General features: G+C 73.0%; 47 protein-coding genes (1 of these 47 running past the window's edge). 32 read left to right on the forward strand and 15 right to left on the reverse strand.

Going from position 1 to position 57,671, the window contains the following annotated elements; genetic code table 11:
- A protein-coding gene (locus ACNQOV_RS01725) for a pentapeptide repeat-containing protein (RefSeq protein ID WP_416393089.1) crosses the window boundary here: on the forward strand, positions 1-293 show its 3' portion. Its footprint begins 625 nt before the window's first position; the window shows 293 of its 918 coding nt (coding positions 626-918); its start codon lies beyond the left edge, outside the window; it ends in the stop codon at positions 291-293.
- On the opposite strand, the gene rsmA is transcribed toward ACNQOV_RS01725, so the two are convergent.
- From rsmA to rsmI, 4 genes are all read right to left on the reverse strand, one after another.
- Positions 238-1,089 carry a 16S rRNA (adenine(1518)-N(6)/adenine(1519)-N(6))-dimethyltransferase RsmA gene (gene rsmA, locus ACNQOV_RS01730; protein ID WP_022906477.1) on the reverse strand — a complete coding sequence of 284 codons (852 nt, stop codon included), beginning with the start codon at positions 1,087-1,089 and terminating at the stop codon, positions 238-240. The two genes, ACNQOV_RS01725 and rsmA, sit on opposite strands and share 56 nt — an antisense overlap.
- Positions 1,089-1,997, reverse strand: coding sequence for a TatD family hydrolase (locus tag ACNQOV_RS01735; RefSeq protein ID WP_402267640.1), 909 nt, complete (start codon positions 1,995-1,997; stop codon positions 1,089-1,091). Before ACNQOV_RS01735 ends, rsmA begins: the two co-directional genes overlap by 1 nt.
- Positions 1,994-3,571: a methionine--tRNA ligase gene (metG, locus tag ACNQOV_RS01740; protein WP_416393090.1), complete on the reverse strand. Its 1,578-nt coding sequence runs from the start codon at positions 3,569-3,571 to the stop codon at positions 1,994-1,996. The genes ACNQOV_RS01735 and metG overlap by 4 nt, the downstream gene beginning before the upstream one ends.
- Positions 3,572-3,692: 121 nt before the next feature.
- A complete protein-coding gene (gene rsmI / locus ACNQOV_RS01745) occupies positions 3,693-4,514 on the reverse strand; it encodes a 16S rRNA (cytidine(1402)-2'-O)-methyltransferase (RefSeq protein ID WP_022906479.1) in 822 nt (273 codons plus the stop codon).
- 65 nt (positions 4,515-4,579) lie between these two features.
- Here rsmI and ACNQOV_RS01750 point away from each other — a divergent pair, with 65 nt between their 5' ends.
- The gene (locus ACNQOV_RS01750) at positions 4,580-6,211 is read left to right on the forward strand and encodes a dolichyl-phosphate-mannose--protein mannosyltransferase (protein WP_416393091.1); all 1,632 of its coding nucleotides are present in this window, start codon (positions 4,580-4,582) and stop codon (positions 6,209-6,211) included.
- A gap of 144 nt (positions 6,212-6,355) precedes the next feature.
- On the opposite strand, the gene ACNQOV_RS01755 is transcribed toward ACNQOV_RS01750, so the two are convergent.
- Positions 6,356-7,003 (reverse strand): TetR/AcrR family transcriptional regulator, encoded by a 648-nt coding sequence (locus tag ACNQOV_RS01755; protein WP_022906481.1) that lies wholly within the window; start codon positions 7,001-7,003, stop codon positions 6,356-6,358.
- Positions 7,004-7,169: 166 nt separating this feature from the next.
- Between ACNQOV_RS01755 and ACNQOV_RS01760 the strand changes: the two genes are divergently transcribed.
- From ACNQOV_RS01760 to ACNQOV_RS01805, 10 genes are all read left to right on the forward strand, one after another.
- The gene (locus ACNQOV_RS01760; RefSeq protein ID WP_416393092.1) at positions 7,170-8,711 is read left to right on the forward strand and encodes an MFS transporter; all 1,542 of its coding nucleotides are present in this window, start codon (positions 7,170-7,172) and stop codon (positions 8,709-8,711) included.
- Positions 8,712-9,310: 599 nt separating this feature from the next.
- Positions 9,311-9,871, forward strand: a complete 561-nt coding sequence (locus tag ACNQOV_RS01765; protein WP_416393094.1) for an MOSC domain-containing protein — start codon at positions 9,311-9,313, stop codon at positions 9,869-9,871.
- 78 nt (positions 9,872-9,949) lie between these two features.
- Positions 9,950-10,825, forward strand: a complete 876-nt coding sequence (locus ACNQOV_RS01770; protein ID WP_416393095.1) for a sulfurtransferase — start codon at positions 9,950-9,952, stop codon at positions 10,823-10,825.
- Positions 10,826-10,922: 97 nt separating this feature from the next.
- Complete coding sequence (locus ACNQOV_RS01775; protein ID WP_416393096.1) at positions 10,923-11,993, forward strand: NAD-dependent epimerase/dehydratase family protein; 1,071 nt, start codon at positions 10,923-10,925, stop codon at positions 11,991-11,993.
- Positions 11,994-11,996: 3 nt separating this feature from the next.
- A complete protein-coding gene (locus ACNQOV_RS01780) occupies positions 11,997-12,569 on the forward strand; it encodes an AAA family ATPase (RefSeq protein ID WP_416393098.1) in 573 nt (190 codons plus the stop codon).
- A gap of 38 nt (positions 12,570-12,607) precedes the next feature.
- The gene (locus ACNQOV_RS01785; RefSeq protein ID WP_416393099.1) at positions 12,608-14,452 is read left to right on the forward strand and encodes a thioredoxin domain-containing protein; all 1,845 of its coding nucleotides are present in this window, start codon (positions 12,608-12,610) and stop codon (positions 14,450-14,452) included.
- Between the two features lie 19 nt (positions 14,453-14,471).
- Positions 14,472-18,326, forward strand: a complete 3,855-nt coding sequence (gene hrpA, locus ACNQOV_RS01790) for an ATP-dependent RNA helicase HrpA (RefSeq protein ID WP_416393100.1) — start codon at positions 14,472-14,474, stop codon at positions 18,324-18,326.
- Positions 18,327-18,345: 19 nt separating this feature from the next.
- Entirely contained in the window at positions 18,346-18,714 is a 369-nt protein-coding gene (locus ACNQOV_RS01795; protein ID WP_416393101.1) for a VOC family protein, read from the forward strand.
- Between the two features lie 6 nt (positions 18,715-18,720).
- On the forward strand, positions 18,721-19,383 hold the full coding sequence (locus ACNQOV_RS01800) for an HAD family hydrolase (RefSeq protein WP_416393103.1): 663 nt from the start codon (positions 18,721-18,723) through the stop codon (positions 19,381-19,383).
- Positions 19,380-20,036: a CatA-like O-acetyltransferase gene (locus tag ACNQOV_RS01805; RefSeq protein ID WP_402267673.1), complete on the forward strand. Its 657-nt coding sequence runs from the start codon at positions 19,380-19,382 to the stop codon at positions 20,034-20,036. The genes ACNQOV_RS01800 and ACNQOV_RS01805 overlap by 4 nt, the downstream gene beginning before the upstream one ends.
- Before the next feature lie 60 nt (positions 20,037-20,096).
- Here the strand turns inward: ACNQOV_RS01805 and ACNQOV_RS01810 are convergent, their stop codons facing one another.
- The 3 genes from ACNQOV_RS01810 to ACNQOV_RS01820 are packed head-to-tail and all read right to left on the reverse strand — an operon-like array spanning position 20,097 to position 22,088.
- Positions 20,097-20,768 (reverse strand): DUF2461 domain-containing protein, encoded by a 672-nt coding sequence (locus ACNQOV_RS01810; protein WP_416393104.1) that lies wholly within the window; start codon positions 20,766-20,768, stop codon positions 20,097-20,099.
- A gap of 22 nt (positions 20,769-20,790) precedes the next feature.
- Complete coding sequence (locus ACNQOV_RS01815) at positions 20,791-21,462, reverse strand: DUF4166 domain-containing protein (RefSeq protein WP_416393106.1); 672 nt, start codon at positions 21,460-21,462, stop codon at positions 20,791-20,793.
- Positions 21,459-22,088, reverse strand: a complete 630-nt coding sequence (locus ACNQOV_RS01820; protein ID WP_022906053.1) for an SRPBCC family protein — start codon at positions 22,086-22,088, stop codon at positions 21,459-21,461. The genes ACNQOV_RS01815 and ACNQOV_RS01820 overlap by 4 nt, the downstream gene beginning before the upstream one ends.
- A 136-nt stretch (positions 22,089-22,224) precedes the next feature.
- On the opposite strand from ACNQOV_RS01820, the gene ACNQOV_RS01825 reads away from it, so the two are divergent.
- The 4 genes from ACNQOV_RS01825 to ACNQOV_RS01840 all read left to right on the forward strand — a co-directional run bounded on the left by ACNQOV_RS01825 (position 22,225) and on the right by ACNQOV_RS01840 (position 26,195).
- On the forward strand, positions 22,225-23,247 hold the full coding sequence (locus tag ACNQOV_RS01825) for a Gfo/Idh/MocA family protein (RefSeq protein WP_416393108.1): 1,023 nt from the start codon (positions 22,225-22,227) through the stop codon (positions 23,245-23,247).
- Positions 23,244-24,269 carry a Gfo/Idh/MocA family protein gene (locus ACNQOV_RS01830; RefSeq protein ID WP_416393110.1) on the forward strand — a complete coding sequence of 342 codons (1,026 nt, stop codon included), beginning with the start codon at positions 23,244-23,246 and terminating at the stop codon, positions 24,267-24,269. Before ACNQOV_RS01825 ends, ACNQOV_RS01830 begins: the two co-directional genes overlap by 4 nt.
- A gap of 154 nt (positions 24,270-24,423) precedes the next feature.
- A complete protein-coding gene (locus ACNQOV_RS01835) occupies positions 24,424-25,161 on the forward strand; it encodes a class I SAM-dependent methyltransferase (RefSeq protein ID WP_416393111.1) in 738 nt (245 codons plus the stop codon).
- 26 nt (positions 25,162-25,187) lie between these two features.
- Positions 25,188-26,195 (forward strand): LacI family DNA-binding transcriptional regulator, encoded by a 1,008-nt coding sequence (locus tag ACNQOV_RS01840; RefSeq protein WP_416393113.1) that lies wholly within the window; start codon positions 25,188-25,190, stop codon positions 26,193-26,195.
- On the opposite strand, the gene ACNQOV_RS01845 is transcribed toward ACNQOV_RS01840, so the two are convergent.
- Together ACNQOV_RS01845 and ACNQOV_RS01850 are read right to left on the reverse strand one after the other, a co-directional pair.
- A complete protein-coding gene (locus ACNQOV_RS01845) occupies positions 26,182-26,928 on the reverse strand; it encodes an esterase/lipase family protein (protein ID WP_416393114.1) in 747 nt (248 codons plus the stop codon). The genes ACNQOV_RS01840 and ACNQOV_RS01845 overlap by 14 nt on opposite strands.
- Complete coding sequence (locus ACNQOV_RS01850; RefSeq protein WP_416393115.1) at positions 26,925-27,698, reverse strand: alpha/beta fold hydrolase; 774 nt, start codon at positions 27,696-27,698, stop codon at positions 26,925-26,927. The genes ACNQOV_RS01845 and ACNQOV_RS01850 overlap by 4 nt, the downstream gene beginning before the upstream one ends.
- 89 nt (positions 27,699-27,787) lie before the next feature.
- On the opposite strand from ACNQOV_RS01850, the gene ACNQOV_RS01855 reads away from it, so the two are divergent.
- From ACNQOV_RS01855 to ACNQOV_RS01865, 3 genes are all read left to right on the forward strand, one after another.
- Entirely contained in the window at positions 27,788-28,468 is a 681-nt protein-coding gene (locus ACNQOV_RS01855) for a hypothetical protein (RefSeq protein WP_416393116.1), read from the forward strand.
- Between the two features lie 16 nt (positions 28,469-28,484).
- Entirely contained in the window at positions 28,485-29,033 is a 549-nt protein-coding gene (locus tag ACNQOV_RS01860) for a dihydrofolate reductase family protein (RefSeq protein ID WP_416393117.1), read from the forward strand.
- 64 nt (positions 29,034-29,097) lie between these two features.
- On the forward strand, positions 29,098-30,432 hold the full coding sequence (locus ACNQOV_RS01865) for an NAD(P)/FAD-dependent oxidoreductase (protein WP_416393119.1): 1,335 nt from the start codon (positions 29,098-29,100) through the stop codon (positions 30,430-30,432).
- 173 nt (positions 30,433-30,605) lie between these two features.
- Here ACNQOV_RS01865 and ACNQOV_RS01870 read toward each other — a convergent pair whose 3' ends face one another.
- A complete protein-coding gene (locus ACNQOV_RS01870) occupies positions 30,606-31,514 on the reverse strand; it encodes an SDR family oxidoreductase (protein ID WP_416393120.1) in 909 nt (302 codons plus the stop codon).
- Between the two features lie 95 nt (positions 31,515-31,609).
- Between ACNQOV_RS01870 and ACNQOV_RS01875 the strand changes: the two genes are divergently transcribed.
- Both ACNQOV_RS01875 and ACNQOV_RS01880 read left to right on the forward strand, forming a co-directional pair.
- Positions 31,610-32,182 (forward strand): TetR/AcrR family transcriptional regulator, encoded by a 573-nt coding sequence (locus ACNQOV_RS01875; protein ID WP_416393121.1) that lies wholly within the window; start codon positions 31,610-31,612, stop codon positions 32,180-32,182.
- 92 nt (positions 32,183-32,274) lie between these two features.
- The gene (locus ACNQOV_RS01880; protein ID WP_416393122.1) at positions 32,275-33,486 is read left to right on the forward strand and encodes an acyltransferase family protein; all 1,212 of its coding nucleotides are present in this window, start codon (positions 32,275-32,277) and stop codon (positions 33,484-33,486) included.
- Positions 33,487-33,588: 102 nt separating this feature from the next.
- Here ACNQOV_RS01880 and ACNQOV_RS01885 read toward each other — a convergent pair whose 3' ends face one another.
- Positions 33,589-34,341, reverse strand: coding sequence for a DUF4184 family protein (locus ACNQOV_RS01885; RefSeq protein WP_416393124.1), 753 nt, complete (start codon positions 34,339-34,341; stop codon positions 33,589-33,591).
- A 130-nt stretch (positions 34,342-34,471) separates the two neighbouring features.
- Here ACNQOV_RS01885 and ACNQOV_RS01890 point away from each other — a divergent pair, with 130 nt between their 5' ends.
- Positions 34,472-35,638, forward strand: a complete 1,167-nt coding sequence (locus ACNQOV_RS01890) for an FAD-dependent oxidoreductase (protein ID WP_416393126.1) — start codon at positions 34,472-34,474, stop codon at positions 35,636-35,638.
- 115 nt (positions 35,639-35,753) lie between these two features.
- Here the strand turns inward: ACNQOV_RS01890 and ACNQOV_RS01895 are convergent, their stop codons facing one another.
- The 3 genes from ACNQOV_RS01895 to ACNQOV_RS01905 form a co-directional block, all read right to left on the reverse strand.
- Positions 35,754-36,623, reverse strand: coding sequence for a UbiA family prenyltransferase (locus ACNQOV_RS01895; RefSeq protein WP_416393128.1), 870 nt, complete (start codon positions 36,621-36,623; stop codon positions 35,754-35,756).
- Positions 36,624-36,648: 25 nt separating this feature from the next.
- Complete coding sequence (locus tag ACNQOV_RS01900; RefSeq protein ID WP_416393129.1) at positions 36,649-38,235, reverse strand: long-chain-fatty-acid--CoA ligase; 1,587 nt, start codon at positions 38,233-38,235, stop codon at positions 36,649-36,651.
- A 74-nt stretch (positions 38,236-38,309) separates the two neighbouring features.
- Positions 38,310-39,227: a DMT family transporter gene (locus ACNQOV_RS01905; RefSeq protein ID WP_416393131.1), complete on the reverse strand. Its 918-nt coding sequence runs from the start codon at positions 39,225-39,227 to the stop codon at positions 38,310-38,312.
- Positions 39,228-39,297: 70 nt separating this feature from the next.
- On the opposite strand from ACNQOV_RS01905, the gene ACNQOV_RS01910 reads away from it, so the two are divergent.
- The 10 genes from ACNQOV_RS01910 (at position 39,298) to ACNQOV_RS01955 (ending at position 57,597) form a co-directional block, all read left to right on the forward strand.
- Positions 39,298-40,146, forward strand: a complete 849-nt coding sequence (locus ACNQOV_RS01910; protein ID WP_416393132.1) for a LysR family transcriptional regulator — start codon at positions 39,298-39,300, stop codon at positions 40,144-40,146.
- A gap of 34 nt (positions 40,147-40,180) precedes the next feature.
- The gene (locus tag ACNQOV_RS01915; RefSeq protein ID WP_402267728.1) at positions 40,181-41,008 is read left to right on the forward strand and encodes a fructosamine kinase family protein; all 828 of its coding nucleotides are present in this window, start codon (positions 40,181-40,183) and stop codon (positions 41,006-41,008) included.
- Between the two features lie 752 nt (positions 41,009-41,760).
- A complete protein-coding gene (locus ACNQOV_RS01920; RefSeq protein WP_416393133.1) occupies positions 41,761-43,920 on the forward strand; it encodes an ArnT family glycosyltransferase in 2,160 nt (719 codons plus the stop codon).
- Between the two features lie 35 nt (positions 43,921-43,955).
- Positions 43,956-44,678 carry a response regulator transcription factor gene (locus tag ACNQOV_RS01925; RefSeq protein ID WP_416393135.1) on the forward strand — a complete coding sequence of 241 codons (723 nt, stop codon included), beginning with the start codon at positions 43,956-43,958 and terminating at the stop codon, positions 44,676-44,678.
- Positions 44,679-44,719: 41 nt separating this feature from the next.
- Positions 44,720-46,219: a sensor histidine kinase gene (locus ACNQOV_RS01930; RefSeq protein WP_416393136.1), complete on the forward strand. Its 1,500-nt coding sequence runs from the start codon at positions 44,720-44,722 to the stop codon at positions 46,217-46,219.
- A gap of 101 nt (positions 46,220-46,320) precedes the next feature.
- Positions 46,321-47,769, forward strand: a complete 1,449-nt coding sequence (locus ACNQOV_RS01935; protein ID WP_416393138.1) for an ArnT family glycosyltransferase — start codon at positions 46,321-46,323, stop codon at positions 47,767-47,769.
- Positions 47,770-47,818: 49 nt separating this feature from the next.
- Entirely contained in the window at positions 47,819-48,088 is a 270-nt protein-coding gene (locus tag ACNQOV_RS01940; protein ID WP_022905355.1) for a hypothetical protein, read from the forward strand.
- 84 nt (positions 48,089-48,172) lie between these two features.
- Entirely contained in the window at positions 48,173-49,456 is a 1,284-nt protein-coding gene (locus tag ACNQOV_RS01945) for a glycosyltransferase (RefSeq protein ID WP_416393139.1), read from the forward strand.
- Between the two features lie 789 nt (positions 49,457-50,245).
- On the forward strand, positions 50,246-55,813 hold the full coding sequence (locus tag ACNQOV_RS01950) for a glutamate synthase-related protein (protein WP_416393141.1): 5,568 nt from the start codon (positions 50,246-50,248) through the stop codon (positions 55,811-55,813).
- A complete protein-coding gene (locus ACNQOV_RS01955) occupies positions 55,810-57,597 on the forward strand; it encodes a sulfite reductase subunit alpha (protein ID WP_416393142.1) in 1,788 nt (595 codons plus the stop codon). Before ACNQOV_RS01950 ends, ACNQOV_RS01955 begins: the two co-directional genes overlap by 4 nt.
- Positions 57,598-57,671: the final 74 nt, after the last annotated feature.

Here is a 57,671-nt window from a genome sequence, read left to right on the forward strand (position 1 = left end):
CGACGCTGCGCGGGTCGCTCGCGATCGCGGCGGACCTCCGGGGTGCCTGGTTGGACCGCTGCGACCTGCTCGGCGTGGACCTCCGCGACGCGGACCTGCGCGGCACCGGCCTCTGCGGAGCACTGTTCCTCACGCAGATGCAGGTCAACGCGGCACGGGGCGACGCGGCCACGGTCCTGCCGGCGGGGTTCCAGCGTCCCGGGCACTGGAGCCCGACGGCCGATGCGACCGACGGGGTCACTCCCCCGCGGCGAGCACCGTCCGGCCGAGCCGCACGAAGTCGTCGGCGCTGAGCATCTCCCCACGGGCCGTCGGGTCGACCCCGGCGGCGGTGAGGAGTTCCGACGCTCGGGCACTGCTGCCGAGGACGCCGGACAGGCTCTGCCGCAGCATCTTCCGCCGCTGCTGGAACGCGCCGTCGACGAGCGCGAAGACCTGCGCCCGCAGGGCTTCGTCCCCGGGGGGCTCGTGCCGGTCGAACCCGACGAGCACGCTGTCGACGTTCGGCACCGGCCAGAACACCTGACGGCTGACCTGTCCGGCGATCGACCACGACCCGTACCACGCGGCCTTGACGCTCGGCGCCCCGTAGACCTTGCTGCCGGGTCCCGCGGCGATGCGGTAGCCGACCTCGGCCTGCACCATGACGAGCGCGCGTTCGATGGACGGGAAGGTCGCCAGCAGGTGGAGCAGCACCGGGACGGAGACGTTGTACGGCAGGTTCGCGACGACGTGCGTCGGCGACTCCGGCAGGTCGGTCGCGGCGACGGTGAGGGCGTCCTGGTGGATCACGCGGAGCCGCGCGTCGGGCTGCATCGTGGCCACGGTCGCCGGGAGCTCGGCAGCGAGGCGACCGTCGATCTCCACCGCGGTCACCGAGGCGCCGGTCTCGGTGAGACCGAGCGTCAACGATCCGAGGCCGGGCCCGATCTCGAGGACGGCCGAGTCGGCCGACACCCGGCCGGACGCCACGATGCGCCGGACGGTGTTGGCGTCGTGCACGAAGTTCTGGCCGAGCTTCTTCGTCGGGGTGACGTCGAGCCGGGCGGCGAGGTCCCGGATCTCCGCCGGGCCGAGGAGCGTCGCCACTAGCCGTCCACCGTCACGGGCTCGGCGTCCCACGCACCGTAGACGAGCTCGGTGTTCGAGGCGATCTGTGCCGCGAGCATCGAGGCGTCGGTCCCGAGGGTCTCGGCCATCGACCGGAGCGTGAGCGGGATGAGGTACGGCGCGTTCGGTCGGCCGCGGTACGGCGTCGGGGTGAGGTACGGCGCGTCGGTCTCGACCATGATCAGGTGACGCGGCGCGACGTGCAGGGCCTCGCGCAGGGGTGCGGCGTTCTTGAACGTCACGGTGCCGGCGAACGACATGTACCAGCCACGCTCCGCACAGAGCCGGGCGAGGTCGGGGCCCCCCGAGAAGCAGTGGAACACGGTCTTCTCGGGAGCGCCGACCCGGTCGAGGACCTCGACCACGGCGTCGTGCGCGTCGCGGTCGTGGATCGTGAGCGCGAGGTCGTGCTCCTTCGCGATGCGGATGTGCTCCTCGAACGAGCGGACCTGGGCGTCGCGGCCGTCCTCGCCCGTGCGGAAGAAGTCGAGCCCGGTCTCACCGATCGCCCGGACCCGGGGCAGCGCCGCGAGCCGTTCGATGCCCGCGAGGTGCTCGTCGAGCAGCCCCTGCTCCTGCAGCGACGGCGCTTCGTTCGGGTGGAGCGCCACGGCGGCGAGGACCCGGGGCTCCCGTGCTGCGATGGCGGCCGACCACTCCGACGTCGCGAGGTCGGTGCCGACCTGCACGACACCACGGACACCGACGCTCGACGCCCGGCCGAGGTGCTCGCGGTAGTCGAGCGCGCCGTCGCCACCGTCGGCGATCTCCATGTGGGTGTGGTTGTCGTACACCGGGACGACCAGCGCCTCGGGCAGCGGCGGGTAGGTCAGGTCCCGCTTCGACCCGTCGCCGTCGCCGCGGGAGCGGAGGTGCGCGTCGGTCACGCGGCGCCCTGCTCGGACTGCTCGATGCGCGGGAACAGCCCGCTCTCGAGCGGGACCACGGTCGACGCGCCCTGCCACTCCCACGCCCGGTCCACGCGCTGCTCGGTGATGGAGCCACCCGCACCGATCGCGGCCCAGAGCTTCTCGGTCGCCTTCGGCATGACCGGCGACAGCAGCACCGCGACCGTGCCGAGGCCGCGGAGCGCGGTGGACAGCACGGTGCCGAGCCGCTCGCGCTGGGCGTCGTCCTTCGCCAGGGCCCACGGCTGCTGCTCGGTGATGTACCCGTTCAGGGCGTCGACGAGCTCCCACACCGCGGCGATGGCCTCGTGCGGGGCGAACGCCGCGATGGCCGCGTCGGCACGCTCGGTGACCGACACCGCGAGGGCGTCGATCGCCTCGTCCGACCCGGTCAGCGCGCCGCGCTCGGGCACCGCGCCGTCGAAGTACTTCTGCAGCATCGCGACCAGGCGGGACGCGAGGTTGCCGAACCCGTTCGCGAGCTCGGCCTGGTAGCGGGCGGAGATGTCCTCCCAGCTGAAGTTGCCGTCCTGCCCGAAGGTGATCGCGCGGAGGAAGTAGTAGCGGAAAGCGTCGGACCCGAACGTGTCCGTGATCTCGGACGGCGCGATGCCGGTCAGCTTCGACTTGGACATCTTCTCGCCGCCGACGAGCAGCCAGCCGTGCCCGAACACGCGCTCGGGGACGGGCAGCCCGGCGGCCATCAGCATCGCCGGCCAGATCACCGCGTGGAAGCGGGCGATGTCCTTGCCGACGATGTGCACGCTCGGCCACAGGCGCTGGAAGACTTCGTCGTCGTCGGTGCCGTAGCCGAGCGCCGTGACGTAGTTGAGCAGGGCGTCGAACCACACGTAGAGCACGTGGTCGTGGTCCCACGGGATCTGGATGCCCCAGTCGAAGCTCGACCGCGAGATCGACAGGTCGCGCAGGCCCTGCTTGACGAACGAGATGATCTCGTTGCGGACGCTCTCGGGCTGGATGAACTGCGGGTTCGACTCGTACAGGTCGAGCAGGCGCTGCTCGAAGTCGGACATGCGGAAGAAGTAGTTGCGCTCGGCCAGCACCTCGACCGGGATCGAGTGGATCGCACAGACCTGCTGGCCCTCGTACGCACCCGTGCCGGGCACGAGGTCGCTCGGCTGCTTGTACTCCTCGCAGCCGACGCAGTAGAAGCCCTCGAACTCGCCCGCGTAGATGTAGCCGTCGTCGTACAGCTTCTGCAGGAACGCCGTCACGCCGCGCTCGTGGCGCTCGTCCGTGGTGCGGATGAAGTCGTCGTTCGCCACGTCGACGGTGTCGAGGAGCGGCTTCCACGCCTCGGTCACGAGCCGGTCCGCCCACTCCTGGGGCGTGACGTCGTTCGCGGACGCCGTGCGGAGGATCTTCTGCCCGTGCTCGTCCGTGCCGGTCAGGAGCCAGGTGTCGTCGCCGCGCTGCCGGTGCCAGCGCGCGAGGACGTCCGCGGCGACCTCGGTGTAGGCGTGCCCGATGTGGGGCACGTCGTTCACGTAGAAGATCGGCGTGGTGATGCTGAACGAGGACCCGTCGGACATGCGGACCATCCTACGGGCGCACCGGAGCCGCATGACGCGCCCCGCGCGCCACCTGTGGAGAACCGGACGGGAGGCGCGGTGCGCGTCCGGAGCCGCGCCTCCCGGCCCGTGACGCTCGCGTCTACCGCGCCGCCAGCGCACCCTCGTAGAGGTCGCGCTTCGACAGCCCCGTCGCGTCCGCGACGGCCGCCGCCGCCTCCTTCATGCGGGACCCGGCGGCAACCCGCTCGAGCACGAGCCGGACCCCGTCCTCGATCGTCGTCACGTCGAGCGCCCCGGTCGACCCCTCGACGACGACGCAGATCTCGCCGCGCACCCCGTCGGCCGCCCACGCCGCGAGCTCCGCGAGGGACCCGCGCCGGACCTCCTCGTGCAGCTTCGTCAGCTCGCGGCAGACCACCGCGCGCCGGTCGTCGCCGAAGCCCGCGGCCATGTCGGACAGCGTGTCGGCGAGCCGGTGCGGGGACTCGAAGAACACCATCGTGCGCTGCTCGCCGGAGAGCGCGGAGAACAGCCGCCGCCGCTCACCGCCCTTGCGTGTCGGGAACCCCTCGAAGCTGAACCGGTCGGTCGGCAGGCCGGACACGGCGAGCGCCATGAGCACGGCGGACGGCCCCGGCAACGCCGTCACCGTCACCCCGGCGGCAGCGGCGGCCTCGACGAGGGGGAAGCCGGGATCGCTGATCGCGGGCATGCCGGCGTCGGTGAGGACCACGACGTCCTCGTCACGGGCGAGCTCGACGACCTCGGCCGCCTTCGCGCGCTCGTTGTGCTCGTGCAGGGCGATGAGGCGGGGTCGGTTCTCGATGCCGAGCGCCCGCATGAGGTGGATCGCGGTGCGGGTGTCCTCGGCAGCGACCACGCTTGCGTTCGAGAGGGTCTCGACCAACCGCCTGGAGGCGTCGCCGAGGTTGCCGATGGGCGTTGCTGCGAGCACGATCACGGGACCATTGTGGTCGCCTGTGCGCGGCAGCGCGGACATGGCGTCGATCCGTAGGATGCTCTGCGATGACCAGCGCGCTGACCGACGACCGCACCGCCGTCCCCGACGGGCCGGTCGGTTCCCGTCTCGACGACTGGTGGGGGCGCACGCTCTCGACCGCCAGGCGCGTCGCACTGTGGCGCTGGGCCGGGCCGCTCGGCGTCACCCTGTTGGCGGCGGTGCTGCGGCTCGTCACGCTCGGCCACCCGCACTCGCTCGTGTTCGACGAGACCTACTACGTCAAGGACGGCTGGTCGATCGTGCACCTCGGGTACGAGGGCACCTGGCCGGGCAACCCCGCCGACGACTCCCAGCCGACGACGGACCAGCGGTTCGTCGACGGGCAGACCGACATCTTCACGAACGCCGCCGAGTTCATCGCGCACCCGCCGCTCGGCAAGTACCTCATCGGCCTCGGCATGCTGCTGTTCGGCGCGGACAACTCGTTCGGGTGGCGCTTCGCCGTCGCCGTGCTCGGCATCGCGACCGTGTTCCTCACGGCCGTCATCGCCCGCTCGCTGTTCCGGTCCACTCTCATCGGCACGCTGGCGGGGTTCCTGCTCGCGGTCGACGGGCAGGCGATCGTGCTGTCCCGCGTGACGCTGCTCGACGGGATTCTCACGTTCTTCGTCGTGCTCGGCTTCGGCGCGCTGCTGCTCGACCGACGCTGGACGTCCAGACGACTCGACGCCTGGGTCGCCCGACGGACGGCCGCCGGACGCGACACGCTCTGGGGACCGGTGCTGTGGTGGCGGCCGTGGCTGATCGCCATGGGGCTGGCGCTCGGCCTGGCGACCGCGACGAAGTGGTCCGGCATGTACTTCCTCGCGTTCTTCGCGGTGTACTCCGTGCTGACCGACATGATGCTGCGGAAGCGGGCCGGCATCGAGTTCTGGTCCTCGAGCGCGTGGCTGCAGCAGGCACCGGTGTCGTTCCTGCTCACCGTGCCGATCGCCGCCGTCACCTACGTGGCGTCGTGGACCGGGTGGTTCGTGTCGAAGGACGGCTGGGACCGGAACTGGATCGCCACGGGAGGCGAGCGCTGGACCGGCGTGCTGTCGTGGGTGCCGGACAGCCTGCAGAACTGGTGGCACTACCAGTCCGAGATCTACGGCTTCAACATCGGCCTGCACACCCCGCACTCGTACCAGGCGAACCCGCTGCTCTGGCTCGTCATGCAGCGCCCGACGTCGATGTACTACGTCGGCACGAACGCGGGCCAGGACGGCTGCACGGCCACCCGCTGCGGCGAGGCGATCACCGGCATCGCGAACCCCTTCGTCTGGTACGCGGCGGTCGTCGCCGTCGTGGCGCTGCTCGTGCTCTGGATCCTGCGCCGGCGGTGGGAGTACGCGTTCGTCCTGATGGGGGTCGCGGCGGGGTACCTGCCGTGGCTGCTCTACGTGGACCGGACGGTCTTCCAGTTCTACACGATCGCCTTCGAGCCCTTCATGGTGATGGCGCTCGCCGCGGCGATCGGGTTGGTGCTCGGACGACGGGACGACCCCCGGCCACGCCGGACACGTGCCGTCGTGTGGGTCGGCGTGTACCTGGGCGTCGTGGTGCTCGCGTCGGCGTACTGGCTGCCGATGTGGACGGGCATGCAGGTGCCGTGGGACTTCGTCCGGTCCCACTACTGGCTGCCGAGCTGGCTGTAGCACGCGACCACCCGTCGGCCGGGAGGCGCGGGTCGGCCCCGCACCGCGCCTCCCGGCCCGGACGGGGTCGCGTCCGGAGCGCGCGCTGGTGCGCCCGGTCGGGCGGTGTCACGACCGCGCGCTGGTGCGCCCGGTCGGGCGGTGTCAGGACTGCGCGTGCAGGGCGCGCTCGATCGACTCGCGGTCGAGCGGGTCCCCGAGCATGGGCGCGTCGGGGGTGCCGGGCAGCACGCCCTCGATGAGGACCTCGGCGTAGCGGCGCCATGCGTTCGGGTCGTGCGCGCGCGTCGTGTCCGCGACGGCGCCGACCATCGAGGTGAGCATCGGCAGGTCGCGGTAGTCGAAGCCGACCCGCACCACGCCGGCGTCCCGCGCACGACGGATGATCTCGGAGACCTGGGTCTCGAGCCGGTCGCGTTCCTGCACGATCGACGGGCGCGACTTGCCGGCACGCACGATGGCGTCCGCGAGGGCACGGTCGCGCGCCCGGAACTCGAACACGCCCATCAGGTACACCCGGAGGGACTCACGCGGATCGGACTCGTCCGCAGCACGTGCCGCGGCGTCGTTCATGGCCTCGAACTTGGTGGCGAGCAGCGCCTCGATCAGGGAGTCCTTGTCGGCGAAACGGCGGTAGACGGTCCCGACGCCGACGCCGGCCTCGTGCGCGATGTCGTTCAACGTGACCGACAACCCGCGTTCCGCGAAGCACTTGCGTGCCGTCTGCAGGATCAGCTCGCGGTTGCGTGCTGCGTCGGCGCGGAGGGGGCGCTCGAGGTCGGTGGTGCTCACGTCACCGAACCTAGTTGAACTTTCTGGGAATAAGCGGATGCAGACCTTCCGTTTCGGTCTACACTGGTCGCAAGCGGATGCGTCGCATCCGCTTCACCCCCTCCGCTCCAGGAGCGCCCGACGGCGCGTGCTCCGCCACCCCTCCACCTTCTCGAAGGAGGCTGCCGTGACGGCAGAACAGACCGTGCCGACCCCCACCGGGGCCGCACCCACGACTCCGGGCACCACGCCCGACAAGGCCAACCACCGCTGGATCGCCCTGGCGGTCATCGCCCTCGCGCAGCTGATGGTCGTGCTCGACGCGACCATCGTCAACATCGCCCTGCCCTCGGCCCAGGCGGACCTCGACTTCGGCACCGACCAGCGTCAGTGGATCGTGACCGCGTACTCGCTGGCGTTCGGCTCGCTGCTGCTCCTCGGCGGGCGGCTCGGCGACCTCTTCGGCCGCAAGAACACCTTCATCATCGGGCTCGTCGGCTTCGCCGTCGCGTCCGTGCTCGGCGGACTGGCCGACTCGTTCGGCCTGCTCGTCGCCGCCCGCGCGCTGCAGGGCGTCTTCGGTGCGCTGCTCGCACCGTCCGCGCTGGGCATGCTCACCACGACGTTCCGCGACCCGAAGGAGCGCGGTCGCGCGTTCGGCATCTTCGGGTCGATCGCGGGCTCCGGTGCGGCGATCGGCCTGCTCCTCGGCGGGGTGCTCACCGAGTACGCGTCGTGGCGCTGGTGCCTCTACGTGAACGTGGTCTTCGCGGTGCTCGGCGTGATCGGTGCCCTCGTGTTCATGGCGAAGCCGCCGAAGGTCGAGCGTCCGCGCATCGACGTCGCCGGTGTCGTCACGATCACGGCCGGCCTCGTCGGCGTCGTCTACGGCTTCTCCAACGCCGAGACCAACGGCTGGGACGCCCCGCTCACAATCGGCATGCTCGCCGCCGGCGTGGTGCTCATCGCGGCGTTCGTCGTCATCGAGACGCGCGTCGCCCACCCGCTGCTGCCGCTCCGGGTCGTCCTCGACCGTGACCGCGGTGGTTCGTTCATCGCCATCGGCCTCGTCGCGATCGGCATGTTCGGCATCTTCCTGTTCCTGACCTACTACCTCGAGCAGACCCTCGGGTTCAGCTCGCTGCAGACGGGCCTGGCGTTCCTGCCGATGCCGCTGTCGATCATGATCTCGGCGACGCAGATCGGTGGTCGACTGCTCCCCCGCGTCGGTCCGAAGGTCCTCATCTTCGCGGGTGGCCTCGTCGCGGCGACCGGGCTGCTGCTCCTCCTGCGCACCGACCTCGACAGCTCGTACGCGGGCACGGTCCTGCCGGCGCTCGTCGTGATCGGCCTCGGCATGGGCACGATCTTCTCGTCGGCGATGAACACCGCGACGACCGGGGTCGCCCGGGCCGATGCCGGTGTGGCCTCGGCGACGGTGAACACCATGCAGCAGATCGGCGGCTCGATCGGGACCGCGCTGCTCTCGACGATCTTCGCCGACGTCGTGGCGAACAGCCTCTCCGGGCTGACCGCGGCGCCGACGAAGCTCCAGCAGGCGCAAGCTGTGCTCGACGGCTACCACGTGGCGTTCGGCATCTCGGCGGGCGTGCTCGTGCTGGTCGCCCTCGCCGGCGGGCTGCTCATCAACCGCCAGTCGGTCCGTTTGGCGAAGCTCGAGCGCGCCGGCGCAGCGACGACCGGGAGCATCCCGACCGCCGCGCACTGACGCCCCGCTGCTCAACGCGGACGGCCCGCCCTGGTTCCCCCGGGGCGGGCCGTCCGTGTGTGCTGGCAGGGGGTGGGGCGCGGCGGGTGGAGGGTGGCGGGCGGCGGGTGGCGGGTGGCGGGTGGCGGGTGGGCCGACGCTGACGCTGCTGACGCCGAACGACATCGTCGACGTCGTACGACAGCGACGTCGTCGCTCCTTGCACACGCGGGCAATCGTCGACCGGTGCAAGCGACATCGTCGACGTCGTACGACAGCGGCCTCGTCGCTCCTTGCACACGCGGGCAATCGTCGACCGGTGCAAGCGACATCATCGACGTCGTACGACAGCGGCCTCGTCGCTCCTTGCACACGCGGGCAATCGTCGACCGGTGCGAACGACATCGTCGACGTCGTACGACATCGGGCTCGTCGTTCGAGGTCCACACCCGGGCGGCCGCCGCACACCCGGGCGGCCACCGCGCACCCGGGCGGCCACCGCGCACCCGCCCCGGGTCGCACGCGATGTTCGACGACCCGCGCGTGGATCGACTCGCGGAACGTCGCACTCCCCGCGGGAACCACTCGCGCCAGGGCACGATCCGCGCCAGGATCGAGGGGTGACCGACCACGAGCAGGACCACCCCGTCGTCGTCTCGGTGAGCCGCGACACCGACCACCACTTCAGCAAGCCGGTCGTCGACGAGGTCGTGCTCGTCGCCGGCTGGGGCATCGAGGGCGACGCACACGCCGGCACCACCGTGCAGCACCGGTCGCGGGTCGCCCGGGACCCCTCGCAGCCGAACCTCCGCCAGGTGCACCTGCTGCACACGGAACTGTTCGACGAGGTCGCCGACGCCGGGTACGCGGTCGCACCGGGCCAGATGGGCGAGAACGTCACCACCCGTGGGATCGACCTGCTGCGCCTGCCCACGGACACGCTCCTGCACCTCGGCGACGACGCGTGCGTGCGTGTGACGGGCCTCCGGAACCCGTGCCAGCAGATCAACGACTTCGAGCCCGGCCTCCTGCGTGCCGTCCTCGGTCGCGCCGACGACGGCTCCGTCGAGCGGAAGGGCGGCGTGATGGCCGTCGTGGTCACGGGCGGCGTCGTCCGACCGGGCGACCGCATCCGCGTCGAGGTCCCCGCGGGCCCGCCGGAGCCGCTCCAGCCCGTCTGACGACCCGCGACACGACCTCGTTGCGTCGTGTGTCCGTTTCCCTCGCACACGTCAGGGGTCCCAGTTATCGTGTGCGCCATGGCCCCCGTCCTGACCTCGCCGCTCGTGTCGACGCAGTGGCTCGCAGACCACCTCGGTGCTGACGAGCTCATCGTGCTCGACGCCTCGGTGCACACGGCCGGGACCGGACTCCAGACGACGTGGCAGACCGCACGGGACGCGTACGAGCAACGCGGGCACGTGCCCGGTGCGCGGTACGCCGACCTCGTCGAGGCGTTCTCCACGCCCGACGCCGCCGTGCCGTTCACCCGCCCGGACGCCGAGCGGTTCGAGTCCGCCGCCAGCGAGCTCGGCGTGACGAACGGCTCGACGGTCGTGGTCTACGACGACAGCGTCGGCGAGTGGTCGGCACGCCTGTGGTGGATCTTCCGCTCGTTCGGCTTCGACTCGGTCGCGGTGCTCGACGGCGGCTTCACGAAGTGGCGGGACGAAGGACGCCCGGTCCGCGTCGGCGCGCTCCGGACGGCTCCCGCCCCGACCTCGCGGAAGGCCGGGGAACCCGCAGCGTTCCTCGCCGGCGAGGAACGCGCGCTCTGGGCCGACCACGACCGGGTCCTCCGCGCCGTCAGCGGCGACGAGCCCGCCACGCTCGTCCTCGCGGCGCCGGACGCCGCGCTCGGCACCGAGCACCCGCCGATCGTCCCCGGCAGCACGACGGTGCCCGTGGACGCCATCGTCGACCCGACGACGAACTCGTTCCTGCGGCGTCCCGCGCTCGAGCAGGCCTTCGCATCGGTGCTCGACGCCGACGAGATCGTCACCTACTGCGGGGTCGGCAGCGCCGCGTGCGCCGATGCCCTCGCGCTCACGGTGCTCGGCCACGACAAGGTCCGGGTGTACGACGGGTCCCTGCTCGACTGGTGGCGCCGCGAACCCGAGGCGCTGGCCTCCTGACCCGGCGCCCGCGCCGCAGCCCCGCTGCCGCACGATCCGCGCGGCGCCCGCGCCGCAGCCCGGCTGCCACGCGGCCCGCCCGGACTACCGTTGACGCATGAGCACCAGACGCGCGGTCGTCCTCGGCGGTACCGGCGGGATCGGTTCGGCCGTCGCGCGTGAGCTCCTCGACGTCTCGGGGCGCGGCGGCGACGACTGGCAAGTGGACGTCGTCGCCCGCCGCGGTGGCCCGATGGCCGACACCCTCACGGCAGCGGGAGCGACGTTCGTCCCCGGTGACCGCCGGGACTCGACGGTGCTCCGCGACCTCCTCCGTCCGGGAGCCGACCTGCTGGTCGACACCGTCGGGCTGACCCGCGACGACGCCCGGCAGCTCGCACCCTTCCTCGACGACGTCGGCTCGACGGTCTTCGTCTCGTCGAAGGCCGTGTACGTCGACGAGCAGGGACGCCACGCGAACTCGGTCGACCGGCCGGTGTTCGGGGGTGCGGTGACCGAGCTGACGCCGACGGTCGCGGCGGGTGACGGCGACCCCACCGCGCGCGACGGCTACGGCGCGGCGAAGGTCGCCGCCGAGCAGGTCCTGCTCGACCACGGCGCGCCCGTCACCGTGCTCCGCCCGTCGAAGGTTTACGGCGTCGGCATCGGACGACCCCGCGAGTGGTTCGTCGTCCGCCGCGCCCTCGACGGCCGGGAACGCATCCTGCTCGCCGACCACGGCCGCGGTGTCGACCACACCACCGCAGCGAGCGGCATCGCGTCGCTGGTGCGTCTCGTGGCGGACGCCCCCGACCGGCGCATCCTCAACGTGGCCGACGACACTGCCCCGAGCGTGCTCGAGATCGTCCGCACGATCGCGGGACACCTCGACCACGCCTTCGACGAGGTCCTGCTCGACGAAGGCGCCCCCGCGTTCGTCGGCACGACCCCGTGGTCGTCCCCGACGCCGTTCGTCCTCGACACGACGGCGGCACGGTCGCTCGGGTGGGAGCCGCCCGCGTTCGCGACGGCCGTCCGACCCGAGCTCGACTGGCTCGTCGAGACGGCCCACGCCGTCCCGGCGGACGGCGACGTCCCGTGGGCGGCCGACCCGTTCTGGGACCGGCTGTTCGACTACGGCCCCGAGGACGCCGCGCTCGCGTTGCTGTCCCTGAGCCACCGCGGCTGACCCGTGCCCCGCTCCGAGGTCCTGTTCATCGGCGGACGCTCCGGGGTCGGCAAGACCACCGCGGCCGAGGCCCTGCACGACCTGCTCGTCGCCGCCGACGTCCGGCACGCCGTGATCGAGGGCGACTTCCTCGACCTCGCCCACCCGGCGCCGCACGTCGAGCACCCCGAGGCCCGGCTCGCCGAACGGAACCTCGCCGCGATGTGGGCCGCCTACCGCGAGCTGGGTCACCACCGGCTGGTCTACACGAACACCGTGTCGGTGCTGGAACAGGACGCGTTGGCGCGGGCGATGGGCGACGACCCCGTCGTGACCGCGGTCCTGCTGCGCGCCGACGACGCGACCACGGCCGACCGCCTGCGCCGTCGGTCCGGTGGACACCTGCCCGAGGCGCAGCTGGCGCACAGCACGCGGACGGCCGGGAGGCTCGACGCGGCGGTCCGGGGCGACGTCACGTGGGTGGACACGGACTCCATGGCATCCGGTGACGTGGCCGTGCGGCTCGCGGCCCGCACCGGGTGGATCGACCTGCGGTCACCTGTGGACGGACCAGATCCGTCCACAGATCGCGCCTGACGGCGCGGCACCCAGGCCGAGGGAGGCAGGCTGGACGCATGACCGACAACCGCCTCGGCACCGCGATCAGCCCCTACCTCCTGCAGCACGCCGACAACCCGGTCGACTGGCGCGAGTGGGGTCCCGAAGCGTTCGCCGAAGCCCGCGAGCGAGACGTCCCCGTCCTCGTGTCCGTCGGCTACGCGACGTGCCACTGGTGCCACGTGATGGCCCGCGAGAGCTTCTCCGACCCGGGGATCGGCGAGCTGCTCCGGCAGGACTTCGTCGCGGTGAAGGTCGACCGCGAAGAACGCCCCGACGTGGACGCCAGCCTGATGGCGTCGGCGAGCGCGTTCACCGACCAGCTCGGATGGCCGCTGACGACCTTCCTCACGCCCGAGGGGCACGTGTTCTTCGCGGGCACGTACTTCCCGCCGTCGCCGGTGGGGCAGGTACCGGCGTTCCGGCAGATCCTCGCCGCGGTGCTCGACGCGTGGACGGACCGCCGGCACGAGGTGGACGCGAACGCGAGCGCGATCGCCGCCGCGATCCGGCAGGGCGCCGAGGCGGACCGCACCGCCCCGCGTGGTGCGGTCGGTGGCGGGGGTGCGCCGCGCCTCCCGGCCGTCGACGAGATCCGGGCCGTCGTCGACCAACTGGCACGTGCTGAAGACACCACCTACGGCGGTTTCGGGGGTGCGCCGAAGTTCCCGAGCGCACCGTTGCTCGAGTTCCTGTCGGACGTCGCCGCCGACGGCGGTGAGCAGGCATCCGCGCTGCTCGACCGCTCCCTGCACGCGATCCGCACGACCGAGCTGACCGACGCGGACGGCGGGGTCTTCCGGTACGCGACCAGGCGCGACTGGTCGGTGCCGCACTACGAGCGGATGCTCTACGACAACGCCGGACTGCTCGCGGTCGCCGGGGCAGAACAGGCCCGGGGCATCGCCGACTTCCTGCGGGACACCCTCCGCCGGCCGGACGGCGCGTTCGTCGCGGCGCAGGACAGCGAGTCGACGATCGACGGCCGACGGGTCGAGGGCGCGTGGTACCGGCTGCCGCTCGACGAGCGCGGACGACTCGATCCCCCGCCGCTCGACGACCAGGTGCTCACGGGGTGGAACGGCCTCGCGATCCGCGGACTCGCGATCGCCGGGGCCCGCCACGGGGACGACGAGATGATCGCGCTCGCCCGGGGAGCAGCGGACGCGATCGTGGCCGGGCACCTCACGGACGGGCACGTGGCGGTGCGGTCGAGCACCCCGCGTGGCACCTCGACGGCGGCGCCGACCATCGAGGACGTGGGGCTCCTCGCCGAGGGGTTCCTCGAACTCGCCCTCGTCACCGGCTCGGTGCACTACGCCGAGGTCGCCCGGTCCCTGGTCGCCGACGGCGTCGCCGGTCGGTTCGACGCCGACCCGGTGCTCGCCGCTGCCGGCACCGCCACGGGCGAGCAGCCGCAGACCGCCGTGCGCTCCGGCACGGTCGCGCTCGCCGCGGCCGCCGCGACGCTGGCCGCGCTCACCGGTGACCAGTCCTTGCGGGCAGCGGCAGCCTCGCTCGTGGCCGACCGGGCCGTCACCGGGACGGGACGACCGCTCGGGCACGCAGACGCCCTCGGGGTCGCGCTCGCCCTGGGGCGTCCCTCGCGCGAGGTCGTCGTGGTGACGTCGGACCCGGACGACCCGATGCGATCGGCCGCGCTCGCGGCCAGGCGACCGGGAACGACGATCGCCCTCATGAACCCGACGCAGGCCCGGGCCTGGGCTGCCGCGGGCTTCGAGCTGCTCGCGGGCCGCGCCGACGACGACGGCGCGGCGTACGTCTGCCACGACCGGGTGTGTGCGCTCCCGGCGCGCTCGGCGGACGCGCTGTCCGCGCAGCTCAGCGACGCGAGCCGCTGACGGGTATCCTGGAATGCTCATGTCGACCACGCTGCCCGTCATCACGTACCCGCCCGAACTGCCGGTGTCGCAGCGGCGGGACGACATCGCTGCCGCCATCCGCGACAACCAGGTCGTGATCGTCGCGGGCGCCACGGGGTCGGGCAAGACCACGCAGCTGCCGAAGATCTGCCTCGAGCTCGGACGGACGCACATCGGGCACACGCAGCCCCGACGGATCGCGGCCCGCACCATCGCCGAGCGTGTGTCGGAAGAACTCGGCGGCGAACTCGGCGGACTCGTCGGGTACCAGGTCCGCTTCACCGACAAGGTGTCCTCCGACACCCGGGTGAAGCTGATGACCGACGGCATCCTGCTCAACGAGATCCACTTCGACCGCGACCTCAAGCGGTACGACACGATCATCATCGACGAGGCGCACGAGCGGTCCCTCACGATCGACTTCCTGCTCGGCTACCTCAAGCGACTCCTCCCCCGCCGCCCCGACCTCAAGCTCATCATCACGAGCGCGACGATCGACCCGGAGTCGTTCTCGAAGCACTTCGGCGGTGCGCCGATCATCGAGGTCTCCGGCCGCACGTACCCGGTCGAGATCCGGTACCGCCCGCTCGTCGCGGAGAACTCCGACGACGCCGACGACGGAGGGGACGAGGACGACCCGCGGACGGACGACCACGGCAGCAGCGCCGACGACCGTGACACCATGCAGGGGATCACGGACGCGCTCGACGAACTCGCTCGGGAAGACCCGGGCGACGTCCTGGTGTTCCTGTCCGGCGAGAACGAGATCCGCGACGCCCAGGACGCCATCGAGGGCAAGCACTACCCCGGCACCGAGGTCCTGCCCCTCTACGGCCGTCTGTCCGCCGCCGACCAGCACCGCGTCTTCGAGCGCCGCAGCACCCCGGGGATCCGCCGTCGGGTCGTCCTCGCCACGAACGTCGCCGAGACCTCCCTGACGGTCCCGGGCATCAAGTACGTCGTCGACACCGGCACCGCCCGCATCTCCCGGTACTCGCCACGCGCCAAGGTACAGCGGCTCCCGATCGAGGCGATCTCGCAGGCGAGCGCGAACCAGCGCTCCGGTCGTGCTGGCCGGACGAGTGCCGGCATCGCGATCCGGCTCTACTCCGAGGACGACTTCGGCCGTCGTCCGGAGTACACCGACCCAGAGATCCTGCGGACGAACCTCGCCGCGGTGATCCTGCAGATGATCTCCCTCGGCTTCGGCGACATCGAGGCGTTCCCGTTCCTGCAGCCGCCGGACTCCCGGGGCGTCAAGGACGGCCTCGACCTGCTCCGCGAGCTGCGCGCCGTCGACGGCTCCGGCTCGATCACGAAGACCGGGCGGCAGCTCACCCGGCTCCCGATCGACCCGCGGCTCGGACGCATGGTGCTCGAAGCCGGTCGACAGGGCGTCGGGCGCGAGGTCATCGCCGTCGTCAGCGCCCTGAGCATCCAGGACCCGCGCGAGCGTCCCCTCGAGAAGCGTGCGCAGGCCGATCAGCTGCACGCCCGGTTCGCCGACCCGACGAGCGACTTCCTGACCCTGCTGAACCTCTGGAACCACATCGAGGACAAGCAGGACGAGCTCTCGTCGAGCGCCTTCCGCCGCCTGTGCAAGGCCGAGTTCCTGAACTACCTCCGCATCCGCGAGTGGCAGGACCTGTACCGGCAGCTCTCGCGGGCGGCGAAGCAGGTCGACGTCCGCATCGGGCAGGCCCGGTCCGACGACGGCGACGCTGTGCACCGGTCGCTGCTCGCCGGGCTCCTCAGCCAGATCGGTCTGCGCGACCGCGAGAAGCGCGACTACCTCGGATCGCGGAACACCCGGTTCGTGGTGTTCCCGGGCAGCGTGCTGGCGAAGAAGCAGCCGGACGCGGTGATGGTCGCCGAACTCGTCGAGACGAGCCGGCTCTTCGCCCGCACGGTCGGCCGGATCGACCCGGCCTGGGTCGAGCCCCTCGCCGGCGACCTCCTGAAGCGGACGTACGGCGAGCCCCACTGGGAGAAGAAGCAGGGCGCTGCCGTCGCGTACGAGCGCGTCACCCTGTTCGGCGTGCCGATCGTGCAGCGACGTCGGGTGCAGTACAAGCGCGTCGACCCCGAGCACTCGCGTGAGCTCTTCATCCGGCACGCCCTCGTCGAGGGCGAGTGGGACGCGCAGCAGGCGTTCGACCGCGACAACCGGAAGCTCCGCCGCGAACTGGAGCAGCTCGAGGAGCGCACCCGTCGCCGCGACATCCTCTTCGACGACGAGCGGGTCTTCGAGTTCTACGACGCCCGTGTCCCGGCCGACGTCGCCACCACGCGGGACTTCGAGGGCTGGTGGCGGCAGACGCGGCGCGACCAGCCGGACCTGCTCACCATGCGCCGGTCCGACCTCCTCGACGAGGACGCTGCGGAAGCCGCTCAGGACCAGCAGGAGTACCCGACCCAGTGGCGCAGCGGTGACCAGCGCCTCGCCATCAAGTACCGCTTCGAGCCCGGCGCCGAGGACGACGGTGTGAGTGTGCAGGTGCCGCTCGCCCTGCTCCCCCGGATGCGTGAGGAGGGCTTCGACTGGCAGGTCCGCGGCCTCCGCAAGGAGCTCGTCACCGCGCTCATCAAGTCCCTGCCGAAGCAGATCCGGAAGAACGTCGTGCCCGCTGCCGACTGGGCGGAGAAGATCGTCGCCGAGCTGCCGGACGACGCCCCGACCGAGCCGACCGAGTCGTTCCGCGCGACCCTCGCCACGGCGGTCCAGCGCATGACCTACGTCCCGGTGTCGGAGTCGGACTTCGACCTCTCGCGGGTCCCGGCACACCTCCTGCCGACGTGGGCGGTCGTCGACGAGCGCGGCCGTCGGGTCGAGGCCGGCAAGGACCTCTCGGCCCTCCAGACGAAGCTCAAGGACCGGACGCAGCAGAGCGTCGCCTCGGCGACGACGCGCGCCGCAGGGCGTCCAGGAGGCGCGGCTCGCGTCGCGTCCGCTGCCTCCGGTGGCGCCGTGGAGGGGTCGGGGCTCACCGCCTGGCCGTCCGACGACCTGCCGCAGGTGCTCGACACGAAGCAGGCGGGTGGCGTGATCCGCGCCTACCCGTCCCTCGTGGAGGAGGGCGACGGCCCGAAGGCGACGGTCGGCGTCCAGCTGCTCGCGACGCCGTCCGACCGGGCCGTGCGGATGCCCGCGGGTGTCCGGCGGCTCGTCATGCACGCCGTGCCCTCGCCGGTCTCCTACATCCAGTCCCACCTGACCGCGCAGGAGAAGCTCGCGCTCGCCGCCAGCCCGTACCCCTCCACCGCGGCGCTCTTCGACGACGTCCTCGCGGCGGTCGTCGACGCCGGGATCCGCAGGGCGCACCCCGACGGGCTGGTGTTCACCAAGGCCGACTTCGAGGCCGTGCGGGACACTGTGTCCGCGACGGTCGTCGACACCATGTTCACGGCCGTGTCCGAGGTCGCTGCCGTCCTCGCCGCGCACCGGGCCGCGGAACGATCGCTCAAGCAGGCCAACTCGATGTCGCTGCTGCCGGCGCTCACGGACATGCGTCAGCAGATGGAGCGACTCGTGTTCCCCGGGTTCGTCGCGGTCGCGGGGCTCGATCGGCTGCGGCGCATCCGGGTGTACCTGCAGGGTGTCGACGCTCGAGTGCAGAAGCTGCTGCAGAACCCCGGGCGCGACGCCACCTGGATGCGCGAGGTCACCGTCGCGACCGACCGCTACCTCGACGCCGGGGGCACGTTCCCACCGGCCGCCGGGGCGCACCCGGAGCTCGTGCACGCCCGCTGGATGCTCGAGGAGTTCCGGCTCAGTCTCTTCGCGCAGGAGCTCGGCACGGCCGAGACGGTCTCGCTGCAGCGCATCACGAAGGCCCTGGCCGCCGCGCGCTGATCCCGCTAGCGTGTCGGCCATGATCGGCACGCTCGACGTCATCGTCCTCGACTGCTCGGACCCCCGTGCGCTCGCCCGCTTCTACGCCGAACTGCTCGGCGGCGAGATCGTGGGCTTCGACGAGGGATGGGCCGAGGTGGCACTGCCCTTCACGGACCACCGACCGATCCTCGCGTTCCAGCGGGTGGCGGAGTACCGCGCGCCCGAGTGGCCCGGGCAGGACGTCCCCCAGCAGAGCCACCTCGACGTGAAGGTGGACGACCTGGACGCCGGCGAGACCGCGGTCCTGGCGATCGGCGCGACGGCGACCGGATCGGGCACCGACACGTTCCGCGTGTACCTCGATCCCGCCGGCCACCCGTTCTGCCTGATCCGCCCGAACGACTGAGGTCTCGTGACGGACATCCGCGCGGTCCTCTTCGACCTGGACGGCGTCATCCGGCACTTCCACCCGGAGCACGTCGAGGCGATCGAACACGCACACGACCTCGCCTCCGGGACGATCGAGGCGGTGGCGTTCGCTGCACCCCTGATCGACGAGGTGACGACCGGCCGGATCACCCGGGCCGAGTGGGTCCGGGTCGTCGGCGAGCGCATCGGCGACCCGGCGGCGGCCGAGGCCCGGGGTCGGCAGCCGTTCACCCCGGACGCCGAGGTCCTCGATCTCGTCGACGAGCTGCGTGCGGCGGGTTGCACGACGGCGGTCCTGACGAACGGCACCGACGGCGTCCCCGCCGAGGTGGCGACGTTCGGCCTGCACGACCGGGTCGACGCCGTGTTCAGCTCGCACGAGATCGGCTTCACGAAGCCCGACGTCCGGGCGTTCCAGCACGTGCTCGACGCACTCGACCTCGACGGCCCAGAGGTGTTCTTCACCGACGACTCGGAGCGGAAGCTCGGCGGTGCGATCGAGCTCGGCATGCCGGTGCACCGCTTCACCGGGGTCGACGGACTCCGGGCGGCCCTGCGCTCGAGCGGCATCGACGCCGTCGACGTGCGGATCGACGGGGACCGCACGGCACTCGACCAGGCACTCGCGACGAAGCTGGTGCCGTGACCGAACTCCGACCCGTCGACCTCGACCGCTGGCCCCGCCGCGAACACTTCGCGCACTACCGCGACCGCGTGCCCTGCACGTGGGAGATGACCGTCGAGCTCGACGTGACGGACTTCGCCGAGACCGTCCGCGCGACCGACCGTCGGACGTACGCGTCGCAGATCTGGGCCATCGCGTCGGTCGTGAACCGGCACGCCGAGTTCCGCATGCAGCTGCAGGACGACGGTTCGCCAGCGGTCTGGGACGTCGTGCACCCCATGTTCACGGTGTTCCACGCCGACACCGAGACGTTCTCGGTCCTGACGGTCCCGTACGACGAGGACCCGGCCCGCTTCCACGAGGCGGCGGTCGCGACGATGGAGCGCTACCGGGACGACCACCGGATGTTCCCGCAGGAGGACCGCCCGCAGAACGTGTTCGACATCTCGACGCTGCCGGGGGCGTCCTTCACCGGGTTCGCCCTGCACGTGCGGGACGGATGGGACCACCTGCTGCCGATCTTCACGATCGGGCGGTACCGGTTCGTCGAGGGGCGCACCATCATGCCGCTCGCGATGCAGGTCAACCACGCGGTGACGGACGGCTTCCACGCGTCGCGGTTCGTGACCGAGCTGCAGACGGTGTTCGCCGAGGCCGGCTGGCTGCGCCGCTGACCGACGGGTCCGGGCCGCGCCCCGGGCCAGGCGCCCACTCGGGTCGGGTGCCCGCCCGGGTCAGGCGCGCTCGTCGATCGACCGTGCGCCGGGCACGGGCGGCGCCGGGTCGTCCGATGCCTCCGGGTCGTCCGCGCGGGCCCACTTCACGGTCCACCGCACGAGGGGCTGCACGCGCTCCCAGGCGTCCACGACGTCGGCCAGCGGGCTCGTGAGCGGCAGGTGCAGCAGCGCGGCGTAGTGCTGCATGCGCAGGAGTCCGATCCGGGGGTGGTCCGCCGGGTACCCGCGCGGCGCGGTCTTCAGCGGCGGACCGGCGAGCTCGAAGCCGGCGTCGGTGAGCTCGTCGAGCACGCGCTGCAGGGCGGCGGCCGCCTGCGGGTGCTCGTCGATCGCGGTGCGGGCCGCGGTCAGCTGCGCGCGGGACGGCGTGTAGAGCCCGCCGCCGGCCTGGATCCCGTCGACCCCGGCGCTCAGGTAGACGCCACCCGCGGTGAGCCCGGTGTCCTCGCGGTAGGGGCGTTTGTCGGGCGTGAAGCGCAGGTCGCGGTGCTGGCGGAGGACACGGCCGGATCCGTACCGCCGCTCGGCCTCGGCGAGCAGCGCCTCCATCGGCTCCTGCACGTGCCGCTGCCAGTCGTCGCGGTGGTCCTCGAACCACGCGGTGTCGTTGTGCGCTGCGAGGCCCCGGAAGAAGGTCGCGAGCGCCGGTCGGAAGGGCGTGTCGGTCACGGGTTCCTCCGGGTCTGGTCGGTCAGGTCCGCAGCTCGGTCCGCCGCGGTTTGAGTCGCTCGGGCGCGTCGGTCGCCGGCGTCCACTCGCAGGTGAACGTCCCGCGGTACCCGAACAGGAACCCGAAGACCCGATTGTGCACCTCCAGGTCGACGTGGAACGCCTGGTCGTCCTCCGACCACCACTCGTTGAGGGTCGCCCGACCGCTGAACAGCATCGGGAAGCGGAACGCGATCGGGCCCTCGTAGAAGCGCTGGGCGTCCGAGGTGAGCACGAGTCCGCCGCGGTCGTCGACGGCGAGGTCGAGGTCCACCGCGAGGTGCTGGTGCGACCCGAGGTAGTCGAGCACCCGGCCGTCCGCGAGGACCATCGTGGCGTCGAACCGCGCCGTCCGCCCGGGCTTGGTCGTGTAGGTCCGGACGAAGGTCACCGTCTCGCGGCCGTACCGGTCGCGGTACGGGTAGTTCTCGATCGTGAAGGGCACGTCGGTCCCGACGTCCGGCACGAGGATGTTCCGCAGCCGACCGATCTGCAGGAACGGCATGGTCCACCACGGTCCCCGACGGATCGACGTCATCACCCCGCGGCCGGTGCACGCCTCGGCCGCGTCGAGCCCCACGCCGAACCGGCGACGCATCATCGGGTGCAGCCGCTGGAAGTCGGCGCCGAGCGCCTCCTCGAACACCGAACTCATCGATCCCCTCCCGGGTCGGGCAGCGCCGCCAGCGTGGCGGGCGCGTCGTGCAGCTGGTCGCCTCGACGAGAGCCGCCCGCGGGTGCGCGGCGGGTCCGGGAGGCGCGGGGCCGGTCCCGTCGCCACGGCTGCAGCACCGAGGTGAGCGGCCAGGCCTCCGGCTCGGCACCGCCCTCGACCCAGATCCGGAGGCGGTCGAAGCTCCACGCCGTCGCCCAGCCCAGGAGGGGCCGGACCACCACGTCGAGGATCCCCCAGCCGGGGTCGTAGTCGTAGCCGGTGACGAACCGGGTGCGCCCGTCATCGGTCGGCACGTACCGCCAGTAGCCCCGACCGGCACGGATCGGTGAGAGCCGGTCGTCGGTGGCGAACCGCAGCGCCGAGGTCCTCGTGCCGTCCGCCCGTCGCCGCTCGCCGATGCTCACCCCGGTCCCGTGCACGTCGTGCAGCGGGGAGCGCCGGACGTACGTGAAGCGGGCCGCGCCGTCCGCGTCCGCCGGCTCGGGGACGATCTCGGAGAACCGGACGTCCCACCGCACGTGCTGCACGGGGTCCTGCGTCGCCGCCCACACCCGGTCGACGTCGGCGTCGATGATGGTCTCGACGTAGATGCCACGCTTCCCCACAGGCCGAGCGTAGGGCACCGCTCGCCCCGGGCGCGGGTCCGCCGCGTGAACCGTGACCGTTCCGGTTCACGATCCCCGGGTTCCGCGAACCGGAACGGTCACGGCCCGAGGAGGACACGACCTCTACGCTGGCTCCATGACGTCGCAGTCGGCACCCCGTCCACGCCGCACGATCGGACTCGTGGGCGCCGGCAGCATCGCGGTCGCCCACGTCCCCGGGCTGCTCCGCCTCGGTGACGTCGTCGTGCACTCGCAGGACGGCGCGCACGAACTCGCCGCGGCCTTCGCGGACGAGGCCGCGCGGGTCGGCAGCACGATCACCGTCGCCGACTCGCTCGACGAGCTGCTGGCGGCGGTCGACCTCGTCGACGTCGTCGTCCCGACGCCCGCCCACGCCGCCGTCGTCCGTCGGGCGCTCGCGGCCGGACGGCACGTCGTCTCCGAGAAGCCGCTGGCCCGCACGGACGCCGATGCCGAGGACCTCGTGGCGCGCGCGGCGGACGCGGGCCTGCACCTCTACCCGGCCCACGTCGTGCGCTGGTTCCCCGCGTACCGGCGGCTGCACGAGGCCGTCACCGCGGGCCTCCTGGGCGACCTCGCCGTCCTGCGCTTCTCGCGCTCCGGCGCGTTCCCGACCCGGGTGGCGTGGTTCGGCGACCGGGCGCAGTCCGGCGGCATCGTGATGGACCAGATGATCCACGACCTCGACATCGCCCGCTGGGTGGCCGGTCCGGTCACCAGGGTGTCCGCGGTCACCGTCCGCGCGGGGGACGCCGAGCACCCGGTCGAGGCCGCGCACGTCCTGCTCACCCACGCGTCCGGCGCGATCAGCCACGTCGCCGGGCTCTGGGGCCCGCAGCACCTCGCCTTCAGCACCGAGTACTCCGTGACCGGCACGCTCGGCAGCCTGGCGCACTCGTCCCTCGCCGAGGAGGACACCCGCGCCGACCTCGCGACTCCGACCGCGGTGGACGGGTTCCTGCCACCGGTCGACCCCGCCGAGGACCCGTACGCCCTCGAGCTCGCCGACTTCGTCGCGGCGTCCGAGGGCGGACCGCTCCCCCGTGTCAGCGCTCTGGACGGTGCCGTCGCGGTGCGCATCGCCAACGCCGCCCTCGCGTCCGTCGACTCCGGTCAGCCCGTGGAGGTGACGCTGTGACACTCCGCGTCGGTGTCCTGTCCTTCGCCCACACGCACGCGATCGGGTACCTGTCCGCACTCGCCGCGATGCCCGACGTCGAGGTACGCGGGACCGACCCCGGCGGCGTCTCGACCGGGGCTGCCCTCGGCGAACTCCGCGGCGCCGACCTCGCCGGAGCCCAGGGCGTCCGGTACGCCGAGTCGGTCGACGACCTGCTCGCGTGGGGTCCGGACGCCGTCGTCGTGACGAGCGAGAACGCCCGGCACCGGGAGTTCGTCGAACGCGCTGCCGCCGTGGGTGCGCACGTCCTCTGCGAGAAGCCGCTCGCGACCTCGTGGGAGGACGGCCTGGCCATCCGTGACGCCGTCCAGCGCGCCGGGGTGACGCTGATGACGGCCTACCCGGTGCGCTTCGCCTCGGCGTTCGACCGGTTGCGGGCCACGCACGCCTCCGGGGCGCTCGGCACGGTCTTCTCGGTCCGCGGCGCGAACAACGGGATGCTCCCGCTCACCCGCGACTGGTTCACCGACCCGGCGCTGAGCGGTGGCGGCGCGATCGTCGACCACGTCGTGCACGTCGCCGACCTCGTCGACGGGCTGACCGGCGCGCGACCGGTGTCCGTCACGGCGGTCGCGAACCGGGTGCTGCACGCGGGTCGTGCCCACGCCGAGACCGCCGGGCTCGTGACGATCACGTACGACACCGGGATGATCGCCGCGATCGACTGCTCGTGGAGCCGTCCGGACACGGCGCCGGCCTGGGGCGGGTTGACCCTGGACGTCGCCGGGACCGGCGGGACGGTCTCGGTCGACTTCTTCGGCGCTGCCGCCCGAGGACTCGACGCGGTCGGCGGGCGACCGATCGAACTGCGGTACGGGGCGGACCACGACGTGCCGATGCTGCGGACGTTCCTGGGCGCCGTCCGGGCCGGTGTCCAGCCCCAGCCCGACGTCGAGGTCGGGCTGCGGACGCTGTCGATCGTCCTCGCGGCGCAGGAGTCGCTGCGGACCGGCAGGACGGTGCTCGTCCCGACGGCGTGACCGACGCGTCGCCGCGGCGACCCCACTGCGGAGGGGAGGCGCGTGGCGGCCCCGACCCGTGCCTCCAGGCCGGCACGCGGCCGGACGGGAGGCGCACGACCGGCCCGACCCGCGCCTCCCGTCCGTCACCCGCCAGGCGGGGCATGCTGGTCGCATGACCTCCGCGCCGTACGCCAACTCGTTCGGGGCCGCTGCCGACGCCTACGAGCGCGGGCGGCCCGGGTACCCGGATGCGGCGGTCGACTGGCTCCTGCCGTCCGGCGCCCGACTCGTCGCCGACGTCGGTGCGGGCACCGGGAAGTTCACCAGGAGCCTCGTCGGACGCGCCGCCGAGGTCGTGGCGGTCGAACCCGACCGGGCGATGCGCGAGCGACTCACGGCGGTGCTGCCGGGCGTGCGGACGCTCGCGGGCAGCGGCGAGTCGATCCTCCTGCCCGACGGGAGCGCCGACGCCGTGACGTTCGCGCAGGCCTGGCACTGGGTCGACCCGGTGCAGGGTGCCCGCGAGGCCGCCCGGGTGCTCCGGCCCGGCGGGGTCCTCGGGCTGGTGTGGAACGTCCGCGACGAGACCCGACCGTGGGCCGCCCGGATCAGCGCGATCCTGGCCCAGCCCGAGTCGCGGGCGAGCGTCCAGAGCGCACCCGTCGTCGGCGCACCGTTCGACCCCGACGCCGTCGAGCACGAACGGTTCCCGTGGGTGCACGAGCAGGACCGCGCGGCGTTCCTCGACATGGTCGCCTCGCGCAGCTACGTCATCGTGCTCCCGCCCGACGAGCGCACCGCACTGCTCGACCGGGTGCGACGTGTGCTCGACGAGGACCCGGAGACCGCCGGCCGCGCGACGATCCCGGTCGGCTACACGACCTACGCGCACCGGTCCGTGCGGCCCTGACCCGTCCCCGCGCTACGCTCGTGCCGATGCGCGCGACCGTGCGGGACGTGGCTGCCCTCGCCGGGGTGTCGCCGAAGACCGTCTCCAACGTGATCAACGGCGGCGTCGTGGTGCGCCCGGAGACCCGGCAACGGGTCGAGCAGGCGCTCGCCGAGCTCGACTACGTGCCGAACCTGTCCGCCCGGGGCCTGCGCAACGGACGTTCCGGGGCGATCGCCCTGACGCTGCCCGAGATGTCCAGCGCCTACTCCGCCGAGCTCGCGCAGTGGTTCGTCGAACTCGCGCGGGACCGCGGCTGGACCGTGCAGCTCGACCAGACGGCCAACGACCCCGCCCGCGAGCGTGACCTCGTCTCGCGCGCCCGGGCGCACCTCGTCGACGGGCTGATCCTCAACCCGGTGTCGCTCAGCGCGAGCGTCCTCGCCTCCACCGAGGGCCTGCCCCCGACGGTCGTCATCGGCGAGGTCGAGCCCGAGCACGTCGACCAGGTGCACGTCGACAGCCGCGCCGCTGCCGAGCAGGTCACGTCGTACCTCGTCGGACGGGGGCACCGGCGGATCGCGATCGTCGGAGCCGCCCGCGCCGTCGAGGCCACCGCGACGAGCGAGCTGCGGGAGCGCGGGTACCTCGCCGGTCTCGCCCGAGCCGGGATCGCGGCCGACCCCGGGCTCCGCGTCCCGCTGGCCGCGTGGACGACGAGCGCGGCGGCGTCGGCGTTCGCGGCGTGGCTCGACGAGCATCCGCTGCCCGACGCCGTGTTCGCCTTCACCGACTCGATCGCGTTCGGCGTGCTGCACGTCCTCGCGGCCCGCGGCGTGCGGGTCCCCGAGCAGGTGAGCGTCGTCGGGTTCGACGACGTCGACGGTGCCGCCTACGCGATCCCCGCCCTCACCACGGTGTCGTTCGACCGGCGGGCGTTCGCGACCGCGGCGCTCGACCTGCTCACCCGGCGGATCGAGGACCGCGAGGCGCCGCCCGAGACCGTCGTGGTCCCGCACCGCATCGTCGAGCGCGCGAGCGTCAGTCCGCGCTGACCTCGGGGTCCGCCGCCGCCAGCACCGCCGCACGCGTTCGCGGGTCGCCGAGGATGCGGAAGTGCCCGCCGACCGGCACCCGCACGTTCGTCGCCCCGGCGAGCGCGCTGCCCTCGGGGATGAGCGTGTCGAACACGCCGTACACACTCGTGATCCGGGCGTTCGCGTCGAGCTCCCGTGCGAGGCCGGCGAGCACCGGGTCGCTCGACCGGAACGCACGGAGGTGCCGCACGGGCGCCAGGCGTGCGTACCCGGAGCCGGCGAAGGGCGTCGAGACCGCCACCATGCGGTCGATCCGGCCGTGGTCGTCGAGCCGCGTCATCGCGTACTTCCCGATGAGTCCGCCCTTGCTGTGCGCGACGAGCAGGACGTCGTGCAGGTCGTGCGCCTCGAGGTACGCCAGCACCTCCGCCGCGGACTCCGGGACCGGGCGCAGGTTGTGCCGCAGCACCGGCAGCACGTGCACGGGGTGTCCGCGGTCGTGCAGGGCGTCCATGAGCGGGCGCATGAAGTGCCAGGTCTCGTAGACGCCCGGCACGACGACGACCGGTTGGCCGTCGCCGCTCCGGTAGTCGTCGGCGGTCGTCGGGCCGAGGCTCCGCACCTGCCAGCGGATCGCGTACCACCAGTCGAGGACGGCCCACCGGCAGCGGCGGAGCACCGTGACGCGGACAGGAGGCGCGGTGCGGTCCGTGCGCGGCCCATCCGTCCCCGACGTGGTCGCGTCGGTCATCGCGGGCCCTCGAGGGTCTGCACGCGGCGGAACTCCCCCACGAGCCGTGCGAACGCCACCGGCTGGCGCTCCTGCACGTGGTGCGGACCCGGCAGCTCGACGAACGCACCACGTGGGGCGGTCGCGGCGACCCGGGCGGACCAGTCGTGGCGCGCGATCGGGTCCTGGTCACCGCGGACGACGAGCACCGGCTGGGTGAGTTCGGCGACGGTGTCCTCGAGCCGGTAGCGGAGCATCGTTCGGAGCTCGGGCACGTACTGGCGCACGCTCCGCAGGTAGTCGGTCACGAGGACCGCGTTCATCCGGGCGCCCTCGACGAAGCCGTCCCGCCCGAGGTCGAGCGCCTGCGTGAGCAGTCGACGGCGACCCGCGGCGATGACCGGACCGACGAGCACGACCGACGCGACGGCGTCCGGGTGCCGACGCGCTGCCTCGACGACGACCTGCGTCCCCATGGACTGTCCGACGAGCACGAGGTCGCCGGCCCCACGGGACCACACGGCACGGACGACGAGGTCCCCGAGCTCCGTCATCGTGAGGCTCCGGCCGGCTGCCGGGAGCCCGCCGAACCCCGGCAGGTCGACGCTGACGGTCCGGTGCGTCGCGGCGAGTGCCCGCTGCGACCGCGCGAAGGACCGGTGCGACATGCCGATGCCGTGCACGAGGACGACCGTCGGGGCGAGGACGTCGTGCACCCGGCCGGCCGGTGCCAGGGTGTGCAGGCGCACGGGGAGTCCGTCGATCCGGACGGTCTCGACTCTGGCGCGCACGGTGCGAGGCTACGCGGACCGTGCTGTGCACAGTGAGGCGTCAGCGTCGTCATCGCCCGCGCATAGGCGACCGGTCTGTACTCGTCCTCATGACCGACGACACCCCCGTGAACCGCGAGGCCCGCGAGGCCCGCGAAGCCCGCGACGACGCGACCTCCGCCACGCACCAGCACACCACGCCGTACCCCGCCAGCCCGGCCGGCTGGGGGGCGGCACCGACGCCGACGTCGACCGCGACGCTCGACGAAACCCCGTCCCCGTCGGGCCTGTACGCCCCCGCGCCGGCGGCCGATCCGTCGCCCGCCCCCGCTGCTGCCGCCGACGGCCAGTGGGCCGGGGAACCGCCGTACGTGACGCCGGCCCCGCCCGCCGGTTCGTGGGCTCCGGTCGCTCAGGGTGCCCAGAACGGTGCGACGCCCTGGTACGGCGCCGCAGCGACCAGCCGCCGGAAGCGCAACCTCGGCGCGAACGGCCCGCGACCGCCGTGGTTCTGGCAGGTGCTCGCCGTCGGGGTCGGTCTCGCGGCGCTGCTCGTCGGCGGCGGGATCGGCTTCGCGATCGGACACGCGATCGGTGGCGGCTCGAGCCAGTCGACGACCCAGGTGCCCGGGACGAACGGCGGCACGAACCAGTTCCCCGGGGGCGGCACCGGGCAGTTCCCCGGGAACGGTTCGCAGGGCGGCACCGGGACGCAGGGCGGGACCGGGACGCAGGGCGGGACCGGCACCGGCACCGGATCGGGCACGAGCGGTTCCTCCGCGAACAGCTGACCGCTACGCTCCGAGCATGCGCAAGGTCACCGCGGGACTGTTCACCTCGGTCGACGGCGTCGTGCAGGACCCGTACACGTTCCAGTACGACAGCTTCGACGACGAACTCGGCGCGGGCATGGGCGCGTTCATGGCCCGGACCGACACCGTCATCCTCGGCAGGAACAGCTACCTCGAGTGGGCCGAGTGGTGGCCCGCCCACCCCGACGACCCCTTCGGGCAGTGGATCAACCCGATCGAGAAGTACGTCGCCTCGACCACGCTCGACGACGACCTGGCGTGGGAGAACAGCACGCGGATCGACGGCGACCTCGACGCGTTCGTCCGTAGGCTCAAGGAACGGGCCGGTGCCGACATCGCCGTGTGCGGGAGCGTCACCGTCGTCCGGCACCTGCTGTTCGCCGGGCTCCTCGACGAGCTGCAGCTGATGGTGCACCCGGCGATCGCGGGGTCCGGACGCACGCTCTTCGAACCGACCGACCCGCCCACGCGCCTGCGGTTGGTCCAGAACACCGTGACGAGCAAGGGCAACGTCGTGAGCACCTACGCGAGGCTCGACGCCTGACGGCGGTGAGCCGTCCCTCCAGGCCCCCGTCGAACGACCGTCCGAACCGCGCGTACCCTCGGTGGTGACCATCTCACCATCCGAGGAAGCCGGAGTCAGCATGCCCCAGGACACCCGCCCGCACGTCGTCATCGTCGGCGGTGGATTCGCCGGTGTCGCGGCCATGCGCGAGCTCGCCGACGCTCCGGTGCGGGTCACCCTGGTCGACCGCCACGTCTACAACATGTTCCAGCCGCTCATGTACCAGGTGGCGACGGGCGGGCTGAACGCGGGCGACGTGACGTACTTCCTCCGGAGCCTCCGCGCGAAGCAGAGCAACGCCGAGTTCCGGCACGGCCTGCTGACGGGCATCGACCCGGTCGAGCGCATCGCCGAGATGTCCGACGGCGAGCACCTGCACTACGACTGGCTGATCCTCGCGAACGGCGTGAACACGAGCTACTTCGGCACGCCCGGGGCGTACGAGTACGCCTACTCGATGTACTCCCGCTCGCAGGCGCTGCGGATCCGCGACGAGCTGTTCACCCGGCTCGAGGAAGCCGCCGCCAACCAGGGCCCCGACGAGATCAAGATCGTCATCGTGGGCGGCGGTGCGACCGGCGTGGAGATGGCCGGCGCGCTCGCCGAACTCCGCGACCAGGCCCTCGTCGGCGCGTACCCGGAGATCGAGCGGGGCAACATCTCGATCACCCTGGTGCACCGCAGCGGCGAGCTCCTGAAGCCCTTCGCCCCGCGGCTGCGTCGGTACGCGGCCAAGGTCCTCCGCAAGCGCGGCGTCGTGCTGCGGCTCAACACCGGCGTCTCCGAGGTGAAGCCCGACGGGGTGATGACGGCCGAGGGTGAGTTCATCCCGGCGTCGCAGGTCATCTGGGCGACCGGCGTCGCGGCCCACAAGGAGGTCTCCGGCTGGGGCATGCCGCAGACCCACGGCGGGCGCATCCAGGTGAACGACGACCTCAGCGTCAAGGGCGTCGAGCGGATCTTCTCCGCCGGCGACATCGCCGCACAGGACGACGCCCTCGCGCAGCTCGCCCAGCCGGCACTGCAGGGCGGCCGGCACTCGGCGCGGCAGATCGTCCGGCTGCTCGAGGGCAAGCCGACCGAGCACTTCAAGTACTTCGACAAGGGCACCATGGCGACGATCGGGACGAACGCCGCCGTGGCGCAGCTCCGCGGGGGCATCACGATGGTCGGCCCGGTCGCCTGGCTCGCATGGGTCGCCGTGCACATCGCGTCGCTGCTCGGCAACGGCAACCGGCTGTCGACGCTGTCGCACTTCTTCGTGCGGTACCTGTGGTTCATGCGGAAGCGGGCGATCCCGATCGTCGGCGACGTGCGGCCCGTGCGGCCGAACGGCGACCGCGAACCCGAGCCGTGGCAGATGCAGAAGGCGGAGTAGGCGGGCGCGCGCGGGGCCCGGGGCCCGGCCGCTCGTGTGAGGGAGCCCGTCTCGGTACGACATCGTCGACGTCGTACGACAGCGACTTCGTCGCTCCTCGCGGCGGGTGACATGACGCGCGTGCACAGAACGACAAGACCGACGTCGTACGACGTCGGTCTTGTCGTTCTGGGTCAGCGGCGCGCGGCGACCCCGGCGTAGGCGCCCGCGGCGATGTCCTCGAGCAGCCCCGGCCCGACGGGCTCCCAGCCGAGGAGCCCGCGCGTCGCCTCGGACGTCGCCGACATCTCCATGCCGAAGAACCGCCCGATGAACCCGAAGTGCGACAGCGCGTCCTGCGGGTCGATCGAGGTCACCGGCAGCCCGAGGCTCTCGCCGATGGCCTCGGCGATCGCCCGGGTCGGGATCGCGGTCTCGGCGACGGCGTGCAGGCGCGTGCCGGCCGGAGCCTGCTCGAGCCCGAGCCGGACGAGCCGCGCGGCGTCCGTGACGTGCACGGCCGCCCAGCTGTTGGTGCCGTCGCCGACGTAGCCGGACTCGCCCCGCTCCTGGGCGGCGGCGACGATCGCGGCGATGAACCCGTGGTCGCCGGTGCCGTGCGTGGTCGGGCTGAACCGGGCAGCGATCGTCCGCACGCCCTGCTCGACGAAGTCGAACCCGCGGTTCTCGCTGCCGCCGCGCATGCTGTCGGCGCCGACGAAGGGGCTCGGGTCCGCCTCGGTCGAGGGGCGGCCCTGCGCGAGCCCGGCGACCCCGGACGCGACGACGAACGGACGGTCGGTGCCGACGAGTGCCTGTCCGATGGTCTCGACCGCGGCCCGCTCGCTGGCGTTCGTGGCCGCGGCGTTCGCCCAGTCGTGCTTGTTGGCGAGGTGCAGGACGCCCTCGGCCTCGGACGCGCCGCGCCGGATGGCGTCGAGGTCGTCGAGGTCGCCACGGACGACGGCGACGCCCTTGGCCTCGAGCGCGGCGGCCGACGAGTCGGAGCGTGCGAGGCCGGTGACGGTGTGCCCGGCGGCGAGGAGCTCGTCGACGGTGTGGGAGCCGATCCATCCGGAGGCCCCGGTGACGAACACGTGCATGTGCTTTCCCTTCACAGGTGTCCACGGCGCTGATGTCATGAACTGACATCACCGTAGCACTCGATGTCAGCCACTGTCATCAGTAGACTGCGGACATGGCCCGATGGCAACCCGGAACCCGCGAACGACTGCAGGCGACCGCACTGCAGCTCTTCGCCGAGCGGGGCTACGACGACACCACGGTCGCCGAGATCGCCGCCGCGGCCGAGGTCACCGAACGCACCTTCTTCCGGCACTTCACCGACAAGCGCGAGGTGCTGTTCGCCGGGCAGGACGACTTCCTCGGCATGTTCACGACCCCGATCGAGACCGCACCGGCGGACGCGGCACCGTTCGACCTCGTCCGGCTCGCGCTCGCGACCAGCGGCGCGTTCTTCCCCGACGACCGCCGCCCGTGGTCGCGCGCGCGACAGGGCATCATCGACGGCAACCCGGCACTCGGCGAACGGGAGCTCGGCAAGCTCGCCACCCTGAAGGTCCGGCTGGGTGAGGTGCTGCGCGACCGCGGCGTCCCGGAACCGGCCGCCACGATGGCCGCCGAGACCGCGGTGACCGTGTTCCACCTGGCCTTCGCCCAGTGGATCGCGCCGGGCGAGGAGCGGTCGTTCGCCGCGATCGTCGACGAGCGCCTCGACGCCCTGACGGAGCTGGTGCACCCCGTTCGTTGAGACGGCTCTTACGTCGCGCGAGCATGATGTAACGATCCGGTCACGACCCCACGGTCCGTGACCCCATCGACCAGATCGCGCAGGAGGCGTCCGTGGCCATCACCACGACCTCGCCGGAGCGGACCCGCACGACATCCGCACCGGCCGACACCGACGGCAGGCACGCACGACCGACACCCCCGCCGCCGCTGACCAACCGGGCCCCGGCGCTCGACGGACTCCGGACGGTCGCGATCCTCATCGTGATCCTGTACCACCTGCACGTGCCACAGTTCGAGGGCGGCTTCATCGGCGTGACGGTGTTCTTCGTGCTGTCCGGGTTCCTCATCTCGACGCTGCTGCTCGGCGAGCACCGCCGCACGGGACGCATCCGGCTCGGCTCGTTCTGGACGAAGCGCCTCCTGCGCCTGTACCCCGCGCTCCTGGCCCTCGTGGTCGTCGGACTGCTCCTCTGGAACTGGGTCGGCGACTACAAGGGCGCCTCGTTCTCCCCCGGCGAGGCCGCCTTCATCGCACTGAGCTACACCGGCAACCTCTTCCGCTCGTACTGGGACACCACGCAGGGCGTCTTCGCGCACACGTGGAGCCTGTCGATGGAGGAGCAGTTCTACCTCGTCTGGCCGCCCGTCCTCGTGCTCCTCTTCGCACTGCGGGCGCGTCGCCGCTGGCTCATGACGGGGCTCGGCGTCGTGATCGTCGGGGCCGCCGCGGCATCGTGGCTGAGCTACCGCACGCCGAACAGCGGTGCGACCCCGGACGTCTACTTCTCGCCCGTGCTCGGCGTCGTGCCGCTGGCGACGGGCTGCCTGCTCGCGCTGCTCCTCGACGACGAGCGCGTCCGGACCTGGGCGGCCGGGCTCGCCGGGCACGTCGGCACCTGGCTCGGCATCGGGCTCCTCGCGGCGGTGCAGTTCTGGATCGACGACGACTGGACCCAGCACGCGTGGTCGTTCGGTGTCGTCCTGCCGGTGACCGGGCTCATCTCGGCGCTGCTCATCGGCGGCCTGGTGTCCGTTCGCTCGCCCCTGTCGGCGGCGCTCGCGTGGACGCCGGTCTCGTGGTTCGGTCGCCGGGTGTCGTACTCGGCGTACCTGTGGCACCCGCTCGTCATCGCGCTGCTCGGTACGTTCGCGATCGGCCCGTGGGGCACGGTGTGGCTCGTCGCGGTGGCGCTGCTCGTGGCGGTGGGCGCGGCCTACGCGGTCGAGGTACCGGTCGAACGGCTGCGGAAGCGACTCCGCGAGGCGCGTCGCCTCGTCGCGGCCGACCGGTCCGCGCGCGAGACGGCGGACGCGACCGTCTGACGGCCTGGAGGCGCGGGTCGGCCCCGCACCGCGCCTCCCGACCCACGGTCTGCCGGACGCGACACCCGCGGGCCGGCCCGCACCGCGCCTCCCGCCCCGGCGTCAGCCGACGCGACGGCGACGCACGACCAGCAGGCCGACCGCCCCGAGCACGAGCACCAGCGCGACGACCACCGGCAGCCGGAACGCCAGCTCCGTGACGACCCCCGCGACACCGCCGCCGCCGAGGAACGCCCGACCGGCGAGCCCGAGCGCCGCCACAGCCACGACGACGCCGGCGACCACCACGACCGTCCGCTCCGACCCGCCGAGCGGCGGCAGCACCCGCGGCGTACTCCGTCGCCACCAGACCACGGCGGCGACCACGAGCCCGGCCAGTCCGAGCACGCTCGATGCGTCCTGCACGCCCGCCCAGACCGGGTAGCCCACGGGCCCCTCGCGGAGGAAGGGGATCGCCTGCACCGCCCAGCCCGCCTGGTGCGAGAACGCGTCCCAGACCACGTGCGTCACGCTCCCGACGACGCAGGCGACGACGACCGTGAGCAGCCGGTGGACCGGTCGCTCCGGCCGCGGTGGTCGGTGCGACCAGGCCTGCGGGACGCGCTCGCGCACGCCCGGCACCGCGTCCGCCCACGCCGGTCGCACCAGGCCCCACCAGGCCGCGAGGACGACGAGCGCCACGAGCAGGTCGATCGTCACCACGCCCACCCACGAGTGCGCCACCACGTACGGCGGCAGGAACGGCGCGAACAGGACGGCATCGGGTGCCATCGCGCCGACGGCGACGGCCGCGACGGGCAACGGGGTGCGTCGCGCCGCCAGGGCGACGACCGCGTGACTGACGGTGAAGGGCACGACACCAGCATCGCGGAGCGAGCGCTCCGCCCGCTTCGGTCGAGCGGATGACCTCGGGGCGTCGACCGACCGGGCGCGTGTCCGGCCCGCCTGGGCGAGCGCCCCGCCCACCGTCCGTAGGCTCGACGCCGTGACCACGGAGCGCGTCGACGTCCTCGTCGTCGGCGGTGGGCCCGTCGGCCTCTTCGTGGCGGCCCTCCTCGCGGCGCGCGGGGTCGAGGTCGCCGTGTGGGAACGCCGCAGCGGGGCACCGACGGGCTCCCGCGCGATCGGCATCCACCCGCCCTCGCTCGACGCCTTCGCCGCGATCGGGCTGGACGCACCGGTGCTGCGGGAGGCGGTGCGCGTCCGACAGGGCGTCGCCCGGAGCCGCGGCCGGACGCTCGGCACCCTGACCTTCGACCGGGCGTCGACCACGCACCCGTACGTCGCGACGCTCGACCAGCACCGCACCGAGGCCCTGCTGCGGGAGGCCCTCGCCGCCGCCGTACCGGACGCGCTCCGGACCGGCACCGCGCTCGCCACGCTCGAACGGCACGCGGACCACGTCGACGCCGTCGGGACCGACGCCCGCGGGAGCGTGGCCGTCCGGGCCCGGTTCGTCGTCGGTGCGGACGGCGCCCGGAGCACCGTGCGGGACCTGCTCGGCATCGGGACGACCGGACGGGACTACCCGGACCGCTACGCGATGGGCGACTTCGCCGACGTCGAGGGGTCAGCGGCGCGGACGGCGGCCCTCGTCGACGTCGGACCCGCCGGTGTGGTCGAGTCGTTCCCGCTCCCCGGGGACCGACGGCGGTACGTCGCGCTCCTGACGGCGTCGGACGACCCCGCACCCGACGCGACGGCCCTGGCCGCGATCGTGACGGGCCGCACCGGTGTCCGGCCGGACCCGGACTCCTGCAGCATGCTCAGCGGGTTCGGCGTCCGCCGCCGCCAGGCGGAACGCGTCGGCGTCGGACGCGTCGTCCTCGTCGGGGACGCCGCGCACGAGATCAGTCCGATCGGCGGGCAGGGCATGAACCTCGGTTGGCTCGACGCGGCCGCGCTCGCGCCGCTCCTCGCCGAGGGGGTCCGCACCGGCAGCGCGGGACCGTGGCCGGAGTACGCGCAGCGCCGGCAGGCCGTGGCGCGACGGGCGGCGCGGCAGGCGGAGGTGAACATGGCGCTCGGACGTCCGTTCGGCCGTCCGCTCGGCAGGGTGGGGGCGGTCGGACGGGAGGCGTTGCTCCGGACGGTCCTGTCCCTGCCGTCCGCCGACGGGCTGGCCGGGGTCTACGCGATGCGGTGGGCGTGACGGGTCGCGCGGGGGGTCGCGCGGGTCGGGTCGCGCGGGTCGGGTCGCGCGGGTCGGGTCGCGCGGGTCGGGTCGCGCGGGTCGGGTCGCGCGGGCGTGACGGGTCGGTCGTCGGTCAGGCGACGAGGCGGGCGCCGGCGAGTCCGAGCTCGACGACGAGCACGAGGGACGACGTGATGACGAGCCGGAACAGGATCCTCGACGCCCGTCCCGCCAGCACGAGCCGGACCCCCACAGCCGCCAGCACGACCACCACGACCGTCCCGAGGACCGCGAGCACCACCCCGAGTCCCCGGACCGGGTCGTCGCCGAGCACCTGACCGCCGACGACGAGCAGCGCCGCGACGACGAGCGACCCGAACGCCACCACGCCGGCGCCCCGCAGCCCGAGGCTGTGCGGGAACCCGCGGACCCCCGTCGCCGCGTCGTCGACGAGGTCGGGCAGCACGTTCGTGCAGTGGATCGCGACCCCGAACACCGCGCCGGTCGCGATCGCCCACCACGCCGGCCACGATCCGTGCGGGCCGGCGGCGACGGCGACGACCGGCAGTAGCCCGAACGCGACGACGAACGGCACGACGGACCACACCGTGCGCTTCAGCCCGGCGTCGTACGCCCACCCCGCGGCCACGAGCACGAGGTGCGCCACCGCGGCGACCGGCCCGAGCACGAGCGACAGCACGACCGACGCCAGGGCGGTGCCGAACGCCGCCCGCCGGACCGTGCCGACGGCGATCAGGCCCTGGGCCACGGGCTTGTCCGACCGGCCCACCGCCCGGTCGCGGTCGGCGTCGATCCAGTCGTTGGCGAGCCCGATCGAGAGCTGCCCGGCGACGACCGTCAGCGCGACGAGGAGCACGGTCCACCAGGCGTGGCCGACCGCGACGGCGATCACCGTCGCGAGGACGGTCACGGTGACGGTCGGCCCCGGGTGCGACGAGGCGAACAGCAGGCGTGCGGTCGAGGCCCTGCCGGTGTCGCTCACGTGGCCAGGGTACGCACGGCCGCCGTCAGGACCCCGTCCGGACCTCGGTGCCGAACCGCTCGACGAGCTCGCGCTTGAGGATCTTCCCGCTCGGGCCGAGGGGCAGCGCGTCGAGCACGTGCACGGCCCGGGGGTACTTGTACGCGGCGATCTCGGCCGCGACGAAGTCGATCAGCTCCTCGGGTGTCGCGGTCGCACCGGCGCGGAGCACCACGGCGGCCTCGACCTCCTGCCCGTGCAGCTCGTGCGGCACGCCGAACACCGCGGCCATCGTGACGTCGGGGTGGGTGGCGAGGACCTCCTCCACCTGCCGCGGGTACACGTTGTAGCCGTTCCGGATGATCATGTCCTTCGTCCGGTCGACGATCGTGAGGTACCCGTCGTCGTCCTTCGTGCCGAGGTCGCCCGTGCGGAACCACCCGTCGACGATCGCCTCGGCGGTGTCCTCGGGACGATCGAGGTACCCGTTCATGAGGTTGTGCCCGCGGATCACGAGCTCGCCGATCTCGCCGTGCGGCAGCATGACGATCGCGTCGTGCTGCTCCGGGTCGGCGATCTCGACGTCGACGCCCCACACCGGGGTGCCGATCGTGCCGGGGCGCGGCGGCGTCCCGACGTGGTTGAACGTCGCCACCGGCGAGGTCTCGGTGAGGCCGTAGCCCTCGTGGATCGGCGCGTCGTAGACGTCCTGGAAGCGCTCGAGGACCGCGAGGGGCAGCGAGGCACCGCCGGAGATCGCGTACCGCAGCGCCGGGCGGTCGTCGGAGCGGGTGGCGGCGTCGAGGAGCGCCATGTACATCGTCGGGACGCCCATGAAGACGCCGCACCCGTGCTCGACCATTGCGGCGAGCGCGGTGTCCCCGTCGAACTTCGGCAGCATCACGATCGTCGCGCCGACGCGGAAGCCGGTGTTCATCGTGCAGGTCTGCCCGAAGGTGTGGAAGAGCGGGAGTGCCCCGAGGAGGACGTCGCCGCGGTGCATGTCGAACGTCGTCATCAGGTTCGTGTTGACCTGCTCGAGCAGCGAGAAGTGCGACCCCTCGGCGCCCTTGGGCTTGCCGGTGGTGCCGCTCGTGTACAGGATCGTCGCGGTGTCGAACGGGTGCCTCGGGACGTAGGTGTCGAGGGGTTCCGCCTGCTGGGCGAGCGCTTCGAGCCGGTCGTGGCCGGTGCCGGGCTGCTCGTCGGAGGGCGGCGGCGCGAGCACGGTCAGCACCTCGACGCCGGCGAGCTCGGCCCCGGCAGCCCCCTCGCCGATGAGCGGCGCGGCGCAGACCAGCAGGCTCGCGCCGCTGTCGCGCAGGACGTACTCGATCTCGCGGCGCTTCAGGAGCGCGTGCACGGGGACGGCCACGGCACCGAGCGCGAGGGTCGCGTAGTAGACGCGGGGGAAGTCCTCGACGTTCGGGACGAGCATCGCGACCCGGTCGCCGGCGCCGACGCCGCGGGCCCGGAGAGCCCCGGCGTAGGCGAGCGTCTGGCTCCAGAGCTCGGCGTACGTGGTGTGCCGGTCGCCGACGATCACGGCGACGTCGTCCGGGTACCGCGAGGCGGACTCGGAGAGGATCGCTGCCACCGAGGCGGTCGCGCTGGTGTGGTGGGTGGCGGTCATGACCGTGCTCCGTCTCGTCGGCGTGTGCGTGGCCCGATCCTACGGCGGCCGTCCGCCGTGGACCCTGCCCCCGTTCAGGCGGCGGCGCGGTCCGGGGTCCGCGCGGCTCGCCGACGTCGACCGACCACGCCCGAGGCCAGCGCGATGCCGAACAGCACCACGAGGCCGCCGACCGGTTCGTTCCACCGCACGTGCTCCCCGAGGACGAGCACGCCGAGCAGCACCCCGACGACCGGCGTCAGGTAGGTGACCGTCGAGGCGCGACCCGCTCCCCACGCCTGCACCAGCCGGGTGTTCCATGCGTAGGCCAGCCCCGTGCCGACGCAACCGAGCGCGACCATCGCGCCCACGATCCTCCAGTCCAGCCGTACCGGACCGGTGGCCATGACGGGCGCGACCAGCAGGAGCAGCCCGGAGGCGAGCGTGAGCTGCACCGTCGCGAGCGTGACCGGGTCGTACGCGCTGCCGACCGCCACGCGTCGCAGGTAGGCCAGGCCGATGCCGTAGCAGGCGGTCATCCCGAGCAGCGCGACCTGCCCCGGCACACTCGCGAGGACCTCCGGGTCGCCGATGACGTTCCACGGCCCGACCAGCACGAGGACGCCGACGATCCCCAGCACGATGCCGACGACCTGACGGCCGCGGAGCCGCTCGGACGGCACGAGCACGGCGAGCGCCGCCAGCGTCATGATGGGCGTCGTCGCGTTGTAGATGCTCGCGAGTCCGGACGGCACGGTCTGCTCCGCCCACGCCATGAGCGACGACGGGACGGCGTTGAGGAACACGGAGACGACGAGCAGGTGCCCCCAGACCCGTGGCTCGCGCGGCCACCGGCGGCGGGTGGCGACGAGGACCGCGACGAGCGTGAGCGCGCCGAGGACGGTGCGCACCGTCGCGACCTGCTGCGGCGCGAGGCCGTCGAGCCCGATCTTCGCGAAGAGGAAGCTCGACCCCCAGGTCAGTGCCACGAGCAGGTAGAGGACCGCGTTCATGTGGCCTAGTGTCGACATCCACGGCGCATGCGGCAAACGCATGGCGCTCATGACCGGATGAGGAAGACGCATGACCGTCTCGTTCCCCCAGCTGCGCGCGTTCGTCGCCACCGTCGACGCCGGATCGTTCACGGGCGCGGCCGCCGCCCTCGGCGTCGGGCAGTCGGCCGTCTCGCACGCCGTCGCAGGGCTGGAGCGCGAGGTCGGTGGTCCGGTGGTCCGGCGCGGTGCGGCCGCGGTCACGACTCCGCTCGGCGACCGGCTGCTGGCACACGCCCGCAGCGTGCTCGCCGCCGTCGAGGCCCTGGAGGCGGTGGTCCGGCCCGCCACGGCGCGCGGCACCGTGCGCCTCGCCGCCGTCCCCACGGTGTGCCAGGGCCTGCTGCCGCGGCTCCGCGAGCTGTGGGCGGTGACGCTGCCGGACGTCGACGTGCAGGTCTACGAGGGCGACGACGACGAGATGCCCGAGTGGCTCGAGGCTGGGACGGTCGACGCCGCCGTCCTCGTCGACCCGTCCCCGCTGCCACCAGGAGGCGTGGTCGTCGCCGAGGACGAGATGGCCGCCGTGGTCCGGCGGGACCATCCGCTGGCCGACCTCCCCGCACTGACCCTCGACGACCTGCACGAGGACGGTCTGGTCGCGGGTGGCGGCGGGTGCGAGCACCAGATCCAGCGGCTGCACGAGCTCGACGGGCAGCCGTTCCGGTACGCCCACCGCGTCCGCGAGATGAGCACGATGTTCGGGATGATCGAGCGGGGCGAGGGGGTGTCCATCGTGCCGACGCTCGGCCGGGTGATGCTGCCGCCGGACCTCGTCATGGTGCCGATGGCCCGGCGGCTGGCGCGGACGCTGGTGCTGAGCGGACCGACGTCCAGGGCGTGGCACCCGCTGGCGAAGGCGCTCATCGACGCGGTCTGAGGCGGAGTCGAGGCGGCTTCGGCAGGATGGGGCGATGGCCGCGACGCACGTGAAGACCTTCGCCTCCCCCGACGAGGCCGCCGCCGAGGCAGCCGGCCTGGGCTGGCTCGCCGAGGCCGAACCGGACGGCGGCACCCGGATCGCCCGCGTGCTCGGTCGACCGCGCCCGACGGTCCTCGACCTCGAGCTGATCCCGGACGGCTCCCCGTCCACCCGGCAGGCCGAGCGCTTCGGTCGGTCCCTCGCGCACACGCACGCGGCCGGCGCCGAGCACTGGGGTGCGCCGCCGCCCGGCTGGCCGACGGGCACGCCGCTCCGCATGGGACGCTCCCGCACGCCGTTCGTCGACGCCGCACACGCACCGGCCACCTGGGGCGAGTTCTTCGCCGAGTACCGGATCCGCGACTTCGTCCGCCGCATCGTCGATGCCGGCGGGTTCGACCACGCCCAGGCCGCGGTGTTCGACCGGGTCGCCGACCGGGTGCAGGACGGCACCCTCGGGTCCCCGCAGCCGGCGCTCGTCGGGGACCGTGCGGCGCGGCTGCACGGAGACCTCTGGGCGGGCAACGTGCTCTGGCCGACCGACGCGGACCCGGTCGACGGGACGACACCGACGGGCGCGGTGCTCATCGACCCGATCGCGCACGGCGGCCACGCCGAGACGGACCTCGCGCTCCTCGGGCTGTTCGGACTCCCCCGGCTCGAGGCCGTCCTCGCCGCGTACGACGCCGAGTCGCCGCTCGCCGCCGGGTGGCAGGAGCGCGTCGCGCTGCACCAGCTCGCGCCGCTGCTGCTGCACGTGTTCCTGTTCGGGGGCTCGTACACGGGTGCGGCCCTGCGCGCCGCCGAGCGGTACGCCTGACCGCGGGCGGCGGCTTCGCGCGCACCGTGCCGGTTCGGCCATCCCGTGCGGCTTCGCTCGCGCCGTGCCAGTTCGCTCGCCCCGTGCCGGTTCGCTCACCCCGTGCGAGGTTGCCCGCCCCGTGCCCCGCTATGACCCCGCACCGAGCGGGCAGCGCCGCACCCGCCGAACAACCCCGCACCGTGCCGGCCGGCATGAGGGTCCCGCGGCCGAACACTTCCCGGCCCCGCACCGGGCCGGTTCGCTCACCCCGTGCGAGGTTGCCCGCCCCGTGCTCCGCTACAACCCCGCACCGAGCGGGCAGCACCGCACCCGCCGAACAACCCCGCACCGTGCCGCCCGGCAAGGCGACCCCGCCGCCGGACACTTCCCGGCGCCGCACCGTGCCGATTCGCTCACCCCGTGCGAGGTTGCCCGCCCCGTGCCCCGCTACAACCCCGCACCGAGCAAGCAGCGCCGCACCCGCCAAACACCCCCGCACCGTGCCGGTTCGGCCATCCCGTGCGAGGTTGCTCGCCCCGTGCCCCGCCACAACCCCGCACCGAGCGGGCAGCGCCGCACCCGCCGAACAACCCCGCACCGTGCGGGCCGGGCGCGGCCCGGAGCCGAACAGCCCAGCACCGTGCGGGCCGGGCGCCGACCGGAGCCGGACGAGCCCGCACCATGCGTCCTTAGCGCCCACATAGCCAGCGCAGTGCGTCGTTCGGGGAACGCCCGGAATCCTCACTGCCATGACCACGTACCCGATACCCGTGACCGATCGACGCGAGACCGCGCGCACCGACGCGCGGGATCGGCGCCGCAAGCCCCTCGCCCGACTCTTCCTCGGCGAACGCGAGGACGCCCGCTGGCTCCGGCCGGCGTTCTGGGCGCTCCTGGCCCTGACCGCGGTCGTGTACCTCTGGGACCTCAGCGTCTCCGGGTACGCGAACAGCTTCTACGCCGCCGCCGTGCAGGCCGGCACGAAGTCGTGGGAGGCGTTCTTCTTCGGCTCCCTCGACTCGTCGAACTTCATCACCGTGGACAAGCCCCCGGCGTCGCTCTGGGTGATGGTGCTGTCCGCGCGACTGCTCGGCTTCTCGAGCTTCAGCCTGCTGCTCCCCCAGGCGCTCATGGCGGTCGGCTCCGTCGCCCTGGTGTGGGGCACGGTCCGCCGCACCCTCGCACGCGTCGGCACCACCACCGCGAACCTCGGCGCCCTGCTCGCCGGCTTCGTCGTCGCGGCCACGCCGGCCGCCGCCCTGATGTTCCGGTTCGACAACCCGGACGCCCTGCTCGTGTTCCTGATGACCGCCGGCGCCTACTGCACCGTGCGGGCACTCCCGAAGGGCAGCTGGAAGTGGATCGCGCTCGCCGGCGTCGCCCTCGGGTTCGCGTTCCTCACGAAGATGCTGCAGGGGCTGCTCGTCCTGCCGGCGTTCGGCCTCGTCTACCTGTTCGCCGCCCGCACCTCCTGGGGCCGGCGCGTCGTCGGCCTGCTGATCGCCGCGGGCTCCCTCGTGGTGTCCGCCGGCTGGTGGGTCGTCGCCGTCTGGCTCTGGCCGGCCGAGTCCCGCCCGTACATCGGCGGCTCGACGAACAACACCGTCCTCGACCTGGTGTTCGGCTATAACGGCCTCGGCCGGATCTTCGGCGGCTCGGGCAACGGCGGCGGAGGCGGCGGCATGACGGGTGGCACCGCCGGGAGCTCCTTCGGCGGCTCGACGGGCCTGAACCGGCTGTTCTCCTCCGAGATGGGCCTCGAGATCTCGTGGCTCCTGCCCGCGGCACTCATCGCACTGATCGTCGGCCTGGTCGTCGTCGGACGCCGTCACCTCGCCGACCCGGCCCGCGCCGGACTGGTCCTGTGGGGCGGCTGGCTCCTCGTCACCGGACTCGTGTTCTCCTACATGTCCGGCACGATCCACCCGTACTACACGGTCGCACTGGCCCCGGCGATCGCCGGACTGGTCGGCACCGGCGGCGCCCTGCTCTGGCACGCTCGCGAACGGTTCGTCGGCCGGCTCGGCCTCGCCGCGATGATCGGCATCACGGCCTTCTGGGGATGGTGCCTGCTGAACGAGAACCCGACGTGGCTGCCCTGGCTCCGCTGGGTGATGCTGGCCGGCGGTCTGCTGTCGGCAGCGCTCGTGGTCATCGGCAGCGTCCCGTCGCTCCGCAAGCTCGTCATGGTCGGCGTCCTCGCCGGCACCCTGTTCGGGCTCAGCGGCACCACCGCCTACGCCCTCGCCACGACGACCGTCGCGCACTCCGGCTCGATCCCGAGCGTCGGCCCGGCCGGCAGCAGCTCCGGTGGGATGGGCGGCGGTGGCACCGGTGGCATGCCGGGAGGCGCGGGTGGACCCGGCGGGTCGACCTCCGGTTCCGAGAGCAGCGGCTCCACGTCCGACGACGGCTCGCAGCAGGGTCCCGGCGGGACCCCGCCGGAGGGCATGACCGGTGAGGCGCCGGAGGGCGCCGACGGGACGGCGCCCGGTGGCGCCTCCGGGACCACCGAGGGCTCGACCGGGACGACCGACGGCACCGCCGAGGGGTCGACCGACGGTGCCCCGAGCGGCATGGGCGGTGGCGGGTCGACGACCTCGTCGGCGCTGCAGAAGCTCCTCGAGGCGTCCGACGCGAAGTGGGCGGCCGCGGTCAACGGCTCGCAGTCGGCCGCGCAGCTCGAACTCGACACCGACACCGCGGTGATGGCGATCGGCGGTTGGTCGAGCGACCCGGCGCCCACGCTCGCCGAGTTCAAGGCCTGGGTCGCCGCCGGTGACATCGGGTACTACGTCTCCTCCGGTTCGGGCGGCGGCATGGGCGGCGGATCGTCCACCGCGTCGGCCATCCAGGAGTGGGTCGCGGCGAACTTCTCGTCCACGACCGTGGGCGGGCAGACCGTGTACGACCTGAGCAGCACGAAGTGACCGACGACGAGGGCGCGGTGGATAGGCTCGCGGGCGTGACCGGCCAACCGCTGCAGCGCACCGACGGGTCCCCCGTCCGCGTCCTCGTCGTCGACGACGAGCACGCCCTCGCGGACGCCGGCGCCCGCGCGTTCGCGGGCGACGGCTGGTCCGTGCGGACGGTGCACCGCGGGCGCGACGTCCTGTTCGCGGCACGCGAGTCGCAGCCGGACGTGATCGTGCTCGACGTGATGCTGCCGGACATCGACGGCTTCGAGGTCCTCGAACGGCTCCGGGACGCCCGGGACGACGTGCGCGTGCTGTTCCTCACCGCGCGGGACGCCCCCGAGGACCGGCTCGCCGGACTCACCGGCGGTGGCGACGACTACCTCACGAAGCCGTTCGGCATCGAGGAGCTCCTCGTCCGGGCACGCATCCTCGCCCGAACCTCACCCCGGGTGACGGCGGTCGCCGGCTCCGCCGGGACGAGCGTCGGCGACCTCCACCTCGACGAGGACACCAGGACGGTCACGCGGGCCGGCGAACCGATCGACCTCACCCCGACCGAGTACGAGCTGCTGCGACACCTCGCACGGAACGCCAACCGCGTGCTCTCGCGGGAGCAGCTGCTCGCCAACGTGTGGGGCATGGACTTCGGCACGTCGTCCAACCTCGTGGACATGTACGTGTCGTACCTCCGCAAGAAGCTCGACGCCGGACGCGAGCCGATGCTGCAGACCGTGCGCGGGGCCGGGTACGTGCTCCGGCCGACGACGTGAGCCGACGGCGGCGGCCGAGCCGCGCCTCCCGGACCACGACCGTGACCGAACGGTCCCGACACGTGCCGTCGCTGCGGTGGCGGATCGTGGCGGCCGTCGCCCTCCTGCTCGTCGCGACCAACGTCGTCGTCGGGGCGGTGACGGTCGTCGCGTTCCGCGGGTACCTCGTCGATCGACTCGACGCGGAACTCGCGACGGCGGCGAACCGGACCGTCGGCGGACAGGACGGCGACCGTCCCCCGCCACCCACGAGCAGCTCCGGCTCGGACCCGGAGAACGCGTTCATCGGCGCACCCGGGCAGTCCGCCGGGACGGTCGTCGCGATCCGTCGCGACGGCGCGACGGTCCTCGGCGGGTACACGGACAGCAGCGGCCGACAGCACGGGCTGACGTCGGCGCAGGAGGCGACGCTCGCCGGGATCGCCAGCGACGGCGACCCGGTGACGGTCCACCTCGGGGCGCTCGGGTCGTACCGTGCCCAGGCGATCGGCGACGACGGCGACGTGTTCGTCACGGCGCTGCCCCTCGGCGACCTCGACGCCGCGATCGGCCGCCTGCTGCTCGTCATCGGGGTGGTGACGGTGCTCGGCCTGCTCGTCGCGGCGTGGGCGCTCACGCTGCTCGTCCGACGGTCGCTCCGACCGCTCGAGCGGGTCGCGGCGGTGGCCTCCGACGTCACGGGGCTCGACCTGGAGCGCGGCGGCACCGACATCCCGGTGCGGGTGGCCGCCAGGGACCTCGCGGCGAACCGCGAGGTCGCGCAGGTCGGCACCGCGCTCAACCGGCTCCTCGGGCACGTCGCCCGCGCGCTGACGGTCCGGCGGGACGCCGAGGCGGGCATGCGCACGTTCGTCGCCGACGCGTCGCACGAGCTGCGCACCCCGATCGCGACCGTGCGGGCGTACGCGGAGCTGACCGCGACGACCTCGGACGTCCCCACGATCCACCGGAACGTCGAGCGCATCGGGCGGGAGGCCGTGCGGATGGGCGACCTCGTCGAGGAGCTCCTCCTGCTCGCGCGCCTCGACGCCGTGGCGCTGGCCTCGGGACCGGCGCCGGTGCGGGGACCCGTCGACCTGACCTCGCTCGTCGTCGAGGCGACCATGGACGCGCGTGCGACCGCACCGAACCACCGCTGGACGCTGCAGGTGCCGGACGACCACCCGCTCGTGGTCTCGGGGGACGCGACGCAGCTGCGACGGGTCGTGACGAACCTGCTGGCGAACGCGTGGACGCACACGCCGGCCGGCACCACGGTGGTGGTCTCGCTGCAGCGGTCGGGCGAGGTCGCGCGGCTCGTGGTCGCGAACGACGGGCCGGTCATCCCCGCCGAGGCCCTCCCGGCGCTGTTCGAGCGGTTCACCCGCGGCGAGGCGTCCCGGTCCCGCGAGCACGGGACGAGCGGCCTCGGGCTCGCCATCGTCCGGGCCGTGGTGACCGCGCACGACGGGCTCGTCCGGGTGGTGTCGGAGCCGGGGCGGACGGCGTTCACGGTCGACCTGCCGGGCGGGCCGGCGGACGGGGCGGCTGACCTGGACTGACCGGGCGGACCGGCGGACGGGGCGGCTGACCTGGACTGACCGGGCGGGGCGGCGGGCCGGGCGGGTTCGCTCCGGCCGCCCGGAGCAACTAGGTTCGGACGGTGCCCTCACGCCTGTCCGCACTCGCCGGTGACCTCCGCATCCGGGCAGGGGTGGCGGCCGTGGTCCTCGTCTGGGCCCTCTACCAGTGCTTCTGGAACATCGGCGGGCCGAACATCACCGGTGACGAGGACATCTACCTCCGGGCCGGCTGGCAGTACGTGCACGGCGACTTCTCGTTCAACCGCGAGCACCCCCCGACGGCGAAGTACCTCTTCGGTCTCGCCCAGCTCGTCGCAGGGCAGGGACCGATCGGTCCGCGGGTGCTCGTCGCGCTGCTCACCTTCGGCGTCGGCATCGCGCTCTACGGGTGGCTCCGACGCGAACTCGGGTACTGGGGTGCGCTGCTCGCCGCGGCGCTCTGGTGGCTGACACCCCGCGGCGGTGCCGGTCCGCGCGTCGACCGGCTCGCGCTGCTCGACCCCGTGATGACCGCCTTCGCGGTGCTCGCGGTCGCGACGGCGTGGGTGTGGATCCGCGGCGACCGCTGGTGGCTGGCGCCGGTGTCCGGGGCCCTGATGGCCCTGTCGGTGACGAGCAAGGTGTCCACCGTGGTGCTGCTGCCGGCGTTCCTGCTGCTGCCCGTGCTGTTCCGTGCCTGGCGTCGGCTGCTCGTCGGCGGTGCGATGTGGGCGGTGGCGTTCGGGATCGTGTTCCTGGTGTCCTACGTGCCGATGGGCATCCGGTCCGCGATCCGCTACATGATCGACTTCCAGGAGGGGCAGAACACCCTCGGGCACCCGATCACCGTCGGCGGCACCGTGTACCGGTTCGCGCCGTGGTGGGCGAACCTGCACTTCATGGAGGCCGGCACGGGCGCGCTCCTGCTCGTCGTCCTGGCGGTCGGCGTCGTCGCGGCTCTCGGGATCCGGCCCGACCGCCTGGTCGTCTACGTCGGGGTCGTCCTGGCGCTGCTGGTGGGCTTCTACGTGGTCGTCGCGAAGATCGCGCTGCCCACCTACTACTCGGCCTGGATGCCGTTCCTGCTCGTCCTGGCCGCGATCGGGCTGGCACGGCTGCCGCGCGTGCCGGTGCGGCGGGCAGCCCCGGTCGCGACGGCGCTGTCGCTGGTGGTCGTCCTCTCGCTCGTCGTGCCGTCCGTCCGGCTCAGTCAGGACATCGCACGCCAGCACCCGACGGGCATCGCGCTGCTCGGCGACTACCTCGACGCCCAGCGCGTGCCCGACGGCAAGATCCTGTTCGTGTCGGCGACCCCGGGACTCTTCGTGCCGTACGTCGCCGAGCGGGGCACCACCCGGGCCGACCAGGGTCCGTACGTCGCGATCGTGGTCGGGAACGACCGACGCTTCCCGCCGTCGGGCGCGGTCACGCAGCTGTTCGCCACCGAGCGGTCGCGGTTCTCCGTGGCCGAGGTTGGCGGACTCCAGGTGTGGCTGCCGAAGGACGGTCGGGTCGTCCTGCAGTCGGGGGTGCTCACCGTCCAGGGGTGACGGCGTCCCCGTGCGCTGGCACACTGGAGTGGACCGGACGGGGGCCCGCATGCCGAACGACTTCGCACGACTGCCGGACCGTCCACGCGCCGACGACCTCGTGGTCGAGGTGCCCGCCTTCGAGGACGACCGGCCGCAGCCCGAACCCGCGCCGCCGGCCGCCGCACCCGAGCTCGTCGCGGCCACCGAGTTCGCCCGGTCGTCGCACGCCCCGGCCACGATCCGCCGGACCCAGGTGCGTGCCGGTGCCTGGATCGCCGGGGTCCCGATCGCCGTGCTCGCCGTCGTCGCGGTCGTGCAGATCCTCCTGCCCGACTGACGCGACCGTCGCCGCCGGCTGCCGAACGCGTTCTTAGACGCGGCACAGCAGGCTGCAGCGGTCCCCGTATGCCCGCTGTCGAGCATGTGCGGTATGACGGAGACGAACCAGACCCTCGACATCGACATCGTCGTCCCCTGCTACAACGAGCAGGACACGCTCGCCGCGCACGTCCGCCGCTTGCACACCTTCTGCCGGACGTCGCTCCGGAACACCTGGCGCATCACGATCGCGGACAACGCCTCGACCGACGACACCGCACGCATCGCCGACGACCTCGCCGCGATGCTCCCCGACGTGCACGCGGTGCACCTCCCCGAGAAGGGACGAGGACGGGCACTCAAGGCGGTGTGGGCGGCTTCCCCCGCCTCGGTCCTCGTGTACGTCGACGAGGACCTCTCCACCGACCTCGCGGCCCTGGAACCGCTCGTCGCTCCGCTGCTGTCCGGGCACTCGGACGTCGCGATCGGCACACGCCTGGCGGGGTCGTCGCGGGTGGTGCGCGGCGGGAAGCGCGAGTTCATCTCACGCTCCTACAACCTGCTGCTCCGCACGACGATGGGGGTGTCCTTCTCCGACGCGCAGTGCGGGTTCAAGGCGATCACCCGCCAGGCCGCGGAACACGTCCTGCCGCTGTGCGAGGACGACGCGTGGTTCTTCGACACGGAGATGCTCGTGCTGGCCGAGCACGCCGGACTCCGGATCCACGAGGTCCCGGTCGACTGGGTGGACGACGTCAACTCGTCGGTGCACATCGCCTCGACCGCGACCGAGGACCTCAAGGGGATGTGGCGCGTGTCCCGCGGGCTCGCGACCGGCCGGGTGCCGATCGCCGCGGTGTACGACGCCATCGGCCGTCGCCCCTTCACGCCGCCGCACGTCGGGATCGTCGGGCAGGTCCTGCGCTTCGGTGCGATCGGGGTGCTGTCGACGATCGCGTTCGCCGCTCTCTACGCCCTGTTCCGTCCGGCGATCGGCGCGCAGACCGCCGACTTCCTCGCGCTCCTGGTGACCGCGATCGGCAACACAGCGCTCAACCGACGCTTCACGTTCGGGGTTCGAGGCCGTGCCGGGGCAGGGCGGCACCACGTGCAAGGGCTCGTCGTGTTCGGCATCGCGTGGGCGATCACCTCCGGGTCGCTCGTGATCCTGCACGCGGCCGCGCCGGGATCGTCGCACGGTGCCGAGATCGTCGTGCTCACCGCTGCGAACCTCGTCGCGACGCTGGTCCGCTTCGTCCTGTTCAAGGCGTGGGTGTTCCGGTCGCGGCGTCGTCCGGAGATCATCCGACCGGGAACGACCCCGGCAGCGGACGCGAGCACGGCGGCGACCGAGCCGATCGAGGTCGAGGAGCGTCGCGCGGCCTGACCCCGTGCGAGGTCGTGCGGCCCGTGCGGGGTTCGCCGCACCGTGTGCACCGGCGCACGGTGCGGCCTTCGCCACTCCGTGCAGCCTCGGCCGCTCCGTGCCGCGCTACAGCCCCGCACCGAGCGGGCAACGCTGCACCGGCCGAACAACCCCGCACCGTGCAGCCTCCGCGATCCCGATGGCCCGCGTGGGCCCGGCGCACAGCGTCGCACCGGCCCACCAACGTCGCACGGTGCCGCGCCCGCCAGCCCGTGCGCCCTCGACCGCACCGTGCCCCGCTACAACCCCGCACCCAGCGGGCAGCGCCGCACCCGGCGAGCCGCCCCGCACCAGCCGGACCAACCCGCACCGTGCGGCGCGCGCCAGCCCGTGCGCGCTCGACCGCTCCGTGCGCGGCTACAACCCCGCACCGAGCGGGCAGCGCCGCACCCGCCGAACAACCTCGCACCAGCCGAACCAACCCGCACCGTGCGGCGCGCGCCAGCCCGTGCGCCCTCGACCGCACCGTGCCCCGCTACAACCCCGCACCGAGTGGGCAGCGCCGCACCCGCCGAACGAAGCCGCACCGTGCGCCGCCCGCGCCACCCGCCACCCGCCGCCCGCGCGCGGAGCCGCCCCGCGCCTCCTGGCTGCGCCGTGTTGCGCGGGCGGTATACCGCGCCGTAGCATCGCCTCACCGCACCACAACCCCACAGGGCCCGACTGCCACCACCGGTCTGCCCGCGGCGAGCGCTCCACTGATGCAGCCTGGCCGTCCGCTGCCGGCAACGCCCCACTGGACCTGCACACGTGAACCCCTCCTCCTTCGGTCTCTACGACCCTGCCCGCGAATCGAGCGACTGCGGCGTCGGTTTCATCACCCGACTCGACGGGACGCCGAGCCACGACGTCATCCGCAAGGGCGACGAAGCGCTGTGCGCCATCCCCCACCGCGGCGGCAAGTCCGCCGAGGGCGTCGGCGACGGCGCGGGCGTGAGCATCGACCTGTCGGTGGAGTTCTTCAGCGCGATCACCGGTGTGGAGCTCCGCGCCGGCCACTTCGGCGTCGCCAACTGCTTCGTGCCGAGCAGCAACGGAGCCCACGCCGACGACGAGCGCGCAGCAGCCCAGCAGACCGTCACGGACGCCATCGAGCAGCAGGGCTTCGAGCTGCTCCTCGTCCGCGACGTCCCGGTCGACCACTCCGTCGCCCGTCCCGAGGCCGAGCAGTACCAGCTGCCGATCGTGCAGTGGGTCTTCCGTGCCCCCGAGGCCTGGACGCGCGACGAGGTCGACGCCGCCGCCAACCGCGCCCTGCTCGCGATCGAGGCGGTGTCGTACGGCCAGGCCGCCGCCGCCCGCGCCGAGCACGCCGCCCTGTACCCGCTGTCGCTCAGCGCCCGGACGCAGATCCTCAAGGGCCGGCTGAACTCCGGCGAGGTCATCGGGTACTTCACCGACCTGCGGGACCCGCGCCACTCGGTGCGGACGCTCTACTTCCACACGCGCTTCTCGACGAACACCGAGCCGCACCCGACGATGGCGCAGCCGTTCCGCCTGATGGCGCACAACGGCGAGCTCAACACCGACCGCAAGAACCGGCTGTCGGACGAAGCCCTCGCCCGTGCCCGCACCCGGAGCATCGTGCGGCCGCCGGGACAGTCCGACTCGAGCCGCCTCGACCAGACCCTGCAGAGCCGCGTGTTCGACGACGGCCTCGAGATCGTCGAGGCCGTCGTGACGCTCATGCCCCCGGCGTGGGAGAACGACCGGACCCTCACACCCGAGGTCCGGGACATGCTGGAGTACTTCTCGCTCTACGAGGAGAAGAACGACGGCCCGGCAGCGGTGATCTTCAGCGACGGCGACGTCGTCGGTGCCCGGCTCGACCGGCTCGGCCTCCGCCCGCTGCGCTCGGTGCAGACGGCCGAGTACCTGATGGTGTCCTCCGAGGCCGGCCAGGTGGAGTTCGCCGCGGACGAGGTCGTGCACCGCGGGCGCATCGAGGCCGGCGGCATGCTCGTCGTCGACCACCGCACCGGCACGCTCATGCGCACCCGCGAGGTGCTCGAGATGCTCGCGGCCCGGAAGCCCTACGGCGCCCTGCTCGACGCCGCGCGCGTCAACCTCGACGACGTCCCGGCGCCGGAGTACCAGCGCACGACGACCACCCTCGGCTACGAGGGCGACCTGTCGCTCGCGGGCCGCTACGTGGCGTACTCGCTGAACCAGGAGAGCTTCCGGTTCATGCTCGACCCGATGCTGCAGAACGGCTCGGAGCGGATCTCGGCGATGGGCTACGGCAACGCCATCAACGCGCTCAGCGACACCGAGGGCGGCATGGCGAAGTACTTCTCGCAGCGCTTCGCCCAGGTCACGAACCCGCCGCTCGACTCGATCCGCGAGGCCGACGGCATGTCGATGCGCGTGGCACTCGGGGCGAAGCCGGACGGCACGGGCACGACCAGCCGACAGCTGGTGGTGCAGTCCCCGATCCTCGGGCACCTCGACATGGTGCGCCTGCGCGAGCAGGACATCGTCCCGCTCGAGCGCTTCGAGATGCTCTACGTGCCGGTGCTCGGCGACGAGCAGGCGAACGCCGACGCGGTCCGTTCCGCGACCGAGCAGCTCGCCGAGGCCGTGACCGCGTTCGCCGAGCGGACCGGCGGGATCGCCGTCCTCACGGACCGCAACGTGTCCTCGACGCACGCGGCCCTGCCGGTGATCCTCGCCGTGGCCGCCGTCAACCAGCGACTCATCGAGACCGGGCTGCGGCTGCGGGTGTCCGTGGTCGCCGAGTCCGGTCAGCTCCCGTCGTCGCACCACGTGGCGACGGCCCTCGGCTTCGGTGCCGCGGCCGTGTACAGCCTCAGCGCACGCCTCCGTGCGGAGGAGAAGTACCCCGCCGCCCCCGCACCCGCCGGTGAGCTGACCGCGACCGACCTCGCGCTCAAGCGCTTCCGGAAGGCGGCGGAGAAGGCCCTCGCGAAGACGATGGGCCGCGTCGGGCTCTGCACGGCCGAGAGCTACATCGGCGGCGAGTTCTTCGAGCCGAACTACCTGGACACCCGCGACGACCTGCTCGCCCGGGTCTTCCCGCACATGCAGGCCCCCGTCGGCGGTGTCGGCTTCGCCCGCATCGCCCAGGCCGCCACGGACTGGCACGAGCGCGCCCGCACGGTCGCCTCCGAGGGCCAGGTGCCGATGCTCGGGCTCTTCAAGGAGCGCTCGGACGGTGCCGGGCACTCGTTCGGCGTCGCGAGCGTGCGCGGCTTCGGTGGCATGACCGAGGAGCGTCCGTCGTTCGAGCGCTCCGGCGACTCCGAGGCCCTGCGGCTGCTCACCCTCGGGCAGCTCGACGACGCCTTCGGCATCACCGACACGGCGTACCGCAACACCGGCTACGACCGGCTGAGCGACGCCGAGATCGACGCGCACCGGATCACGCCGGGCTACGTCACGTTCCTGCAGACCACGCACGACGAGCGCTCGCGCCGTCCCGCGGCGCTCCGCGACGTGCTCGCCCTGCCCGCGGACGTGACCGGCATCGACACGGCCGAGGACTTCGCCCGCGAGCTCGGCCGCTTCTCGACCAGCGGCAACGCCAGCGTCACGGTGCGCGGGCTCTCCGGCTCGCGTCCGTCGGACGACCAGGACCTGCCTGGAGGCACGGCGCGCTTCCGCCTCGAGCTCACGTCGACGGGGACCACGGGTGCACTGCGCCACGCCGCCCTCGCGGACGGCCTCGCGCTGCTGCACCCCGGCCAGGTCGACGTCGACTCCGTCGACGACGCCCAGGTGACGCTCCGCGCCACCGGCTCCGCCGTCGAGCTGCTCGCCCTGTTCGAGCACGCCCCGGCGAGCGTCCCGCTCGACGAGGTCCAGCCGGCGCACGAGATCACCCGGACCCTGGCGTCCGGCGCGATGAGCCACGGCGCGCTCGTCGCGACCGCGCACGAGGCGGTCGCGCACGGCACGAACATGGTCGGGGGCATGTCGAACAGCGGCGAGGGCGGCGAGCACCACTCCCGCTACGGCACGATCCGCGGCTCGCGGATCAAGCAGTTCGCCTCCGGACGCTTCGGCATCTGGGCGGGCTACCTCGCCGACCCGATGCTCGAGGAGCTCGAGATCAAGATCGGCCAGGGCGCGAAGCCGGGCGAGGGCGGCCAGCTGCCCGCGCCGAAGGTCACGGTGGACATCGCCGCGGCCCGTGGTGGCACGCCCGGCGTCGAGCTCATCTCGCCGCCCCCGCACCACGACACGTACTCGATCGAGGACCTCGCGCAGCTCATCCACGACTGCAAGGCCGCCCGCGTCCGGGTGATCGTGAAGCTCGTGTCCTCCGAGGGCATCGGCACCATCGCGGTCGGTGTGGCCAAGGCCGGTGCCGACGTCATCAACGTCGCCGGGAACACCGGTGGCACGGGCGCCGCGGCCGTCACGAGCTTGAAGTACGCCGGCCGCTCGGCGGAGATCGGCGTCGCCGAGGTCCACCAGGCCCTCGTCGCGAACGGCCTGCGCCAGAAGGTCACGCTCCGCTGCTCCGGCGCGCACCAGACCGGCAGCGACGTCGTCACGAGCGCGCTCCTCGGCGGCGACAGCTTCGAGTTCGGCACCACCGCGCTCATGATGCTCGGCTGCGTGATGGCGAAGAACTGCAACGTGAAGTGCCCGGCGGGCCTCACCACGAACGCCGAGGCGTTCGAGGGCGACCCCCGCGCGCTCGCGCAGTACCTGCTGAACATCGCGCACGACGTGCGGCAGATCCTCGCCCGCCTCGGTCTGCGCTCCCTGCGCGAGGCCCGGGGCCGCACCGACCTGCTGCAGCTCCTCGACCACCCGGCGTCGGTCGGACGCCTCGACGTCCGGAACCTGCTCGCGCAGGTCCCGGAGAAGGTCGTGACCGACCCGGAGTACCTCGAGAAGGACTTCCACACCGACGACGCGCTGCTCGAGCGGGTCCGCACGGCCCTGGTCGACCACGAGCAGGCGCACGTGCTCGTGCACGGCGTCCTGCTCGGCAACAGCGACAAGTCCGTCGGCGGTCAGCTCGGCATCGACGTGGAGCGCCTGCTCAACCACGAGCTCCGCGACACCGACCTGTCCGGGCACCCGGCGATCACCACGGACGACCGCGGCCGCCGCCGGCTCGTCGACGGCGCGGTCACGATCCGCACGCTCGGCTCGGCCGGGCAGTCCTACGGCGTGTTCAACAACGACGGCATCGTCCTCGAGCACACCGGCACCGCGAACGACGGTGTCGGCAAGAGCCAGAGCGGCGGGCGGATCATCGTCCGCGCCCCCGGCGGCGGGAGCACCGGGCAGGGCGGCAACGTCCTCGTCGGCAACTTCGCGCTGTTCGGCGCGACCGGCGGCCGCACGTTCGTCGAGGGCGAGGCCGGCGACCGGTTCGCCGTGCGCAACTCCGGGGCGACCGCGGTCGTCGAGGGCGTCGGCGACTTCGGCTGCGAGTACATGACGGGCGGTGCCGTGTTCAACCTCGGCGCCTTCGGCAAGGGGCTCGGCAACGGCATGTCCGGCGGGTTCCTGTACCAGTACGACCCGTCCGGCGAGGTCACCGAGCGTGCGAGCACCGATTCGCTCCTGGTGTTCCCGGTCACCGACACCGAGCGCGGGGCGTTCCACGAGGCAGCGGCGCGCCTGCTGCTCGAGTGGCACCTCGAGGCGACGGGCTCGGCGCTGGCCGAGCGTCTGCTCGCCGAGTGGGAGACCACACGCCAGCACGTGTTCGTCGGCATGCCGCGGGCGCTCCTGCTCACCCAGGACGCCGACGAGATCCTCGCCGCCGCGACCCGCCCCGAGCTGCTCGACGAGCTCGCGAACTCGGTGGCGACCGACAAGCTCCGTGCGTTCAAGGTCGACTACCGCGACCGGCGCACCGTGCTCGACGGGCGTGCCCCCGCGCTCGGCGACCAGGGCGACGACATGTTCTCGCTGCTGTCCTCGTACACCGTGCTCGGGGTCGCGCAGGACGTGGCGCAGGAGCGGGTCCCGGGCGCCGGCCCGAACGACCCGCGCGTGACCGAGGCCGTGAAGAACCTCGTCCTGACCGAGGACTTCCAGGTCAAGCAGCGCGTCGTGAAGTACCTCCGCAGCACGTTCGACCGGTTCGCGGACGACGAGCTCGCGACCCTCATCGCCGTCAAGCGACTCGACGACTCGAAGCGTGCGCTCGCGCAGCGGAACAACCGCAGCACGGACATGCCGGGCACCACGGGGTGGATCATGCACCAGAACGCCAAGAACGCCGGACGCGTCCGGGCGGCGCGCTTCGACGAGCTGCTCGCGAACGCGGCGCTCGAGGACATCGCCGGCCGTGCACCGCAGGCCCCGACCGAGGTGGTGTCGGCATGAGCACCCTCCCTCCCACCGGGCAGCTGATCCCGGTCGACGCCCCGTTCTCCGCGGCGCAGGAGTCCTGGCTCGCGGGGTTCATCGCCGGGATCGCTGCCGCGGGCAAGCGGGCCGCCGGTGGTGCCCCGACGACGACGGTCGACGTGCTGTTCGGCACGCAGACCGGCAACGCGGAGTTCCTCGCGGACGAGCTGGTCGCCGGCGCGAAGGCGCGTGGCCTCGGTGGCCGCACCATGCCGCTCGACGCCGTCACGCCGGAGCAGCTGGCCGGGATGTCGCACGTGCTCGTCGTGACCTCGACGTACGGCGAGGGCGAGATGCCCGACAACGCCGGACTGTTCTGGGACGCGATCCAGGCGACCACCGTGCCCCGGCTCGAGGGGCTGCAGTACGCCGTCCTCGGGCTCGGCGACACGAGCTACGACGAGTTCTGCCAGGCCGGCAAGCTCCTCGACACCCGCTTCGAACAGCTCGGCGCGACCCGCATCCACGACCGCGTCGACTGCGACGTGGACTTCGAGGACCCCGCCGCGCTGTGGACCGCCGCGGTGCTCGACCGTCTCGCGGCAGAGGCCGGCGCGCAGCCGAGCGCGTCCGGCCCCGCCGGCGACCCGGCCACGTCGGCGACCGCGACCGGCGGGGCGGGCGCGAGCCGTGCCTCCCGGCCCGGTTCCCGGTGGAACAAGCGCAACCCGTACCCGTCCGCCCTGGTCGAGAACCGGCTGCTCTCCTCGCCGCGCAGCGCGAAGGAGATCCGCCACTACGAGTTCGACCTCGGCGACTCCGGGATCGAGTACGCGGCGGGCGACGCACTCGCCGTCGTGCCGACGAACGACGAGGTGTTCGTCGGCGAGCTGCTCGAGCAGGTCGGCGCGAACGGCTCCGAGACGCTCGACGGCCGCGCGATCACCGAGGTCCTCCGGACGGACCGCGAGATCCGGACGCCCTCGAAGGACCTCATCGCGGACCTCGTGCAGCGCGCCCCGTCGTCGGAGCTCGCCGCCGTCGTCTCCCACGGCGACAAGCACGAGCTGGACCGCTGGCTGTGGGGCCGCGACGTCCTCGACCTGCTCCGCGACGCGGGACCGGCGGCACCGGGACTCGACGAACTGCTGCCGAACCTCCGGCCGCTGCAGGCACGGCAGTACTCGATCTCGTCGAGCCCGCTCGCGCACCCGGACCGGATCCACCTGACGATCGCGTCCGTCCGCTACGGCGACCCGCACCGCATGTACGCCGGCGTCGCCTCGACCTTCCTGGCGGACCGGGTCGACCCGGACGGCTCGGTCGACGTCTACCTGCAGCCGAACGCGTCGTTCGGCGTGCCGGCGGACGACAGCGCACCGATGATCATGGTCGGACCGGGCACCGGCATCGCGCCGTTCCGCGGGTTCCTGCACGAGCGCGCCGTCTCCGGGGCGACCGGGCGGAACTGGCTCTTCTTCGGGGACCAGCACCGCGACACCGACTTCGTCTACGAGGACGAGCTCACCGAGCTGCAGCAGCAGGGCGTGCTGGACCGACTCGACCTGGCGTTCTCGCGCGACCAGGCCGAGAAGGTCTACGTGCAGACCCGGATGCTCGAGCACGCCCCGGAGCTGTACGCCTGGCTCGAGGACGGCGGCCACTTCTACGTGTGCGGCGACGCCTCACGCATGGCGAAGGACGTCGAGCAGGCGCTCCTGGCCGTCATCGGGAGCCAACGGGGCAAGGGCGAGGACGACGCGCAGGCGTACCTCGCCGACATGCGCCGCGGCAAGCGGTACGTCCGCGACGTCTACTGAGCGGCGAGGGCGGCGCCCGGCACACGACCGGGCGCCCCGTCCGTCGCCCCGGTGCGGAACCCGAATCCACGACC

This window comes from Curtobacterium sp. LFS084 (assembly GCF_047977705.1).
Classification (GTDB): Bacteria; Actinomycetota; Actinomycetes; order Actinomycetales; family Microbacteriaceae; genus Curtobacterium.

Excerpts from the sequence above, each read along its gene's own strand:
- metG (WP_416393090.1), bottom strand. The coding sequence starts at position 3,571 with ATGTCCGACGGGTCCTCGTTCAGCATCACCACGCCGATCTTCTACGTG.
- ACNQOV_RS01750 (WP_416393091.1), top strand. The coding sequence starts at position 4,580 with ATGACCAGCGCGCTGACCGACGACCGCACCGCCGTCCCCGACGGGCCG.
- ACNQOV_RS01770 (WP_416393095.1), top strand. The coding sequence starts at position 9,950 with ATGGCCCCCGTCCTGACCTCGCCGCTCGTGTCGACGCAGTGGCTCGCA.
- ACNQOV_RS01775 (WP_416393096.1), top strand. The coding sequence starts at position 10,923 with ATGAGCACCAGACGCGCGGTCGTCCTCGGCGGTACCGGCGGGATCGGT.
- ACNQOV_RS01785 (WP_416393099.1), top strand. The coding sequence starts at position 12,608 with ATGACCGACAACCGCCTCGGCACCGCGATCAGCCCCTACCTCCTGCAG.
- hrpA (WP_416393100.1), top strand. The coding sequence starts at position 14,472 with ATGTCGACCACGCTGCCCGTCATCACGTACCCGCCCGAACTGCCGGTG.
- ACNQOV_RS01795 (WP_416393101.1), top strand. The coding sequence starts at position 18,346 with ATGATCGGCACGCTCGACGTCATCGTCCTCGACTGCTCGGACCCCCGT.
- ACNQOV_RS01815 (WP_416393106.1), bottom strand. The coding sequence starts at position 21,462 with ATGAGTTCGGTGTTCGAGGAGGCGCTCGGCGCCGACTTCCAGCGGCTG.
- ACNQOV_RS01825 (WP_416393108.1), top strand. The coding sequence starts at position 22,225 with ATGACGTCGCAGTCGGCACCCCGTCCACGCCGCACGATCGGACTCGTG.
- ACNQOV_RS01835 (WP_416393111.1), top strand. The coding sequence starts at position 24,424 with ATGACCTCCGCGCCGTACGCCAACTCGTTCGGGGCCGCTGCCGACGCC.
- ACNQOV_RS01840 (WP_416393113.1), top strand. The coding sequence starts at position 25,188 with ATGCGCGCGACCGTGCGGGACGTGGCTGCCCTCGCCGGGGTGTCGCCG.
- ACNQOV_RS01845 (WP_416393114.1), bottom strand. The coding sequence starts at position 26,928 with ATGACCGACGCGACCACGTCGGGGACGGATGGGCCGCGCACGGACCGC.
- ACNQOV_RS01855 (WP_416393116.1), top strand. The coding sequence starts at position 27,788 with ATGACCGACGACACCCCCGTGAACCGCGAGGCCCGCGAGGCCCGCGAA.
- ACNQOV_RS01860 (WP_416393117.1), top strand. The coding sequence starts at position 28,485 with ATGCGCAAGGTCACCGCGGGACTGTTCACCTCGGTCGACGGCGTCGTG.
- ACNQOV_RS01870 (WP_416393120.1), bottom strand. The coding sequence starts at position 31,514 with ATGCACGTGTTCGTCACCGGGGCCTCCGGATGGATCGGCTCCCACACC.
- ACNQOV_RS01875 (WP_416393121.1), top strand. The coding sequence starts at position 31,610 with ATGGCCCGATGGCAACCCGGAACCCGCGAACGACTGCAGGCGACCGCA.
- ACNQOV_RS01900 (WP_416393129.1), bottom strand. The coding sequence starts at position 38,235 with ATGACCGCCACCCACCACACCAGCGCGACCGCCTCGGTGGCAGCGATC.
- ACNQOV_RS01905 (WP_416393131.1), bottom strand. The coding sequence starts at position 39,227 with ATGAACGCGGTCCTCTACCTGCTCGTGGCACTGACCTGGGGGTCGAGC.
- ACNQOV_RS01910 (WP_416393132.1), top strand. The coding sequence starts at position 39,298 with ATGACCGTCTCGTTCCCCCAGCTGCGCGCGTTCGTCGCCACCGTCGAC.
- ACNQOV_RS01915 (WP_402267728.1), top strand. The coding sequence starts at position 40,181 with ATGGCCGCGACGCACGTGAAGACCTTCGCCTCCCCCGACGAGGCCGCC.
- ACNQOV_RS01940 (WP_022905355.1), top strand. The coding sequence starts at position 47,819 with ATGCCGAACGACTTCGCACGACTGCCGGACCGTCCACGCGCCGACGAC.
- ACNQOV_RS01945 (WP_416393139.1), top strand. The coding sequence starts at position 48,173 with ATGTGCGGTATGACGGAGACGAACCAGACCCTCGACATCGACATCGTC.
- ACNQOV_RS01955 (WP_416393142.1), top strand. The coding sequence starts at position 55,810 with ATGAGCACCCTCCCTCCCACCGGGCAGCTGATCCCGGTCGACGCCCCG.